This window comes from Geothrix fuzhouensis, from assembly GCF_024609325.1.
GTDB classification, from domain to species: domain Bacteria; phylum Acidobacteriota; class Holophagae; order Holophagales; family Holophagaceae; genus Geothrix; species Geothrix fuzhouensis.
In genome coordinates, this window is the sequence record NZ_JANHMQ010000003.1 from 227,320 (window position 1) to 270,927 (window position 43,608).

Annotated in this window: 40 protein-coding genes and 1 tRNA gene (1 of these 41 only partly in view); 24 read left to right on the forward strand and 17 right to left on the reverse strand. The window is 66.8% G+C overall.

Translation table 11 applies throughout. The features are described from left to right. Window positions 1-324 carry the 3' portion of an RsmB/NOP family class I SAM-dependent RNA methyltransferase gene (locus NOV74_RS12470; protein ID WP_257312987.1) on the forward strand. Its footprint begins 987 nt before the window's first position, so 324 of the gene's 1,311 nt are visible here — the last part of the coding sequence; its start codon lies beyond the left edge, outside the window; the stop codon is at window positions 322-324. A 22-nt stretch (window positions 325-346) separates the two neighbouring features. Here the strand turns inward: NOV74_RS12470 and NOV74_RS12475 are convergent, their stop codons facing one another. From NOV74_RS12475 to NOV74_RS12485, 3 genes are all read right to left on the reverse strand, one after another. Further along, complete coding sequence (locus NOV74_RS12475; RefSeq protein ID WP_257312988.1) at window positions 347-562, reverse strand: hypothetical protein; 216 nt, start codon at window positions 560-562, stop codon at window positions 347-349. Between the two features lie 396 nt (window positions 563-958). After that, window positions 959-2,005, reverse strand: coding sequence for a RelA/SpoT domain-containing protein (locus NOV74_RS12480; protein WP_257312989.1), 1,047 nt, complete (start codon window positions 2,003-2,005; stop codon window positions 959-961). A 177-nt stretch (window positions 2,006-2,182) separates the two neighbouring features. Continuing rightward, the gene (locus tag NOV74_RS12485) at window positions 2,183-3,784 is read right to left on the reverse strand and encodes a M28 family peptidase (RefSeq protein ID WP_257312991.1); all 1,602 of its coding nucleotides are present in this window, start codon (window positions 3,782-3,784) and stop codon (window positions 2,183-2,185) included. Window positions 3,785-3,912: 128 nt separating this feature from the next. Here NOV74_RS12485 and NOV74_RS12490 point away from each other — a divergent pair, with 128 nt between their 5' ends. Then, a complete protein-coding gene (locus NOV74_RS12490) occupies window positions 3,913-4,767 on the forward strand; it encodes a substrate-binding domain-containing protein (protein ID WP_257312994.1) in 855 nt (284 codons plus the stop codon). Here the strand turns inward: NOV74_RS12490 and NOV74_RS12495 are convergent. Continuing rightward, the gene (locus NOV74_RS12495) at window positions 4,700-5,446 is read right to left on the reverse strand and encodes an RsmE family RNA methyltransferase (RefSeq protein ID WP_257312997.1); all 747 of its coding nucleotides are present in this window, start codon (window positions 5,444-5,446) and stop codon (window positions 4,700-4,702) included. The two genes, NOV74_RS12490 and NOV74_RS12495, sit on opposite strands and share 68 nt — an antisense overlap. An 80-nt stretch (window positions 5,447-5,526) precedes the next feature. On the opposite strand from NOV74_RS12495, the gene NOV74_RS12500 reads away from it, so the two are divergent. Next, a complete protein-coding gene (locus tag NOV74_RS12500; protein WP_257312999.1) occupies window positions 5,527-6,471 on the forward strand; it encodes a TerC family protein in 945 nt (314 codons plus the stop codon). Beyond that, window positions 6,468-7,418 carry a bifunctional riboflavin kinase/FAD synthetase gene (locus tag NOV74_RS12505; RefSeq protein WP_257313001.1) on the forward strand — a complete coding sequence of 317 codons (951 nt, stop codon included), beginning with the start codon at window positions 6,468-6,470 and terminating at the stop codon, window positions 7,416-7,418. The genes NOV74_RS12500 and NOV74_RS12505 overlap by 4 nt, the downstream gene beginning before the upstream one ends. A 12-nt stretch (window positions 7,419-7,430) precedes the next feature. Here NOV74_RS12505 and NOV74_RS12510 read toward each other — a convergent pair whose 3' ends face one another. From NOV74_RS12510 to NOV74_RS12520, 3 genes are all read right to left on the reverse strand, one after another. Continuing rightward, window positions 7,431-7,631, reverse strand: a complete 201-nt coding sequence (locus NOV74_RS12510) for a hypothetical protein (protein WP_257313003.1) — start codon at window positions 7,629-7,631, stop codon at window positions 7,431-7,433. A 148-nt stretch (window positions 7,632-7,779) separates the two neighbouring features. Beyond that, on the reverse strand, window positions 7,780-8,073 hold the full coding sequence (locus NOV74_RS12515) for a hypothetical protein (protein WP_257313004.1): 294 nt from the start codon (window positions 8,071-8,073) through the stop codon (window positions 7,780-7,782). A 168-nt stretch (window positions 8,074-8,241) separates the two neighbouring features. Further along, a complete protein-coding gene (locus tag NOV74_RS12520) occupies window positions 8,242-8,856 on the reverse strand; it encodes an acyltransferase (protein ID WP_257313007.1) in 615 nt (204 codons plus the stop codon). 301 nt (window positions 8,857-9,157) lie between these two features. Here NOV74_RS12520 and NOV74_RS12525 point away from each other — a divergent pair, with 301 nt between their 5' ends. After that, the gene (locus NOV74_RS12525; protein ID WP_257313010.1) at window positions 9,158-9,844 is read left to right on the forward strand and encodes a MarC family protein; all 687 of its coding nucleotides are present in this window, start codon (window positions 9,158-9,160) and stop codon (window positions 9,842-9,844) included. A gap of 121 nt (window positions 9,845-9,965) precedes the next feature. Here the strand turns inward: NOV74_RS12525 and NOV74_RS12530 are convergent, their stop codons facing one another. Then, entirely contained in the window at window positions 9,966-10,502 is a 537-nt protein-coding gene (locus tag NOV74_RS12530; RefSeq protein ID WP_257313013.1) for a glutathione peroxidase, read from the reverse strand. A 129-nt stretch (window positions 10,503-10,631) separates the two neighbouring features. Between NOV74_RS12530 and NOV74_RS12535 the strand changes: the two genes are divergently transcribed. Together NOV74_RS12535 and NOV74_RS12540 are read left to right on the forward strand one after the other, a co-directional pair. Beyond that, window positions 10,632-12,023: a two-component system sensor histidine kinase NtrB gene (locus NOV74_RS12535; protein WP_257313015.1), complete on the forward strand. Its 1,392-nt coding sequence runs from the start codon at window positions 10,632-10,634 to the stop codon at window positions 12,021-12,023. A 44-nt stretch (window positions 12,024-12,067) separates the two neighbouring features. Continuing rightward, complete coding sequence (locus NOV74_RS12540; protein WP_257313018.1) at window positions 12,068-14,980, forward strand: VPS10 domain-containing protein; 2,913 nt, start codon at window positions 12,068-12,070, stop codon at window positions 14,978-14,980. A gap of 3 nt (window positions 14,981-14,983) precedes the next feature. Here the strand turns inward: NOV74_RS12540 and NOV74_RS12545 are convergent, their stop codons facing one another. The 4 genes from NOV74_RS12545 to uppS are packed head-to-tail and all read right to left on the reverse strand — an operon-like array spanning window position 14,984 to window position 18,876. Then, window positions 14,984-16,132 (reverse strand): M50 family metallopeptidase, encoded by a 1,149-nt coding sequence (locus tag NOV74_RS12545; RefSeq protein WP_257313021.1) that lies wholly within the window; start codon window positions 16,130-16,132, stop codon window positions 14,984-14,986. Next, a complete protein-coding gene (gene dxr, locus NOV74_RS12550; RefSeq protein ID WP_257313023.1) occupies window positions 16,129-17,301 on the reverse strand; it encodes a 1-deoxy-D-xylulose-5-phosphate reductoisomerase in 1,173 nt (390 codons plus the stop codon). Before dxr ends, NOV74_RS12545 begins: the two co-directional genes overlap by 4 nt. A 1-nt stretch (window position 17,302) precedes the next feature. Continuing rightward, complete coding sequence (locus NOV74_RS12555) at window positions 17,303-18,190, reverse strand: phosphatidate cytidylyltransferase (protein WP_257313025.1); 888 nt, start codon at window positions 18,188-18,190, stop codon at window positions 17,303-17,305. Beyond that, window positions 18,190-18,876: a polyprenyl diphosphate synthase gene (uppS, locus tag NOV74_RS12560; protein ID WP_257313030.1), complete on the reverse strand. Its 687-nt coding sequence runs from the start codon at window positions 18,874-18,876 to the stop codon at window positions 18,190-18,192. Before uppS ends, NOV74_RS12555 begins: the two co-directional genes overlap by 1 nt. 444 nt (window positions 18,877-19,320) lie before the next feature. Between uppS and NOV74_RS12565 the strand changes: the two genes are divergently transcribed. Both NOV74_RS12565 and NOV74_RS12570 read left to right on the forward strand, forming a co-directional pair. Continuing rightward, the gene (locus NOV74_RS12565) at window positions 19,321-21,732 is read left to right on the forward strand and encodes a response regulator (protein WP_257313032.1); all 2,412 of its coding nucleotides are present in this window, start codon (window positions 19,321-19,323) and stop codon (window positions 21,730-21,732) included. Between the two features lie 57 nt (window positions 21,733-21,789). Next, entirely contained in the window at window positions 21,790-22,941 is a 1,152-nt protein-coding gene (locus tag NOV74_RS12570) for a hypothetical protein (RefSeq protein WP_257313035.1), read from the forward strand. Between the two features lie 81 nt (window positions 22,942-23,022). Here the strand turns inward: NOV74_RS12570 and NOV74_RS12575 are convergent, their stop codons facing one another. Both NOV74_RS12575 and NOV74_RS12580 read right to left on the reverse strand, forming a co-directional pair. Further along, window positions 23,023-23,559, reverse strand: a complete 537-nt coding sequence (locus tag NOV74_RS12575; protein ID WP_257313037.1) for an outer membrane beta-barrel protein — start codon at window positions 23,557-23,559, stop codon at window positions 23,023-23,025. A gap of 139 nt (window positions 23,560-23,698) precedes the next feature. Next, window positions 23,699-24,418 (reverse strand): response regulator transcription factor, encoded by a 720-nt coding sequence (locus tag NOV74_RS12580; RefSeq protein WP_257313040.1) that lies wholly within the window; start codon window positions 24,416-24,418, stop codon window positions 23,699-23,701. A 52-nt stretch (window positions 24,419-24,470) separates the two neighbouring features. Here NOV74_RS12580 and NOV74_RS12585 point away from each other — a divergent pair, with 52 nt between their 5' ends. Both NOV74_RS12585 and NOV74_RS12590 read left to right on the forward strand, forming a co-directional pair. Next, window positions 24,471-25,421: a glycosyltransferase gene (locus tag NOV74_RS12585; RefSeq protein WP_257313043.1), complete on the forward strand. Its 951-nt coding sequence runs from the start codon at window positions 24,471-24,473 to the stop codon at window positions 25,419-25,421. Between the two features lie 3 nt (window positions 25,422-25,424). Then, entirely contained in the window at window positions 25,425-26,201 is a 777-nt protein-coding gene (locus NOV74_RS12590; RefSeq protein ID WP_257313046.1) for a methyltransferase domain-containing protein, read from the forward strand. Here NOV74_RS12590 and NOV74_RS12595 read toward each other — a convergent pair whose 3' ends face one another. After that, complete coding sequence (locus NOV74_RS12595) at window positions 26,202-26,390, reverse strand: DNA gyrase inhibitor YacG (protein WP_257313048.1); 189 nt, start codon at window positions 26,388-26,390, stop codon at window positions 26,202-26,204. Between the two features lie 164 nt (window positions 26,391-26,554). Here NOV74_RS12595 and dnaK point away from each other — a divergent pair, with 164 nt between their 5' ends. From dnaK to NOV74_RS12635, 8 genes are all read left to right on the forward strand, one after another. Further along, window positions 26,555-28,453, forward strand: coding sequence for a molecular chaperone DnaK (gene dnaK, locus NOV74_RS12600; protein ID WP_257313051.1), 1,899 nt, complete (start codon window positions 26,555-26,557; stop codon window positions 28,451-28,453). Between the two features lie 119 nt (window positions 28,454-28,572). Next, window positions 28,573-29,640 (forward strand): molecular chaperone DnaJ, encoded by a 1,068-nt coding sequence (dnaJ, locus tag NOV74_RS12605; protein WP_257313052.1) that lies wholly within the window; start codon window positions 28,573-28,575, stop codon window positions 29,638-29,640. A gap of 261 nt (window positions 29,641-29,901) precedes the next feature. Then, on the forward strand, window positions 29,902-30,282 hold the full coding sequence (locus NOV74_RS12610) for a MerR family transcriptional regulator (RefSeq protein WP_306672476.1): 381 nt from the start codon (window positions 29,902-29,904) through the stop codon (window positions 30,280-30,282). 61 nt (window positions 30,283-30,343) lie between these two features. Then, window positions 30,344-31,210 (forward strand): sigma-70 family RNA polymerase sigma factor, encoded by an 867-nt coding sequence (locus NOV74_RS12615; protein ID WP_257313055.1) that lies wholly within the window; start codon window positions 30,344-30,346, stop codon window positions 31,208-31,210. Window positions 31,211-31,223: 13 nt separating this feature from the next. Then, on the forward strand, window positions 31,224-32,114 hold the full coding sequence (locus NOV74_RS12620) for a P-loop NTPase family protein (protein ID WP_257313058.1): 891 nt from the start codon (window positions 31,224-31,226) through the stop codon (window positions 32,112-32,114). A 4-nt stretch (window positions 32,115-32,118) separates the two neighbouring features. Next, the gene (locus NOV74_RS12625) at window positions 32,119-34,686 is read left to right on the forward strand and encodes an MMPL family transporter (RefSeq protein ID WP_257313061.1); all 2,568 of its coding nucleotides are present in this window, start codon (window positions 32,119-32,121) and stop codon (window positions 34,684-34,686) included. Next, window positions 34,683-35,747 carry an SAM-dependent methyltransferase gene (locus tag NOV74_RS12630; RefSeq protein ID WP_257313064.1) on the forward strand — a complete coding sequence of 355 codons (1,065 nt, stop codon included), beginning with the start codon at window positions 34,683-34,685 and terminating at the stop codon, window positions 35,745-35,747. Before NOV74_RS12625 ends, NOV74_RS12630 begins: the two co-directional genes overlap by 4 nt. Before the next feature lie 326 nt (window positions 35,748-36,073). Next, window positions 36,074-36,652 (forward strand): hypothetical protein, encoded by a 579-nt coding sequence (locus tag NOV74_RS12635; protein ID WP_257313066.1) that lies wholly within the window; start codon window positions 36,074-36,076, stop codon window positions 36,650-36,652. Window positions 36,653-36,825: 173 nt separating this feature from the next. Here NOV74_RS12635 and NOV74_RS12640 read toward each other — a convergent pair whose 3' ends face one another. After that, window positions 36,826-38,730: a CocE/NonD family hydrolase gene (locus NOV74_RS12640; protein WP_257313068.1), complete on the reverse strand. Its 1,905-nt coding sequence runs from the start codon at window positions 38,728-38,730 to the stop codon at window positions 36,826-36,828. A gap of 175 nt (window positions 38,731-38,905) precedes the next feature. On the opposite strand from NOV74_RS12640, the gene NOV74_RS12645 reads away from it, so the two are divergent. Beyond that, window positions 38,906-39,931 (forward strand): agmatine deiminase family protein, encoded by a 1,026-nt coding sequence (locus NOV74_RS12645; protein WP_257313070.1) that lies wholly within the window; start codon window positions 38,906-38,908, stop codon window positions 39,929-39,931. Continuing rightward, a complete protein-coding gene (gene aguB, locus NOV74_RS12650) occupies window positions 39,928-40,797 on the forward strand; it encodes an N-carbamoylputrescine amidase (protein ID WP_257313072.1) in 870 nt (289 codons plus the stop codon). Before NOV74_RS12645 ends, aguB begins: the two co-directional genes overlap by 4 nt. A 17-nt stretch (window positions 40,798-40,814) precedes the next feature. Here the strand turns inward: aguB and meaB are convergent, their stop codons facing one another. Continuing rightward, window positions 40,815-41,753 carry a methylmalonyl Co-A mutase-associated GTPase MeaB gene (meaB, locus tag NOV74_RS12655; protein ID WP_257313075.1) on the reverse strand — a complete coding sequence of 313 codons (939 nt, stop codon included), beginning with the start codon at window positions 41,751-41,753 and terminating at the stop codon, window positions 40,815-40,817. Between the two features lie 114 nt (window positions 41,754-41,867). Here meaB and NOV74_RS12660 point away from each other — a divergent pair, with 114 nt between their 5' ends. The 3 genes from NOV74_RS12660 to NOV74_RS12670 all read left to right on the forward strand — a co-directional run bounded on the left by NOV74_RS12660 (window position 41,868) and on the right by NOV74_RS12670 (window position 43,517). Then, complete coding sequence (locus NOV74_RS12660) at window positions 41,868-42,284, forward strand: hypothetical protein (RefSeq protein ID WP_257313078.1); 417 nt, start codon at window positions 41,868-41,870, stop codon at window positions 42,282-42,284. 13 nt (window positions 42,285-42,297) lie between these two features. Then, window positions 42,298-43,425 (forward strand): hypothetical protein, encoded by a 1,128-nt coding sequence (locus NOV74_RS12665; protein WP_257313081.1) that lies wholly within the window; start codon window positions 42,298-42,300, stop codon window positions 43,423-43,425. 15 nt (window positions 43,426-43,440) lie between these two features. Next, window positions 43,441-43,517, forward strand: a tRNA-Pro gene (locus NOV74_RS12670). Window positions 43,518-43,608 lie beyond the last annotated feature (91 nt).

The following is a 43,608-nucleotide window of genomic DNA, read 5'->3' on the forward strand; positions in this document are numbered from 1 at the left end:
CCCGAGTGGCCCTGGCTGGCCCATGACGACCTGCCCCGGCTCACGGGGATCCAGCGGCGCCTCCTCGCCGCCGCCGCCGGGCGCCTGGCCCCCGGGGGCCTGCTCATCTACGCGGTCTGCTCCTGGCTTCCCGAAGAAGGCGAGGCCCACCGCGAATGGCTGGCCGACGTCCGGCCCGACCTGCGCCCGGCCCCGGTGTGGCCCGCGGCCCTGGGCGTGGCCTCGGAGGCCGACGGCGACACCACCGCCTTCTTCCGGCCCCATCCCGCGCGCTGGGAAGGAGAAGGCTTCCAGGCATTCGCCGTCACGCGGCCGCTCCGGTAGGCGCGGCCGGGATACGGTCCCGCTACCGCTTGAACCGCGCCGCGAGCGAGCCCAGCGCCCAGCGCAGGAACGCCACCACGCTGCCGCTGCGCCGCTCGGCCTGCCGCTGGTCCGAGGGGAGGCTCGGCACGGACTGCTGCCGGCGATCGGCCGTGCGCCGATCCTCCCGCCGGATGGCATAGAGGGCGAGGCCGAAGAAGAGAACCACGAGGAGTGCCGTGCAGACGAGGGTGGTCATGGGTTCCTCTGAGCGGGGCCGGAGGAGAGGGCGGATCGTATTGCGTTTCGCCGAAGCCACCTGGCTTTGAATCAGGCGAGGTTCAGGCGCTTGTATGCCAGGGTCTGAGAGCTTCCTGCCATGTTAGCCGCCGTGCCCGGCAAGCCACGCGGGCCCAAAGGACAGAAAACCAAAGCGCGAAGGCCGCCGCGAATACCAGCACCCAACGGCCATGGGTGAAGACGGCCGACAGCCCCCACACGGCGCCACAACCCCAGGCCAACGAAAGAATCGCCGCGACAAGGCGGTTGACGAAACCAAACGGGCGGCGTTTTGACATGGGAGAGAAGCTTACGGAATGAAGGCCGGGTCCGAGTTGAGCGGAGGGTTAGGCGCTGGGCCAATTGGGGCAATTCTCTATCTTTTTGTTCGAATCGGCTTATTCAATTCATGCACGCCTGCCAATTTGGCGCAGCTATTTTCAACCATTCGAATGAAATCCGTGGCGTCAGAGAAATAATTTGTGAATGCCAACCGCACCTGGTCGCCTGAATCGGCCCTGACGAGGACGATGTCGCGATCTGAGAACTCCTTCTCAAGTTCAAAGAGTGCCCGAAGTGCTTCAGGTGCATCCCGGTATGTGCGTATCTCAAGGTCAGTGGATGCCGAAAAAATGAGAATGGCGTTTTTGTTTTCGGAAACAGCCTTATCTGCTGCGTTTAAACCGCGAAGCGTCTGAAGGAGAGAAAGTTCGCTATCGATAGCCAAAAATCGATCTATCAAATCCTTGCTTTCAAGCTCGGGGAAGGGGCCTGTGGTGCCTTCATAGGCTCTTGCCAGGATTTCGCTGGCCAGAGCCATTGCATGCTCGTATCTCTTGTCACCTTGCTGAAATTTGGGCTGACTCTCTGTAATGAACCCGATTACTTCTACAGTAGTGGCCCATGCGTGTTGAACTAGTGTTCTATATTGAATTTCGACATATAACCCGGTGAGCCTTTTCCCAATTGTTGACTGGACATCGTACTCGTAAACATCATGGATACCTCTATATCCAGTCGCTTTCGGTTTCTTAATGTAATCATATTGATCGAGTTCGTTTCGGAGTCGGTGGTTGAATCTGGCTTGATGAAAATCAGTACGGAACTGATACAGATCCTTCACGGTTCTAAAGATCAAACGGCACCCAGCGACATCGTCCATTCGAGCCAAGTGCATATGTGAAAATCGAAACAGTTTGTCAAAAATTGTTCGTTTGCGCTTATGCCGCTGGGCTACAGTGATTCTTCTTCCTCTTGTTCTGAAGCGTAAAATTGACTGGAAAGTGTTTAGAACAGCACGATGCGCCGCCCTCCATTCTTCAATTACACGGAGATCTTCAAAAGTAGCTTTGCCCGCACGAACATTTTCGCCAGCTCGATTGACTCTGGACTTTGAACCGCCCGGAAATCCTGGTTCCGCCATTCATAGCTCCTGGTGGTTGAAACGCCTAACCGTAAATTAGGTGATTAATCCCGGGTGGGAGCGTGGGCCTGCCGGTTATGGGAGATGCGTTTCGAAATGATCCTCCCACCTTTGGGTAGGCGGGAGCGACAAGGTTGGGCTGAGCCCGGTCACCTTCACGAGTCGTCCAGACAGGAATCAGCGGGCGCTTTTAAAGGTCGGCTTGGTGGGGGTGTTGGCGACGGCCTGGCCGAGGTCGAAGGTGAACTGGGCCTGCTGGAGCATGCCGCGCAGATCCCAGGTGGGGTCGTACTCGTCGGTGACCTGGTGGTAGCGCCGGCCGAACGCGGCGGCCTTGGCCTTCAGCGCGGCGGGATCGGCGCCGAGGTAGTCCCGGCCCCCGCCCACGGACAGGGCGGGCACGCCGGCCTGGACAAAGCTGTAGTGGTCTGAGCGGAAGTAGCCGCCGGCAGTGTCGGGGCGCGAGGAGGCGACGGCGAGGCCCGAGGCCTTGGCCACGGCCGCGCCCAGGTCGCCCAGGGTGCTGCGGTTGCCGAAGGGCAGGCCGATGTCCCGCGTGGGGGCCACGAAGTTGAGGCTGTCCAGGTTGAGGTCGGCCGCGGTCTTCGCCAGGGGCCAGAGGGGATCGGCGGCATAGGCCTTGGACCCCAGCAGCCCCTGTTCCTCTCCGCACACGAAGAGGAACATCTGGCTGCGCCGGGCGGGCGCGTGGATGGCGGCCTGGGCCATGGCCAGGAGGGCCGCGCAGCCCGAGGCGTTGTCCACGGCGCCGTTGTAGATGTCATCGCCTTCGTGGCCCGGATGGCTGTCCGGGGCCGGGGCGGCGCCCTTGCCGAGGTGATCCCAGTGGGCCGAGTAGACCACCACCTCGCCCCGCAGCGCCGGGTCGGAGCCGGTCACCACGCCTGCCACGTTGAACTGCTCGACGGTGCGCACGGCGCTGGCCAGGGTCCCCTTGAGGTGCAGGTCCAGGGGGACGGGCCGGAAATCGCGGCCCTGGGCCTGGGCGCGCAGGGCGTCCAGGTCCTGGCCGCCCCGCTTCACCAGGGCCTGGGCGACCGCCTCGGTGACCCAACCCTGGAGCGGGGTTCCCGCGGGCCCCTTGGCCAGCTGGAAGCGCTCGGCGTCCCAGCCATTGCGCACCACGGGCCAGCCGTAGCTGGCGGAGGCCGTGGTGTGGATCAGCAGGATGCCGGCGGCCCCCTGGCGGGCGGCCTCCTCGAACTTGTAGGTCCACCGGCCGAAGAAGCTGAGATCGGGGCCTTCGAACAGGCCGGGCTCGGCGGCGGTGGGGGCCGGCTCGTTCACGAGCACGAGCAGAATCTTGCCCTTGAGGTCCACGCCCTTGAAGTCGTCCCAGTGGTCCGCGGGCGAATGGATGCCGAAGCCCGCGAAGACCACGGGCGCGTCAAACGTCTGCTCCGCCTGCGCGATGCCAGAGCCGTAGACGATCTCGGTGCCGAACGTCGGGGTGCTGCACGCGCCGCCGCCCATGAAGCTGAGGGTGCTCCGGCCCGTCAGCGTGCGCAGGCCCAGGAGGGCGACCGGCTGGCGGTACGAGGTCCCACGTGCCGGCTTCAGGCCCAGGACCTGCAGCTGGGTCTCCAGGTAGCGCACCGTCAGTTCGGCGCCGCGCTGGCCCGTGCCCCGGCCCTCCAGCAGGTCGTCGGCCAGGAAGGCCAGGTGGGCGCGCAAGGGGGTCTCGGACACGCGGGGCAGGCTCGCCGGGACCTGGGCCAGCAGGCAGGACGCAGCCAGGCAGGGAAGCAGAAGGCGCATGGAAGACTCCGGAAGGGATCCTTCAGCATACCTCGCATCACTTGGGTCGGAAGGCCAGGACTCGTCAGAGATTCGAGGGGGATTCTGTGGGATATCGCGACTATCCTCGGGGCGTCTGGAGGTGCCCCATGCGCTGGCTCCTGTCCCTCCTGCTCACGCTTCCCCTGCTGGCCCAGGCCCAGGTCAAGGCCCCGGTCGCGGCTCCGGCGGAAGCCCCCAAGCCTGAGGCTCCGATCCTGCGGGTCTACGGCCCCGGCGGACCGGCACCGGCCATGAAGGAGGCGGCCCAGGCCTTCGCCACCCAGCGGAAGGTGGGCGTGGAAGTCACAGCGGGGCCGACGCCGACCTGGAAAGAGCAGGCCCTGAAGGACGCCGACCTCATCTTCAGCGGCAGTGAATACATGATGACGGACTTCATCCAGCGGGACCTGCCAGGGCTCCTGCAGCCGGAGGCCGTGCGGACCCTCTACCTGCGCCCCTCGGCGATCCTGGTGCGACCGGGGAACCCGAAGGGCCTCCGCGGTGTGCGGGACCTGGTCAGGCCCGGCCTGCGCGTGCTGGTGGTGCAGGGCGCGGGCCAGCTGGGCCTCTGGGAGGATGTGCTCGGGCGGACGGGCGATGTGACCCTGGTGCGGGCCTTCCGGCAGCGGATCGCCCTCCACGCCGCCAACAGTGCCGAAGCCCGCAAGGCCTGGGTGGCCGATCCGACCCTGGATGCCTGGTTGATCTGGAACATCTGGCAGAAGGCCAGCCCAGAGCTGGCGGAGGTGGTGCCCACCGAACCCGCCTGGACGGTCTATCGCTCCTGCGGGGCGGCGGTGACCACCCGGACGCCGGAGCCGGCCCTGGCGGGGGCGTTCCTGGCCTTCCTGGAATCCGCCGAGGGACGGGCCATCTTCGCCAAGTGGGGCTGGATCACCGGACCGGCGGCGCCTGGGCGAGCGAAAACTGCACGGCCCCCAGCAAGGCCACGGGGGCGGTGACGGCGCGCAGGATGCTTCGCCCGAGGCTCACGGGCTGCCACCCTGCGGTAAGGAGGGCGGCGAACTCCGCATCGGTGATGCCGCCTTCGGGGCCGCTGGTGAAAGCCAGGGGCTCGCGCCGCAGGACCGGGTTGGCCTGATCCGTGGCCAGCTCGTAGGCGACCCACTTCTGGGGTGTCTCCCAGACCAGGAGGGCGTCGAAGGGTAGGGGCGGGCGCAATTCCGGGCGGCGGCTGCGGTGGCTCTGCTCGCAGGCGGACTGGATGATCCGGGCCCAGCGCTCCATGCGGGCGGCAGTCTTGGCGGGATCGAACTCGCTGCGGGCATAGACCACGGGCTGGATGAGGGTGGCGCCCAGCTCCACCAGCGGCGCCAGCCATTCGTCGAAGAGGCTGAGCTGCGCGGGCAGCGGCAGGCACGCCTGGAGGGGGATGGGCGGCTCGCGGTCCTCGTGGAGGGGCGCCACCAGGCGCGCCAGGGCGTGACCCCGGTCCAGCTCGGCCAGGTCCGCCGTCCAGGGCTGGTCGCCCAGCACCAGCTCCAGGGCGTCGCCGGGCTGTAGGCGCAGGGCGCGCAGATGCCGGGCGGCCTCGGCACCCAAGGGCACGGCCAGGTTCTCGGCGGCAGCCGCCGGAAAAGCACCGGGCAGGGGATCGAGGAAGAGGCGGGGGCGGCTCACGGAGAAATCATCCCATAAGGAATTCACGGTCATCCCACGGGGCTTCCCCCTCTCGATAAGCTGGATGTCCTGGAGGACCTTTGCTCGACGCCCTGCTGCAAGCTGCTCCCTGGTGGGCCTGGGGGGGCTTCACTGCCTTCGTCTTCATGATGCTCACCCTGGACCTGGGCGTGTTCAACCGGAAGATCCACGCGCCCAGCATGCGGGAGGCGGGAATCTGGAGCGCGGTCTGGATCACGCTGGCCCTCCTCTTCAACGTGCTGATCTTCCAGGCCGAGGGCACCCAGAAGGGCCTGGAGTGGTTCACGGGCTACGTGCTGGAGAAGTCCCTCAGCGTGGACAACCTCTTCGTGTTCGTCCTGGTGTTCCAGAGCTTCCAGGTGGATCTGCGGCATCAACACCGGGTGCTGTTCTGGGGCGTGCTCGGGGCCCTGGTCATGCGGGCGGTCATGATCCTGGCGGGCACCGCCCTGCTCAACCGCTTCGAATGGATGATGTACGTCTTCGGTGGCTTCCTCGTTTACACAGGCGTGAAGATGCTCCTGGTGAGAGGCGAAGACACCGATCCCACGCAGAACCCCATGGTGAGGGCCTTCCGCCGCTTCGTGCCCTATGACGAGAAAGGCGGCCACGAGCACTTCTGGTCGTACAAGAATGGCCGCCGCTTCGCCACGCCCATGCTGCTGGTGCTCATCACCATCGAAGTGACAGACTTGGTGTTCGCGGTGGATTCCATTCCGGCGGTGCTCGCCGTGAGCCGGGATCCCTTCGTGGTCTACACCTCGAACATCTTCGCCATCCTGGGTCTGCGGAGCCTCTACTTCCTGCTGGCCAAGATGATGGACCGCTTCCATCGCCTAAAGACCGGGCTGGCCGTGGTGCTGGCCTTCGTGGGCGTGAAGATGTGCATCACGGATTGGATCCACATCCCCGTGCAGTACAGCCTGCTGGTCATCGCCGCCGTGCTGGGGGGAAGTGTGATCGCCAGCCTGGCCTGGCCCCTGGAGCAGGATGGGGTCGAATGATGGAGGTGTGGCACCACACCCTGGAAGCGGCCCCGGTGGCAGGTCCCTGCGTGGCCACGCTGGGCAACTTCGATGGCGTCCATGCCGGCCATCGGGAACTGCTGCGAATCGCCGCGGGAAGAGCGCAGGCTGTGGGCCTGAAAGCGGCCGTGGTCACCTTCGATCCCCACCCCACGGTGGTGGTGGCCCCCCAGCGCCGGCCCAAACTCCTGATGACTCTTGAACAGCGCCTGGAGGCCTTCGAAGCCGAGGGCATGGACCTGGCCTGGGTGATCCCCTTCAGCCGGGCCTTCTCCGAGCTGAGCCCCGCCGACTTTCTTGAGGGCATGCGCCGCGCCCTCTCGCCCGTGGAGCTCCACGTGGGGCGGGCCTTCTGTTTTGGGCGGGACCGCGCCGGCACCGTGGAGACCCTGGCGGCCTGGGGTGCGAAGCATGACTGCGCCGTCCATACCCTGGCCCTGCGCGCGCCCGATGGCGGTCGCCTCTCCAGCACGCGCATCCGGGAGGCCCTGGATCGCGGCGAGGTCGAGGCTGCTGCCGAGCTGTTGGGCCATCCCTACACCCTGTCGGGGGTGGTGGTCGAGGGCGACCGGCGGGGCCGCCACCTGGGTTTCCCCACGGCGAACCTGGCCTGGGAGCAGGAGCAGCTGCCGGCCTATGGGGTCTACGTGACCGAAGCCTTCCTCCCGCACCACCATCCTTCGTTGGGAGGCCCCCGCCTGGGCCTCACCAACGTGGGCGAGAAGCCCACCTTCGAGGGCCAGCGCCTCACCGTGGAGACGCACCTGCCGGATTTCGAAGCCGACCTCTATGGCGCGCGGTTGCAGCTGCGCTTCCTCCATCGAATCCGCGGTGAAGCGCGCTTCGCCTCCGTGGACGAGCTCCGGGCCCAAATCGCCCGGGACGTGGCCGCCGGGAAAGCCTGGTGGGCGGCCTCGCGCGGGTAGGCGGGATCCCCTCTAGCTGGCGGCCGCCACCCGCCAGCGGGTGAGGGGTCGCTCCGCCAGATCCCAGACCTGCACGCCGAGGGGGAGGCGAGTCACGCCCAGACGTTTCCGGATCTGGGCCTTGGCGGCGTCCAGGCTTTCGGCCTCCAGGGGGCCGTATTCCATGAAGTAGCCGCTGAACTTGTAACCGTAACTACGAAAAGAGATCCGCATGGGGGCTCCATCTGTCCCGTTCATACGATATTCGTCTTTTTTTCGCGTTCGTCAAGACCCAAAGGCGAAAAAAGTCGTGTGCGGCCACGGTGGAGCCCTTCCAGCTTCCTGCGGGTCCTAGGACAGCGGTTGTCCAATCGTCCGGAGCTCAGTGGAGCCAGAGTTCCAGACGCCCCTGGAAGGGCGGCACCAAGGGGCGAGGCAGGGGCCGGAGGACCACGCGGTCGTCATCGCAGTCGTAGCGGCGGTCATCATCACGGAAGTAACCATGACGGTAGACAGGGGCCCGGCCTTCCCAGCGGTCACCATCCCAGCGCCGATAGGCGTCGCGGCAGGCATCCTCCTGTACGATCACGACTCGATGGGGGCGGCGCCAGTAGCCGTGGGCGGACAGGGGGAACGCCGCGAGGGCTGCGAGGGCGAGGGGGAGCAAGGGGCGCATGGGACCTCCTTTTGAGGAGCAGGGGCTTCTACCTCACGGCACAGGTAGGTCACGTCCCGTGCCAGACCATAAAACCAACAACCAGGGCGGTTGCCGTCCCGTCAACCCGGGGTTGTCGCGCAAAATGCAACATCCTGGGCTTGCCGCGTGGCAGGGGGCGACGTGGGATCAGCGGGACCGCCGGTCTCCCACCACGACCGCGGGCACACCCGCCACGATGGCCCATTCGGGCACATCCTTCGTCACCACGGCGCCCATGGCCACCACGGCGTGATCCCCGATGCAGACGCCATCCGTGACGCCGGCGTTGGCGCCAATCCACACGTCGCGTCCGATGCGAATACCGCGGGAGCGCACCGGCTGATCCTTGATGTCACGGTCGGGCCTCAGGCCGTGATCGAAGGCGTAGAGGGCCGCGCCGCTGGCGATGCGGGTGCCGTCGCCGATGACCAGGCCCTTGCGGCCGCCATCCAGACGGGCGCCCGCATTCACGCTGACATCCCTGCCCAGGGTGAGGGGCCCGTGCAGAAAGGCCTGGGCCGCGATGGCGCAGCGATCGCCCAGCACCACAGCCCGCCCCGGCTCGCCGAAGATGGCGGCGTCCGGCGCGATGAAACAGCCGGTTCCGAGGGTCAGCGTCTCCTGGGCCACGAGTCGGGCCTGCACCTCGGCCTGCCAGGCCTCCGCCCAGGCGCGGTGGCGCGGCTTCAGGGCGAAGTACAGCCAGGGCATCCAGGCCAGGCGGCGCTGGTGCTGCTCCCGGAGGGCCTCGAGGTCGCGCATGGGAGAAGTTTAGGGCCTGTTTTCAAAGTGGGACGCCGCCGGGACGGTGTCCAGCCGCGCCCATGGCTAGGCGCCGGCCGAAGGGCGATGCGGGACATCGCTCGAGGCTGGCAACGCAGCCAGGGGTGCGGCTGGCCATCGTCCCGGAGGGCAAGGGGCGGCCCCCGGCGCGATGCTGCGTCAATCTCCTCATCGATAGGACCCGCTATCGCCTTCGTCGCTTTCCTGGCCTCGCTTGGGCGGCGCCCCTTGCGCGGCCACGTCCCCCTTTGAAAACAGGCCCTAGCGGCTACAGTAGGCCATGCCCCACCTCGGCCCCCTGCCCACCTTGTCTTTCGCCCTCGGCGTGACGACCTCGCTGTTCTCGGTGCTGAACCCCATCAGCGCCGCGGCGATCTTCGCCAGCGCCACGGTGGGGATGGAGGCGCCGGCCCTGCGCCGCAGCGCGAAGAAGGCCTCGCTCACGGCGGGCGCGGCCATGCTGGCCTTCGCCCTGGTGGGCCAGTTCATGTTCAGCCTCTTCGGCTTCACGGCGCTGGCCATGCGTTTCGTGGGCGGAGTGCTGGTGCTCTATCGGGCCATCGCCATGCTTTACGGCGAGGATCCCCGCGAACGCAGTACCGAGGACGAGAAGGCCGAGGCCAGCCGCAAACTGCCCGAGGACTTCGCCATCATTCCCTTCGGCATCCCGCTGGTGGCCGGCCCCGGCACGCTGTCCACGGTGATGGGCATGATCGCGGGGATCAGCTGGCTGGAGTACGGCGTGGTGCTCCTCGCCATCCTCATGAACACCTGGATCGTCTACCTCTTTCTGCGCAAGGCCCCGGTGGTGTTCGCTCGCCTGGGCGCCATCGGCACCAAGGTGGTGAACAAGCTCATGGGCCTTATCCTGGCCGCTGTGGCCATGCAGTTCCTCATCAACGGTGTGAAGGCCCTCTACATCGAGATGCGCGAAGCGCCGCCGGCGGCCATCGTGGCGACGAAATAACCCCAGCGTCAGGGAGCTGGAACCCAGAGAACACGGAGGTTCACAGAAGACACAGAGGGAAAAGCATTCTTCTGTGTCCTCTGTGGGTTTCTGTGTCTTCTGTGTTCCTCAGTTGCCTTTTCTACTTCAAGGCGGATTCGATGGCGACCCTCAGCTCGGGACTATCGGGGGCGACCTTGCTGGGGAAGGCTGCGATCACTTGCCCGTCTTTGCCCACGAGGTACTTGTGGAAGTTCCAGGCGGGCTCGCCGTGCTTGGCCGTGAGGAACTGGTAGACCGGGGCCTGGTGCGGGCCTTTCACATCGAGTTTCTCGAAAAGGGGGAAGGTCACGCCGTAGTTTGTCTGGCAGAAGGTTTCGATCTGGGCCGCGGTGCCGGGCTCCTGGGCGCCGAACTGGTTGCACGGGAAGCCCAGGATCACCAGGCCGCGATCCTTGTAGTCGGTGTAGAGCTTCTGGAGTCCGGCGTACTGGGGCGTGAAGCCGCATTCGCTGGCCACGTTCACGGCCAATACGACCTTGCCTTTGTAGGTGGCCAGGGACTGCGGCTTGCCATCCAGGGCGGGGAGGGCGATTTCGTGCAGGGACATGGGGACCTTCCTTTCGGCGGCAGGCAGGATAAGGGCGGCGAGCAGGACGAAGACGGGGGTGGCACGCATGCAGGCTCCTGATGGGCACCCCTTTGATGCCCACTCCGGCACGGTCATGCCAGGCCCCGGAAAAAACAAGCGGGGACGGGAGGACTTGAGCGGGATTTGCGCTAGCCTCATGGGCAACCGGACATGCCCATGCCCGAATCCAGGCACAATCCAGCGTCGCCACCGAGAGCCGCCATCACGGGCGCCGCGAAGATTGCCCTGACCTATGCGCTCATTGCCGGGGTGTGGATCCTGCTCTCGGACCGCCTCGTGCAGGTCCTGGCGCCGGACCCCGCGTGGATGACCGGTCTGGGCATCCTCAAGGGCTGGGTGTTCGTGGCCGTGACCGCCACCCTGCTGTACTACATGGTGAAACGCCTGGTGGCTGGCGTGGCCAACCGGAAGGCCCAACTCCGCACCCTGATCCACACCATTCCCGATCTGGTGTGGTTGAAGGATCCGGAGGGCGTCTACCTCGCCTGCAATCAGGCCTTCGAACGCTTCTTCGGCGCCCCCGAATCGGAGATCCTGGGCAAGTCCGACTACGATTTCGTCCCCAAGGAGCAGGCGGACTTCTTCCGGCAGAAGGATCGGGAGGCCATGGCGGCCGGGGAACCCCGGGTGAACGAGGAGTGGATCACTCTGGCGGCGGGGGGTGCGCGGGTCCTGATTGAGACCTTGAAGACGCCGATGCTGGATCAGTCCGGGGTCCTCGTCGGCGTGCTGGGCATTGGCCGAGACATCACCCAACAGGACAGCCACTCCCGGGAGCGGGCGAAACTCCAGGCCCAGCTTTACGAGGCCCAGAAGCTGGAGGCCCTCGGCCGTTTCGCCGGCGGCGTGGCCCACGACTACAACAACATGCTGAGCGTGATTCTTTCGAACGCGGACCTGGCCCTTTACCAGATGGGCGAGAGCCGGCCCGAGCGGAAGTACCTCGAGGAGATCGTCAAGGCCGCCCGGCACTCGGCGGAACTCACCACCCGGATGCTGGGCTTCGCCCGCCGTCAGCCCTCGGACCCGCAGGCAATGGACTTCAACCGGGCCGTGGCGGACCTGCTGCCCCTGCTCGGGCGCTTGGCGGGCGAGGGCATCGAACTCACCTGGAAACCAGGCCCAAACCCGTGGACCGCGTGGGTGGATCGCCTCCAGTTGGAGCAGGTGTTAACCAACCTGGTGGTCAACGCCCGCGACGCGATCCAGGGCCCAGGCCAGATCACACTGGAAACTGCGAATTGGACCCTCCGGGAAAGGGACTGCGCGGACTGGACCGAGCCCGGTTCGGGCCAATTCGTGGGGATCCAGGTCTCGGACACCGGAAGCGGCATCGCGCCCGAAGTACAGGCCAACATCTTCGAGCCCTTCTTCACCACCAAGCCCTCGGGGCATGGCACGGGGCTGGGGTTGGCCATGGTCCGCGGGATCGTCCGCCAACACCAGGGGGCCCTTCAGGTGGAGACCCTCCCCGGTAGGGGCACGACCTTCCGGGTCCTGTTCCCCCGGGCCGGAACCGAAGGGGCGGCGGGCACCGGCCAACCCTGAAGCGGCCCGTTCCGGCTATCCTAGCCTCACGACACGAGGCTAATATGCGATCTGCCTGCCTGGCCCTGCTCCCCCTCCTGCTCGTGGCAGGCGAAGCCCCCCTCACCAAGCTCCAGGAGGCCGCGGCCTTCCATCCCAAGGTGGCGACGCCCGGCCCTGCCGCCCGCCGGCAGGCCTTCGACCAGCGGCTCGTGATGGAGGCCGCCACGCCTTTCGCCTCGGTTCCCCTCCGCAATGTCGGCCCCATGGGCCAGGGGGGCCGCGTGGTGGCCCTGGCGGTGGACGACCGGGCGCCCCAGCACTGGCTGGCCGCCTTCGCCACCGGGGGCCTGTGGTGGACCGACACCGAGGGCGCCACCTGGACACCTCTCTTCGACCGGGGCCCCGCCATCGCCCTGGGCGATGTGGCCGTGGTGTGGGGCGCGCCGGGCGTGCCCAAGGTGATCTGGCTGGGTACCGGCGAGGCCAATGCCAGCCGCAGCTCGTACGCCGGGGCCGGCGTTTTCCGCTCATTGGATGGGGGCAAGACTTGGCAGGCTGCCGGCCTTGGGGACAGCCACCGCATCGCGCGGATCGTGCCCCATCCGACGAACCCGGAGGTGGCCTACGTTGCGGCTCAGGGCCCGCTCTACACCGAGGGTGGCGAACGAGGCATCTTCAAGACCACCGATGGCGGGAAGACCTGGACCCAGGTGCTGAAGGCGCCGGCCCGCACCGGGGCCACGGATCTGCTCATGGATGTCGCGGATCCCGACACGCTGTACGCCACGCTCTGGGAGAAGGACCGCAAGCCCTGGGACTTCCTGGAGAGCGGCCCGGGGTCGGGCCTCTTCAAGACGACGGACGGCGGGAAGACCTGGACACGCCTGGAGGGCGGACTGCCCAAGGGCGAGGGCCTGGGCCGCATGGGGCTGGCGCAAAGCCGCCAGGATCCCAAGAAGCTCTATGCCTTCCTGGACAACCAGACCCCGCGGCCCGAGGACGAGAAGGATCCCTTCGAGGATCCGGACAAGGTCACGGCCAAACGCCTCCGGACCATGGACGAGGCTGCCCTGGCCAAGGTGGAGCCCAAGCACCTGAAGGACTTCCTCAAGGAGAACGGCTATCCCAAGACCCTCACGGCGGAGGGCCTCCTGGCGGATCTGAAGGCCGGCAAGGTCAAGGTGAAGGACCTGCTGGACTGGTTGGGCGACGCGGACCAGGCCCTGTTCGATACGACCATCATCGGCCCGGAACTCTACGCCACGGAAGATGGCGGAGCCACCTGGAAGCGGACCCATGAGGGCCGCCTGGACCAGTTCACCTACACCTACGGCTACTACTTCGGCCAGGTGCGGGTGGACCCCACCAACGACCGCAAGGTCTACCTGCTGGGCATGCCCGCCATCCAGAGCGAGGACGGGGGCCGCACCTTCAAGGGCATCAACGGGGACGACTGGAAGGTCATGCATCCCGACCACCATGCCCTGTGGATCGATCCGAGGGACGGCCGTCGCCTGGTGCTGGGCAACGACGGCGGGCTGAACGTCTCCACGGACGGCGGTGGCACCTGGCGCAACGTGAAGAACCTGCCCGTGGGCCAGTTCTACGCCATCACCACCGATCGCGCCGAGCCCTACAAGATCTATGGCGGCCTCCAGGACAACGGCGTGATGGCGGGTCCCGCCACCCCCCTGAAGCCGAATCAGCAGACGGATGCCTGGCATGCCATCTACGGGGGCGACGGCGGTTTCGTGCAGGTGAGCCCTCGGGGCAACACCACGATCTACACCGAAAGCCAGTTCGGCCACATGAGCCGCCTGGAGAAGGCGGGCCGCACGGCCATCCGGCCCATCCACAAGCTGAAGGAGACGCCCCATCGGTTCAACTGGATGACGCCCCTGCTGATGTCACCCCACAGCCCCGACATCCTCTACACGGGCAGCCAGGAAGTGCTGCGCAGCCTGGATCGGGGCGCCACCTGGACGGCCGTCAGCGGCGACCTCACCACCCATCCCAAGGTCGGGAACGTGCCTTTCGGCACCCTCACCACCCTGGCGGAAAGCCCCAAGCGCTTCGGCCTGCTCTACGCGGGCACGGACGACGGCCGGGTGCACGTGAGCCGTGATGGCGGGTTCACCTGGAAGCACGCCGAGAAGGGGTTGCCCAAGGATCGCTGGGTGACGCGGGTGGAGGCCAGTGCCCACGACGAGGGCACGGCCTACGCCACGTTCAGCGCCTACCGCAACGATGCCAACGAGGCGCTCATCTTCCGGACCACGGATTACGGAGCCACCTGGGTGTCCCTCAAAGGCAACCTGCCGGCGGAAAACCTCAACGTGATCCGCGAGGACCCGGCGAACCCGAAGCTCCTCTTCGTGGGCTCGGACTTCGGCGTGTTCGTCTCGCTGGATGGCGGCCAGCGCTGGGACGTGCTGGGGCGGGACCTGCCCCATGTGCCCGTGCATGACCTGGCCATCCAGCCCAAGGCGAAGGATCTGGTGGTGGGCACCCACGGCCGCAGCGCCTTCGTGGCACCCATCGGGGCCCTGGAGCTGCTCACGCCAGAGGTTCGAACCCAGGCCGCCCACCTCTTCGAGCCCGCCAAGGTGAAGGCCCAGGCCTGGTGGAAGCAGGATCGCCCCGGCTGGTTCGCCACCCGTGAGCCCGAGCGCTACAGCTTCTGGTTCCACCGCGCCCAGGCCAGCGCGGCCACCCTCACCCTGCGGGACAGCAAAGACACCGTGCTGCGCGTCTGGACGCTGAAGCCCGAGGCGGGGCTGGGCCGCGTGGACTGGGACCTGCAGGTGGATCCGGCCACCCGGGCAGGCCTGCCGGCTGGTCGGCGCCCCTTCGTGCTCCCCGGGGACTACACCCTGACCCTGGAGGCCGCCGGGCAGCAGCTCAAGGCCAAGGTGGTGGTGGAGGCGCCCAAGGAGCCAAAGGACCCGAAAGAAGAAGAAGAAGAAGAGGAGTAGGCCCTACTTCCGCAGCTTCATCAGGTCCAGGAAGATCACCAGGGCCATGAGGGAGGCCAGCAGGAGGAAGCCGCCGGTGAGGATCTTCTCCTTCAGCTCGACGGTGAGGTCCTTGCGGCGCAGCTTCTCGAAGGCAAGCAGGGCCATGTGCCCGCCGTCCAGGGCCGGAATGGGCAGGGCGTTGAGGATGGCCAACTGGAGGCTGATGGCCGCGCACATGAAGAGGAACTCTTGCCACCCGGACTTGGCGGCGCGGCTCCCGGCCCGGATGATCCCGATGGGCCCGGCCACCTCGGCGCTCCTGGCCTGGAAGGTGACGAGCTTCTTGAGGAAGCCGAACACCTGGCCGCTCATGTGCCAGGAGGTCTCGGCGGCGAAGCGTCCGCCCATCAGGAGGTCTCCGGGGCGGAAGGCGCGGCGCTGGAAATCATAGGCGATGGGGCCGGCCGCGATGCCGATGCGGCCGGTGCCACCCTCGGTCGCGGGCGTGACCGAAAAGGAGAGCGCTTTGCCTTCGCGGACCACCTCGATGGGAAGGGGCTGGGCGGGATGCGCCTGGATATAGGCCACCGCATCCTCCCAGCGCTTTTCCGGTAGGGCGAACGGCCCCACGCGCCGCAGTTCATCCCCGGCCCGAAGTCCGGCCAGGTCGGCGGGTTGTCCCTTGACCACCTGATCCACCACGAGGGCAGATCCGGCGCGGGGTTCAGCCTTGATGATGCGGGCCTGGTCCGCCCCGACGTAGGTGAACAGGATCAGTGTCGTGGCCAGATTGGCCAGGATGCCGCCGCTGTAGAAGAGCATGCGCTTGGAGAAGGGCTGCTGGAGGAAACCGTAGGGGTCCTCGGCACCAGGTTCCTCGGGGTTGAAGCCAGCCAGTTTGACGTAGCCGCCCAGAGGCAAGAGGGAGAGGCGGACATCCGTCTCGCGCCACTTGAAGCCGAACAGCCGGGGGCCGAAGCCCAGGGAGAAGACCTCCACAGGCATGCCCATGCCCTTGGCGGCCAGGAAGTGGCCGCCTTCGTGCAGGAAGATAAGGCCGCCCAGCATGAGGATGGGGCCCCAGAACCCGACGCCCGGCACTTTCAGGGCGAGGACGGAGACGGCGAAGAGGGCGAAAACAGACGACAGGGACAGGCGAAAGCGGTTCATGGACACCCAAAAGATCGGACCCTGGTTCGGACCCATCCTTCAGCATGACGCCTTGCGGCCCGGTCTGCATCCAGCACCTGGGGGAGGGACTCCAGAGGCTGGGCGGGAATCTGGGTCAAGGTGTCCCGGTTGCAGGCCTGGATGTCCCAGAACCCAAGCTGCCCTTGGAGGAAAGCGGCCACGGCCACCTCGTTGGCGGCATTCAGCAGGGCCGGGGCCGTGCCCCCCTCCCGCAGGGCCTCGAAGGCCAGGCCCAGGCAGGGAAAGCGGGTCAGGTCCGGGGCCTCGAAGGTCCAGGCGCGGGCCTCCTCCCAGGGGTACGGCGCCACGGGGCCCGGCTGCTTGTCGGGGAAGAGCAGGCAGTACTGGATGGGCAGCTTCATGTCGTTGGCGCAGACCTGCAGCTGGTAGCTGCCGTCGTGGAAGCCCACCATGGCGTGGACCTGGCTCTGGGGATGCACCGTGACGGCCACCTGGTCGGCCGTGAGCCCGAAGAGGACCGAGGCCTCGATGACCTCCAGCCCCTTGTTCATGAGCGTGGCGCTGTCGATGGTGATCTTGGGGCCCATCTTCCAGGTGGGATGGTTGAGCGCCTCCTCGATGGTGGCGGCCTGGATGCGGGCCAGGGGCCAGTCGCGAAACGGCCCGCCGCTGGCGGTGATGCGCACCTCGCGGATGGAGGCCGGGTCGCGCCCATCCAGCAGCTGGTGCAGGGCGGCGTGCTCGCTGTCCACGGGCAGCAGCTCGCCGCCACCGGCGCGCGCGGCCTCGTGCATGAGGGCGCCGCCCACCACCAGGGATTCCTTGTTGGCCACGCAGACCCGGCGACCGGCGCGGAGCGCGGCCTCGGTGCTGGCCAGCCCCGCGCTGCCCACGATGGCGGCCACCACCGTGTCGGCGTCGGGGTGCAGCGCGCAGGCGAGGAGGCCCTCGTCGCCCCAGTGCAGCTCGGGGTGATAGGAGAGGCTGGTCCGCAGCCAGGCGGCATCCGCCTGGGAGCCCACGGACACGCAGCGGGGCCGGAAGGTCTCGCATTGCGCCTTCAGCAGCTCCCGATTCCGTCCCCCCGCCAGGGCCGCCACGGACAACCGCCCGGGATGGGCCTGCACGACATCCAACGTGGAAGTGCCGATGCTCCCGGTGGAGCCGAGGAGGGCGAGGCGCCTCACGTCAATTGAACCCGTGCACGAAGTGCACGTAGGCATACAGGACGGGTGCCGCGAACACCAGGCTGTCCACGCGGTCCAGCACCCCGCCATGGCCGGGGATGCTCACGCCACCCATGCAGGAGTCCTTCACGCCCGCGCTACGCTTCCAGGTGCTTTCCACCAGATCGCCCAACTGGCCCGCGATGCCCAGCAGGAGGCCCAGGGCCACCACGTCCACCAGGGACCACTCGGGGCAGACAGTGGCGTGCATGAGCCAGGCGCCCAGGAGGTTGCCACCCAGGTTGCCAAGGGCGCCTTCCCAGCTCTTCTTGGGGCTGACGCGGCGCGCGAGCTTGTGTTTGCCGAGGTAGCTGCCCACGAAGTAGGCGGCGGTGTCGCCGAACCACGTGATGATGAAGAGCGCGAGGATGAAGCGGCTGCCGGTTTTCGGCAGGGAACCCTGGAGCATGAACAGCTTCTGCTGGAAGCCCAGGCCGAAACCCAAGTAGAGGGCACCGAGCCAGGTGATGGCCTGGCTGGGCAGGGCCTCTTCCAGCTTGGAGTCAAAAAACAGGGCACCGAAGTGGATGGCCAGGCCCCCCGTGGCAAAGACCAGCCAGAGGGGCAGCGGATCCTGCCCGCCCGTGGCCAGGAAGAAGTGGGCAAGGATGCCCCAGCCCACCAGGGTTCCGGTGGCCAGGGAAGGATTGAAACCCCGCACCTGGGCCATGAGCGTCATCTCGCGCACACCCATGAGGATGGCCATGGACATGACGACCAGGTACGTCCATGGGGCCCAGGGCTGGTCGCCGAACCAGAGGAGGCTGAAGAAGAAGGCGCCGAAGACCAGGGCCGTGGTGACGCGCACGGTCATGTTCTTCGTGTCCACCTTGGGTGTGGTCCGTTCCATCAGATCCCCCCGAAGCGCCGTTCACGCTGGGTGTAGTCCTCGAGCGCTTCCTTCAGCTCCGCGGGGCCGAAGTCCGGCCACAGGAGATCGGTCATGTAGAGTTCAGCGTACGCCGACTGCCAAAGCAGGAAATTGGAAATCCGGTGTTCGCCGCTGGTGCGGATGAGCAGGTCCACGTCGGGCACCCCGGCGGTCCAGAGACGGGCGCCCAGCGCGGCCTCGTCCACCTGCTCGGGACGGAGGCCGTCCTCCACGCAGCGCCGGGCCGCCTGGGCCAGCTCCAACCGGGAGCCGTAGTTCACAGCCAGATGGAAAGTCATGCCTGAGTTGGGGGCGGTGGCCGCCTCCAGTGCCCTCATGTCGGCCTGGATGCCGGCAGGCATGCCTTCCAAGGCTCCCAGGTGGTGGAACCGGATGCCTTTCCGGGACAACTGATGGACGAACATGCGGAGGTACATGCGGAGGAGAGCCATGAGGGCCCCCACCTCCAGAGCCGGGCGCTTCCAGTTCTCGGTGGAGAAGGCGTAGAGGCTCAGGTGCCGGATGCCCGCATCCGAGGCGGCCTCGAGGATGCGCTCCACCGCCTGCACCCCGGCCTTGTGCCCCTTGATGCGCGGCCACCCCCGTTGCGCCGCCCAGCGGCCGTTGCCGTCCATAATGATGGCGACATGGGTTGGCACGGTCATCGCGAGCTCCCGGACGAGTGGAAGCCTGTCACCCCCACGTGGCCGGCCTCGCATATGCCCGCAGGGCATACCGAGATAATGATGGCGACATGGGTTGGCACGGTCATCGTGTGCTCCCGGACGAGTGGAAGCCTGTCACCCCCACGTGACCGGCCTCGCATATGCCCGCAGGGCATACCGAGATAATGATGGCGACATGGGTCGGGATGCGCATCGCGTGCCTAGCGACCGGTCTGACCGGCTGGTTTCGCGTGGCCGACCTCGCGCATGCCTGGAGGGCATACCGAGAAAATGATCGCGACGTGGGTCGGGACGGTCATCCGCCGGAAACCTCGGAAAGGTGAAAAAGATCATGCTAGCACGTGGCCTGCCGTAGAGCTGGGAAGCGGCTAGTCTTCCAAAGCCCCGTGATAGGCTTGACTCCACTTTTTCCCTGGCGAACCCATGGTTCAGTTCAATACCCGTGCCAATGAGATCCTGCTCAAGCTGGTCTACTACGGGCCGGGGTTATCGGGCAAGACGACCAATCTGCAGTCCCTGCACGCCATGTGCTCGGACCGGCAGCGGGGCGAGCTGTTCTCCGTCAACACCCAAGAGGACCGCACCCTCTTTTTCGACCTGCTGCCCATCAACCTGGGCTACATCTACGGCAATTCCATCCACCTGCAGATCTACACGGTGCCGGGCCAGGTGCAGTACGACGCCAGCCGCCGGGTGGTGCTGGGCGGCGCAGATGGCGTGGTCTTCGTGGCGGATTCCAGTGAAGCCAAGATGCAGGACAACGTGGATTCGCTGTCGAACCTGTACCACAACCTCAATGCGAACCGCCTGAACATCAAACAGATACCCTTCATCCTCCAGTACAACAAACGGGACCTGCCGGACGCCATGGCCGTGGGTGTCATGAATCGCCGCCTGAATTTCCGCAGCGTTCCCTACTTCGAATCCGTCGCCAACCGCGGGACCGGCGTGCTGGACACCTTCCTGGCCATTACCCGGGAGACGGTGGCCTACACCTTCAAGAAGTACCATCTGGACAAGAAGATCAAAGACTTCGACGAGATGCTCACCCTCATCGAATCCAACGTGCGCACCACCCTGCGGGAGCCTCCGATTCCTGCGCAGGCGGCCGCGGGGCCCGCCGCGGACCCGGTCCCCACCGCGGATGCGACGGTGCTGAAGCACGGCAACGTGAGTGTCGCCGATCTCCAGCCGGGCCAGGCGGCGGATCCCCAGGAGCTGCTGGAAAACGCGCTCAAGTCGAACATGGAGACCGCCCGGCTCTATTCGGAGCTGAAGCAGGTCAAGGAGTCTCTGGAAAAGAAGAACGAGGAGCTGAGCCAGCTCTACGCCCAACTGGAGCGCGTGAACCAGGACAACCACAAGACCCGGAAGTACCTGGAGGGCCTCGTCCAGAACATGGGCGAGGCGGTGGTTTCCTTCGCGCCTGACGGGAAGATCCTCACTTGGAACGTGGCGGCCGAGCGCATCTTCGGCTACACCCGGGCCGAGATTGTGGGCCGCAGCATCTCCCAGCTCTCGCCCAGTCACCTGGTGGGCGAACTGGATCAGATCACGCATCAGGTCAGCCGCGGCCAGGTGGTTCGCGACCCTGAGACGGTGCGCCTCCGCAAAGGGGGCGGGGCCTTCCCGGCCAGCATCACCTACGCCCCGGTGCGCGGTGCCGACGACCGTGTGCTCGCCCTGTCGGCGCTCGTGCGCGATACCAGTGAGACCCAGGCCCTGGAAGAGCAGCTGGTCCACTCGCAGAAACACGAGGCCCTGGGGCGGCTGGTCCCGGCCCTCTTCCACGAGGCCTCAAACCGGCTCACCCCCGTGCTGCTGGAAGCCCGGCTCATTTCTGAATCCGCCATGGATCCCCACCAGGCCGAGCAGGCGGCCCGCCTGGTGAAGGCGGTGGATTCGGTGCAGAGCCTGCTGGGGCCCCTCCAGACCGTGCTGAACCCCCCGGCGCCGAAGCGGGTCCGAGCCCAGCTGAACCTGGTGCTCCAGGAGGCCGTGGCCCTCGTGGAGGTGAAGGCCCGGCGCATGGAGGTCTCCCTGGACCTCAATCTGGATCCGGCCCTGCCCGAGGCGGCCTTCGATCCGGACCTCATGAGACAGGCCCTGACGAACCTGCTTTTGAACGGGCTCCAGGCCATGGCCACGGCTACGACGAGGCGGCTGCGCATCGCCACCCGGGCGGTGGACGGTCAGGTGCAGGTGGTGATCCAGGATTCGGGGGCCACCCTGCCCGAGGCTGGGCTGGAGGATCTCTTCGACGCCGCTTCGGCCGCCACGCCGGAAGCCCTGGGCCTTCCGGTGGCGAGCATCATCCTCCGCCAGCACGGCGGTCGGCTCACGGTGCGAAGCCAGGAGGGCCTGGGGAACGCCTATCTCCTGGAGCTGCCTCTGCAGGCGGAATCGGAAATGCCGGAGGTTTTGGCGGCCCCCTTGGTGCAAATCCCCGGCCTGCAGGGTCGCCGGGCTCTGGTGGTGGACGACGAGGCCTTCCTGCTGGAGTGCCTGGTGGACGCGCTCCAGCTCTGGGGCCTGGAGGTCACGTCCGCCGGCCGGGGTGAGGAGGCGATCCAATGCCTCGAGGCGGGTGCCTTCGATCTGATCGTTTCCGATATCCGGATGCCCGGCCTTTCGGGCGTGGACCTCTTCGAGTGGCTGCGCGCCCAGCGCCCCGCCATGACCCGGCGCATCCTCTACACCACGGGCGATTCGTTTGATGCGAAGACCCGTGGCTTCCTAGAGGCCAATCAGGTGCCCTATCTGGGTAAACCTTTCGATCTAAAGCAACTAAGACAAAGCCTGGAGCATTTGCTAGAGACTCCGATCGAGGCGTAACGCTTATTCCTGCGGCATACTGGAGCCTCTCATCGCACCCTCAACGAGGAGCCTCCTATGCAGCGCCGCTGGGTTTTGGCAGTCATCGTGAGTTCGGGCCTCCTGGCCCAGACGCCCCCTCCAGTTCCTCCGCCTCCGGCGCCGGCTCCCGCGCCAACCACCGATCCGGCCCAGGTCCCACCCCAGGCCCCTCCAACCGAGCCCAAGCCCGCCGAGATGAAGGTGGAGGTTCCGGTGGTGCCGAAACCGGAACCGCAGCCAGAACCAAACGCGTTCAACCAACTTCGTCCCAGCCAGCGGAAGCTGGCTTACACGCTACAGCGGGCCGCCCTCTCCGCTCATGAGCTGGGCTACTACCGGAGCCACCCCAAGGCCGTGGAGGCCCGCGAGGCCCTTGGCGCCCTCCTGGCCGTGAAGGCCATCCTCCCGGAGAAGGCCTCCGCCGCCATCCCCGCCGTCGAGGCCTACCTGGCCAAGGTGCGCGCCCAGCACGGGCTCTACGACGCGGACGGGAAGAAGCTCCTCCTCGAGACCACCTGGAAGAACCTCCAAACCGCCGCCCGTGCCGCCGCGAAGGCCGACGCCAAGGGGCTGGAGCCGCGCCTCGCCAAGCTGCGGGGCCTCCTGCTCGATCCCAAGGTGGACGCGGCCGCTCCTACCTGGACTGCGCCCGAACCTCCCGCCAAGGGCAAGAAGGCCAAGGCGGCCAAGGGACCCAAGGCGCCTGAGGGCTTCGCCAACCAGAAGGCCATCATGGCCCTGTGGGTGAAACGGGCCCAGGCCTGGATCGACAACACCCGACAGGAGGTGGACGTCAAGGGCGAGAAGAAGATGCGCAGCATGCCCGATCCCGCGCAGACCAAGGCCCTGAACGCCCTGATGATCTGGCTGGAGAACGAGGACCTCGACCTGCTTCGGGATCCCGGCTTCAGCTGGCTCGATCTGCGCCGCCTGGGCGCCACGCCCGGCGCCGCCCTGATGGCCCATGCCAACGACATCGCCACCTCCAAGGCCCCTGAAGGCCCCGCGGGCGAGCTGACCCTGCTGCCGACCCTTGAGCCCGTGATGGTCGAGAGCAAGTTCAGCAAGGGCGACGAGAAGCGCCTGGTGCTTTCCGACGTGAAGGAGGGGGCCCCCGCTGCCAGCCTCGCTGAGCAGATGGCCGCCTTCGAGAAGCTGGGCCGCAGCCGGGAGTTCGAGGTTAAGTAGACCTTCCTAATAACAGAACGGGGCGCGACCGCGCCCCGTTCTGCTTGTCTAGGAATGCCGCAACGGAGATTCAGCTCGCGATCAGAATCGGTACGTCAGGCCCATTTGGAAGGCATTGGCGGTGGGATCCCAGGCGGTCCGGTTGGCGTAATGGGAGCTGACGTACCGAAGTTCGGCACCAACGGAATGACTGAAGTTGTACCCAAAGCCCGCCGAGTAGCCGAATCGGGACGAGGTCTGGGAATCCGAAGTTGCAGGGAACGGAGCCATGGCAGGGGTTGTGGTGTCCACTTTCCAACGGTGAAGCCCCAGCCCAGCGGTCAGGTAAAGGCCGTCCGGCTTACCGCCCGGAAAGTACAGGTAGTCCACGCCTAGGCTGAGATCATTCGCCTTCGTTTTGAAGCCGTTGACCGAACTTTCGGGATAGAACACGGTGTCGAACCTTGGCCGGAGAACATGACCCGCACCCAAATCAAACGTGACGTGGGCGCCGACGCCAGCGCCAGGCTTGTTATCGACCGCATCCTTCAGATCACCGGTTGGAAGGCTCGCGTGAAGTTGAAGGCCGAAGCGCGGCTCCTCTGCCCGGGCCTGAACCGTCCCGAAGGCGATGGCCACGGCCAATGCGGTGAACAAACGAGGACAAACAGGCATGAAGCCTCCTGGAGGCATCCCATTGGGGATGAGTGGGTAAAAGATACCCCCATGGATGGCCGCACCTCACCCTAAGTTCCCGCCTCGGATCAGTCGAGGATACTCACTCCTCGCCCTTCCGCTGCTTCCCTTCCGGATCGAACTGGTAGCCGACGCTGCGGATGGTGTGGACCCAGCGGGGGTGATGGGGATCAAGCTCCATCACGCGGCGGATGCGGACGATGAAGTTGTCCACGGTGCGGCTGGTGGGGTACGCATCCTCGCCCCAGACCTTGTCCAGGATGTCCGTGCGGCTCACCACCTGGCCAGGCCGCTCCATGAGCAGGCGGAGGATCATGCATTCCTTCATGCCCAGCTGGAAGGGGCCATTTGGACCTTCGCCGCAGTAGTTGTCAAAGTCCACCCAGTGGGCGCCGAAGGCCTGGCGGCTGCTCATCTCGCGGCCCCGGTACCAGGCCTCGCGGCGGAGGATGGCTCGCACCCTGAGGAGCAGCTCCTTCACCTGGAAGGGCTTGCCCAGGTAGTCGTCGGCGCCGGTCTCGAAGCCGTGCACCCGGTCGTCGTCCGTGTTCTTGGCCGTAAGGAAAAGGATGGGCGTGAAGTTCTTCGCCTCGCGCACCTTCTCGCAGATGGTGAAGCCGTCCATGCCGGGCAGCATGACGTCGAGAATCACGAGGTCATAGGCCTCGACCAGGATCTGCTTCAGGGCCTGGTCGCCCCGCGGGATCCAGGTGCAGGCGAGGCCCTCCAGCTCGAGGTTGAGCTTGATGCCCTCGGCGAGGCTGAGCTCGTCTTCCACCAGCAGGATCTTGGGTTCGGGCATGGCAAACTCCAGCAACTCGTTGATCCTACTAGAATAGGGGCCTGGAGCGCCCATGGACCCGTATCTCAGCATCGTCATCCCCATCTACAACGAGGAGGAGAACATCCCCACGCTGTGGGCGCGCCTGTCCAAGGTGCTGGCGGAACACTTCGCGGATCCGGCAAAACCCTGGGAGGTCGTCTTCACGGACGACGGCAGCCGGGATCGCAGCCTGGTCATGCTCCTGGACCTTGCCAAGGCCGAGCCCCGAATCAAGGTGGTGGAGTTCAACCGGAACTACGGCCAGCACAGCGCCATCTTCGGGGCCTTTGCCGAGGTGAAGGGCCAGGTCATCGTCACCCTGGATGCAGATCTCCAGAATCCCCCCGAGGAGATCCCCAAGCTCGTGGCCAAAGTCGAGGAGGGCTTCGACGTGGTGGGCGGGTGGCGCCAGGGCCGCCAGGCGAACGACAGCTTCTTCCGTACCATGCCCAGCATGATCGTCAATGCCGTCACCCGCAAAACCACGGGCGTGAAGCTGCACGACTACGGCTGCATGCTGCGGGCCTACAGCCGCGAGGTGGTGGACGCCATGCTGCTTTGCAAGGAGCGCTCGAGCTTCATCCCGGCCCTGGCCAACAGCTTCGCAAAGCACATCACCGAAGTGCCCGTGGCCCATGCGGAACGCGCCGCGGGGGAAAGCAAGTACGGCCTCTGGAAGCTCATCAACCTCCAGTTTGATCTGCTCACCAGCTTCAGCCTCCTGCCCCTTCAGGCCCTGAGTGTCTTCGGGGTGATCACGGCGGCCTTCGGGTTCCTTCTCTTCCTGGGCCTGGTGGTCTACCGCTTCCTGCACCCCGAAGGCACGGCCCAGGGCGTGTTCACGCTCTTCGCCATCCTCTTCTTCTTCGTGGGCTGTCAGTTCATTGCATTCGGGTTGCTGGGCGAATACATCGGCCGCATCTACCAGGAGGTGCGCGACCGGCCCCGCTACATGGTGAAGAAGACCCACCAGGCGAAGTAGGCCATGCCCTGGGATCCGGCCCAGTACCTCGGCTTCGATTCCGAACGCCTGCGTCCGGCCCTGGACCTGCTGGCGCGAGTGCCCCTGGAAGCCCCCCGCGTCGTGGTAGACCTGGGCTGCGGTCCCGGCCACGTCACGAGGATCCTCCAGGCCCGCTGGCCCTCGGCCCGGGTGCTCGGGGTGGACCGGTCGCCAGACATGCTGGCGCGAGCTGCGGCCGATGGTCCCGGGCTGGCCTGGCCGCAGGCGGACTTGGCCACGTGGGCCCCCGAGGGGCCGGTGGATCTGCTCTACGCCAACGCCTCCCTGCATTGGCTGGAGGAGCACGCAGCCCTTTTCCCGCGCTTGATGGGTTTCCTTGCACCCGGCGGCTGTCTGGCCGTGCAGATGCCCCGCAACCAGGACCGGCCCTCCCATCAGGCGGCCTTCGCCGTGGCGGGGGAAGGCCCCTGGCGGGATCGCCTTGAACCGCGCCTCCGCCGCCAGCCCGTGGCAGAGCCCGAGGCCTACCTGGAATGGCTCACGCCGTGGGCCGCCAGCCTCGACATCTGGGAGACGGACTACCTCCACCGACTGGAGGGGCCCGATCCGGTGGTCGCCTGGACGCGAGGCAGCCTGCTCGTGCCCCTGCTGGAGGTCCTTGAGGCCGGGGAGCGCGAAGCCTTCCTCGCGGCCTACCGGGACCGGCTGAGCGCGGCCTACCCAGTCGATGCGTCCGGGCGGACACCCTTCCGGTTCCGGCGCCTCTTCATCGTGGCGAGGAAGGGCAATCCGGCCTGATCAGCCTTCCTCCCCCTCGGCGCTCCACCCCTCACCGTCCTCCTCCTGGGGCTTCTCGGGGATGCGGTAGCTTTCGTTCGACCAGGCGCCCAGGTCCCGGGTCTGGCAGCGCTCCGAGCAGAAGGGCTTGAAGGGGTTGCCCTCCCAGGAGGTGGGGGTGCGGCACGTGGGGCAGGGGCGAAGCGTCATGAAGTCAGGATATCCCTTGAAGGGCGTTGAACAATAAAGAAGAAAATATGAGTCTAATTTGGAAGATCATATTGACAATGAGCACCCGACTTGTATCCTCATAGGGACAGGATGGGCGCAGCCCGGCCTGTCCCCCAGCAGCAACCCACAGAAGGAGCAACCCCATGGGCAAGATCATCGGCATTGACCTCGGTACCACCAACAGCTGCGTGGCCGTCATGGAAGGCGGGCAGCCCAAGGTGATCCCGAATCCCGAGGGCGCGGACACCACGCCTTCCGTGGTGGGCTTCAACCCCAAGACCAGCGAGCGACTCGTGGGCGCCCCGGCCAAGCGCCAGGCCGTGGCCCAGCCAAAGAGCACCATCTATTCCATCAAGCGGTTCATGGGCCTGCCCTACGCCGACTCCGACAAGGAGCAGAAGCTCGTCCCCTACACCGTGGAGCGTGCCGACAAGGGCGGCTGCGCCGTGGTGGTGAACGGCAAGCACCTCAGCCCCGAGGAGATCAGCGCCGCGGTGCTGAACAAGATGAAGGAGGCCGCCGAGGCCTACCTGGGTGAGAAGATCACCGAGGCCGTCATCACGGTGCCCGCCTACTTCAACGACGCCCAGCGCCAGGCCACCAAGGACGCCGGCGCCATCGCGGGCCTAGACGTGAAGCGCATCGTCAACGAGCCCACGGCTGCCGCGCTTGCCTATGGTCTGGACAAGAAGAAGGACGGCACCATCGCCGTCTTCGACTTCGGCGGCGGCACCTTCGACATCTCCATCCTCGAAGTCTCCGAAGGCGTGGTCGAGGTGAAGTCCACCAACGGCGACACCCACCTGGGCGGCGACAACATCGACCAGGCCATCATCGACTGGCTGGCGGACGAGTTCCAGAAGGCCGAGGGCATCGACCTCCGCAAGCAGGCCGACGCCATGCAGCGCCTCAAGGAGGCCGCCGAGAAGGCCAAGATCGAGCTCTCCAGCACCACGCAGACCGACATCAGCCTGCCCTACATCACGGCGGACGCCAGCGGCCCCAAGCACGTGAACCAGACGCTCTCCCGCGCCAAGTTCGAACTGATGATCGAGCCCATCCTGCAGAAGCTGAAGGGCCCCTGCGAGAACGCGGTGAAGGACGCCAAGCTGGCCCACCACGAGATCGACGAAGTGGTGATGGTGGGTGGTTCCACCCGCATCCCCAAGGTGCTGGAGATGGTGAAGTCGATCTTCGGCAAGGACCCCAACCACAGCGTGAACCCCGACGAGGTCGTGGCGCTGGGCGCCGCCGTGCAGGCGGGCGTGCTGGCGGGCGACGTCAAGGGCGTGCTGCTCCTGGACGTGACGCCGCTCTCCCTCGGCATCAACGCCAACGGCGGCCAGATGAGCGTCATCATCCCCCGCAACACCACCATCCCCACCAAGCGTTCAGAGATCTACACCACCGCCGTGGACAACCAGCCCGGCGTGGACATCGAGGTCTTCCAGGGTGAGCGGCCCGTGGTCGAAGGGAACAAGCTGCTGGGCCAGTTCCACCTCGGCAACATCGCGCCAGCGCCGCGGGGCATGCCCCAGATCGAGGTCACCTTCGACATCGACGCCAACGGCATTGTCCACGTCACCGCCAAGGACAAGGGCACGGGCAAGGACGCCAGCATCACGCTGACGGGCAGCACCGGCCTCTCCAAGGAGGAGATCGACGCCAAGGTGAAGGACGCCGAGGCCCACAAGGCCGACGACGAGGCCCGCAAGGCCCTGCTGGAGGAGAAGAACCACCTCGACCAGATGGTCTACCAGGTGGAGAAGCTCCTGAAGGACAGCGGCGACAAGCTGCCCGAGGGCGACAAGAAGGAGGCCGAGGAGGCCATCGTCGAGGCCAAGGCCGCCCTGGCCAGCCTGGACCAGGACCGCATCAAGAAGGCCCTGGAGGTGCTCACCGCCAAGAGCCACAAGCTGGCGGAAAGCCTCTACAAGCAGGAACCCCCCCAGGATGGCGGCGGCACCCCCGGCGCCCCTGGCGCCCAGCCCGGCGAGAAGAAGGGCGACGACAATGTGATCGACGCGGAAGTCGTCAGTTAGCTCTGTCCGGGGGTTCCTCGCTGCGCGAACACCCCCGGGACCCCCACGCAGGGCCCCGGCAGAGCTGGGGCCCTGCTTTTTTCACCTTGAATGAAATCTGAGTGCTCTAGACTAAACCCATGTCCCACCCCGACTACTACAAGATCCTGGGCGTCCCCCGAACCGCCTCGGAGGAGGAGATCAAGAAGGCGTACCGGAAATTGGCGCGAAAGCACCACCCGGACCTGAATCCCGGCGACGCCAAGGCCGAGGCGGAGTTCAAGAAGCTGGCCGAGGCCAACGATGTGCTGTCGGACCCGGAGAAGCGGAAGAACTACGACACCTACGGCGATCCCAGCGGCCCCGGAGCCCAGGTTCCTCCTGGCTTCGATCAGGGCGGGGGGATTTCCATCGAGGACATCTTCGCGGGCTTTGGCGGGCGGCCCATGCGCCACGGGCCCGAGCGCGGCGAGGACCTGGTCCACTCCGTGCGCCTGGGATTCCGAGAGGCCTTCGAGGGCACGCGCCTCAACCTGCGTATCAACCGCTCCGAGCCGTGTCTGGCTTGTCACGGCACGGGCGAGGCCACCAAGAAACAGGAGCTGTGCCGCACCTGCCACGGCAAGGGCAAGGTGGGCGGGGGCTCGGGCTTCCTCTCCTTTGGCCGCACCTGCCCCGACTGCCAGGGCCGCGGCACGCGCGCCCCGGCGTGTCCCGAGTGCGGCGGCGCCGGCCGGCATCCTCGGCAGGAGACTGTCACCATTGCCATCCCGGCGGGGGTGGAGGATGGCGCCCGGCTGCGGGTGGCCGGCAAGGGCGAGGCCGGACGCCGAGGCGGCGGTCCCGGCGACCTCTTCCTGCAGATCAGCATGGAACCGGACGCCCGCTTCGAACGCAAGGGGCCGAACCTGTACGTGCGCTTGCCCATCAGCTTCTCCGAGGCAGCCCTGGGGGCCAAGGTGGACGTGCCCACCCCCGGGGGCCAGCAGACCATCAAGGTGCCCCCCGGCACCCAGACCGGCGCTCGGCTCCGGCTCAAGGGCCAGGGCATGCCCATTCCCAGGAGCAGCCAGCGAGGCGACCTCATCGCGGAGGTGGCCGTGGTGACTCCTGTGATCCAGGACGAGCGCAGCAAGGAACTGCTGCGGGAACTGGCGGACCTCAACGACGCGGACGTGCGGAAGCAACGGAGTGCAAGCCATGGCTAGGAGCTCATATCACCTCCCCACGGCGCCGCGCGAGGGGTGCCGGGCGAGCGAGGCGAGGAACGCGAGTCGAAGCGTAGCAGGTACTACGCGCGACGAGCGTGACGCGGCATCGCGACGCCCGCCACCCCTCGCCCGGAGGGATGAAGCCAGGCGGGCGCCCCGCGGCGTCAGGCCCCTTGAACAACGAACCACGTTGCCCTGCGGGCCCTTCCTGGCGGTGCATCCCGGCCGGCTGCCATCGCGGCATTGTGGGGAGGCGATATGAGCTCCAGAGACCCGAGACTCGGCGCCTACATGATCGGCGTGGTGTCCATGCGCTACAGCGTGCATCCCCAGACCTTGCGCCTCTACGAGCGGGAGGGCCTCCTCACGCCCAGCCGGACCGAGGGCAAGACCCGCCTTTACAGCGACGAGGATCTGGAGCGGTTGGAATTCATCCTTAATCTCACTCGCGATCTGGGCGTGAACCTCGCCGGGGTGGAGGTGGTGCTGGGCTTGCGGGACCGCCTGAACCGCATGCAGGAGGAACTCGAGCGCCTGGCCCAGGCCCTGGAGGCCGCGGGCGTGAAGGACGTGCCCCGGCCGATGACTGGCACAGGCCTGGTGAAGCTGACGCCGCATGGACTCCGCAAACGGTCATGATCTGAGGCTTCGCAAGCAGGCCGGGTCGCTTGCTATGCTGATCCTTCTCCCTAGGTGATCTGTGCCCCTCCGGCATCTCGAAGAGCGCTCGCTCGACAAGTATTTCGATTCGATCCGCCACCTGCCTTTGCTTACGGCAGAGGAGGAGCGCATCAACGGGCGGCTGTGGCAGAACGACCGCAATCCCGAAGGCCTCCGCAAGCTGGTGGAGGGCAACCTGCGCTTTGTGGTGAAGGAGGCCCGCAAGTTCGAAGGCATGGGCCTGGATCTGCTGGACCTCATCAGCGAGGGCAACCTGGGCCTCATCGAGGCGGCGAAGCGCTTCGATCCCGAGCGCCTGAACAAGTTCCTCACCTACGCTTCCTGGTGGGTCCGCCAGGCCATCTTCCACGCCCTCGCCGAGCACGGGAACAAGATCCGCCTGCCCCAGAAGGTGGCGGGCCACCTGGTGCACCTGAACCGGGTGACCCAGAAACTCAGCCAATCCCTGGGCCGCGTGCCCATGCTCAAGGAAATCGCGGCGGCGGCCAACCTCACCGAAGAGGAGGTGGAGCGCCTCCAGCTGCTCCAGCAGACCACGTCCACCGTGTCCACCGAGCAGGGCCTGGGGGATTCGGACCTCACCGTGGGTGACAGCCTGGAGCAGGAGGTGGAGCCCTCCGCCATGCAGACCCTGGATCAGGAGGCCTTCCTCGAGCAGATCGAGGTCAGCCTGGCCACGCTGAGCGAGAAGGAGCGGAAGATCATCACCCTCCACTTCGGCCTCGGCGGCGAGGATCCCCTCACCTTGGAGCAGATCGGCAAGCAGTTCGTCCCCCCCATCTCTCGCGAGCGTGTGCGCCAGCTGGAAGAGCGGGCCTTCTCCCGCATCCGCGAGCGGCGCCGTGAAGTCCTGGGCGGCTTCCTCCGCGGCGGGGACGGGCCATGACCGGAGGCTGGCCATGCTGAAGGGCCGCCCCGACTGTCCCCGCTGTCAGGGGCAGGGCCTCATTTTCGATCCGGATCCCCAGAAGCCGGTGATGGTCTGCGGCTGCACGGCGGATGTGGCGCCGGACGCGGAAACGCTGGGCCTGCCGGCCCGTTATCGGGAAGCCGATTTCGCACGATTCTGGAAGTGGTGGAACAACATCCAGGCCAGCCATGCCCGTGCCCTGCTGGATCGCGTGGCCGACCTCGAGGATCTGCTGGCCCGACCCGCCGACGAGGTGGGCGAGCTGGAGGGGCGCGAAGATCTGGTGAAGCTGCTCGCGGCCCTCAAGCGGCGGCCCGAGCACGGCATCCGTCCCGCCGGGGCGGAATGGCTCTTCCAGTGGGCTTCGAACGGCAAGCACAAGTTCCGCCACGGCTGGGAGCTGTGGTGGATCCACGGTCCCGCCCAGAGCGGCCGCAGCACCCTCGCCGCCGCGGCCCTGCGAGCCTGGACCGAGCGCACAGGCAAGGGTGGGCGGTTCGTCTCCGTGCGGACGCTGAGCCAGGCCATCAAGGATGCCTACTACGACATCCGCAGCTTCCAGAACCAGGCCTTCCAGAGCGTGCGGGACCTGGTGGAACCCCTGCAGGATCCACCCCTTCTCGTGCTGGACGACTGGGACCGCATGGATACGGATATCCGCGTGGCAGCGGCGCTGGCCCAGCTTCTGGACCATCGCTACAGCGAAGAACTGCCCACCATCCTGACCTCCCTCGGGCCCCCCGAGGCCATGGATCGCCGGGAAAACCACCCCCTCGCCCGCCTGGAGGACGGCAGCCTTCTCGAACGGCTCCGTGGGGCCGAGCGCGTGGAGATGGTGCCGGCCCTGAAACCCTGGATCGAGCGCATGGAGCGGGGGTAGCCCCATGAAAGCCCTGTTGCGCGGCCTCCTCCGCCTGCACCTGTCCCGGCCCTCGGGACTCTGGCTTCTCACGGCGGGCCTCACCCTGGTGCTGGGCTGGGGCACGCTGCGAGTGGAGCGGGCCCTGGATCTGATGAGCCTGCTGCCGGCGGAGAACCCGGCCGTGCGGGCCAACCTGGAAGCCGGCGTCGGCCAGCAAGAGCTGCTGTGGCTGGTGGCCGAGGGGAACGAAGCCGATCTGGAGGCCCGCCGCGCCTGGGCCGAAGGCCTGGTGGACCGCCTCCTCACGAAGGGCGGCCTGCCCCTCAACGGCCTGGCCGCCGAAGGACGCTTGTCCGACCCCGTGCTGGTGCCCGGTCCCGAGGGCGTGAGCCCCTGGCCGGCGCTCCTGGCCGTGGGGGCCATCACCGAGGGCGATGCCGCCGTGAGCCGTCTCACCACCGAGACCCTCTACGCCCTGGCGCCGGCCTGGCTGGGGGATCGCCTGGAGCCGCTGAAGGATCCGGCGGAAATGCAGCGGCGGATGCAGGCCACCGCGAAAGCCCTGGCCTCGCCCGAACCCCTGCCCGCAGCCCTGGCCCGGCTGGATCCCCTGGGTCTCCGGGACCTGGCCCCCCAGAACGGCGAAGGCATGGCCAAGGCCCAGGCCCTGGGCCGGGCTTTCACCTTGCGCATGCGGACCGGCTACCTGGAGACCAAGGATGGCCGTTTCGTCCTGCTGCCCCTGGTGGCGGGCTTCCCGGCCACCGATGTGAAAGCCACCACCCGCGCCCTGGTGTGGCTGGGCCGGGGGGCCGAGGGTCCCCTGCCAGAAGCCGCCACCCTGAAAGCCGCCGAAGCCGCCTTGGGGCCACAGGCTGGTCGAGCGTTCCCGGTGCAGGCCACCGGTGCCCACGCCATCACCGCCTGGGAATCGCACCGGCTCACTCTCGAGGTGCTGCTCAGCCTGGCCCTCAGCTTCATTCTCATCGGCTTGGTGTACTGGCTGGGCTTCCGCACACTCGCGGGCTACGGCTTCGTCATGGGCCCCCTGCTCATTGGCATGATCTGGTCCCTGGGCCTCACGGGCTGGATCCTGGGGCGCGTGAACCTCATGGCTGCGGGCTTCGGCGCGGTGCTGCTGGGCGTGGGCGATGACGTGGGCATCCTGCTCTTCAGTCGCTATCGGGAGGAACGCCGGGGGGGCCGGACCAAGGCCCAGGCACTGGAGGCGGCCCTCCTGGGCACGGGCCCCGGCGTGGTGGCCGGTGCCCTGGCCACGGCCCTGGCTTTCCTGGCCCTGGCCTTCGCTCCCTTCCCCGGCATCCGGGATCTGGGCCTCACCACGGGCCTGGGCCTGCTGGCCTGCCTCGCCGCCACCTTCCTGGTGATGCCCCCCATGCTCCTCTGGCTGGATGGCGGCAAGGGCACCTTCGCCCCGGGCCCGCCCCCACCCCTGCCGCGCCGCCGGGCCTGGGCCCCCTGGGCGGCTCTGGGCCTGCTGGTGCTGGCCCTCGCGGGCGCCCCGCGCACCCGCTGGGAGGAAGACCTGCGCCGCTTCCGCGCCCAGGGCAACCCCGCCCTCACGCTCCAGACGCGGCTGACGAAGACCCTCGGCGCCAGCCTCCAGCCCCTCGCCCTGCAGATTCCCCTCGAAGATCCCGACCGCCTCCCGGCCCGGTGGAACAAGCTGAGCCCCATTCTCCGGGAGGCGGGCCTCCCGATTCCGGACTGGGAGGCCATGGACCCGGAGCTGCGCCACACCCTGGGCTCCGAGACCTGGCGGCATCAGATGCTGGAGGCTGCGGCCAAGGCGGGCCTGGATCCCGCGGGACTGGAGGGCCCCCTGTCCGCCCTGGCCTCTGCCGCGGCGGACCCGGGCGAACCCGTGCGGGCCCTCCAGGCCCTGTTGCCGCGGGCGGCCCAGCCGCCTCAAGCCACCCACCGCTGGACCCTCTGGGGTCACCTGCACCATGGGCGGATCCCCGCCCCGCTGGCCCCGGCCCTGACGGTGCCCATCCGCCTGGACGAGGCCACCCTCCTCCGCCTCACGCCGGAAGTCGAGGCGGCCGGCGGGCGCTTCGTGGGCACGCAGCCCCTGTTCCGTGTGGTCAAGGGCATCGCGCGGGACGCCGTCCAGCAGGCCGTGCTCCTGGCCTTGGTGGGGATCTTCGTCGTCATCGCCATCTTCGGTCGCAGCCTGCGTTTCGCCCTGTTCGCCCTGGTGCCCCTGCTGGCCAGCCAGGCCGGGGCCTTGGGCGCCCTGGGTTGGGGGGGCGAGCCCCTCACCTTCCTGTCCCTCATGGCCATCCCCATCGCCCTGGGCGTCAGCGTGGACACTGCTTTCAACCTGCTGCACCGGGCCCGGGGCGAGGCTGACGCCCCCCAGCGCGTGGCCCGGGTGAACGCCGTGTGCGCGGGCACCACCCTGGCCGGGTTCGGCGGCATGGTGTTCAGCGGGTACCGAGGCCTTCGCGGCCTCGGCCTCGCCTGCCTGGGCGGCGTGGCCCTGGCCCTGATCCTCACGCAGTGGTTGCTGCCCGTGCTGCTCGAGAAGTGGCCGCTGGAATCGAAGTCCCGGGAGAAGAAGTGAACCCCCTGATCGAGCTGCTGCAGTCCCGCCTCCAGGAAGGCCCCGTCCCCGCCGCCGAGGTGATGGCCCTGGGCCTCTACCACCCCGAGCACGGCTACTACCGTCGGCAAGAGGGGCCCTGGGGTTTCGAAGGCAAGGACTACTACACGGCCCTGGATCTGGGGCCCCTGCTGGGCCAGACCATCGCCCTGCGGCTGGAGGCGGCCTGGGAACGCCTGGGCCGGCCGGCCACCTTCACCGCCCTGGAACCCGGCGCGGGCCGGGGTTGGCTGGGCCGTGATGTGCTGAATGCGGTCACCGGCCCCTTTGCCGAGGCCCTCGTCTACGTCCACCGCGACGACAACCCCGCCGCGAAGCGCGCGGCGGAAGAGGCCCTTTCGCCTTTCCTGACGGCGAATCGCGCGCGATTCGCTGCTGAATCAGAACCTCTGGAGCCGTTCACCGGCGCCATCTTCAGCAACGAACTCTTCGATGCCCTGCCGGCCCAGCCTTGGCGCTGGGACGGCGAGCGCTGGACCCGCGAGGTGCTGACCGCCGCGGGCACCCAGTGGCAGGCGGCGGATCCCGGCGAGGCCGGCGCCTGGTTCGCCGCCCGGACCGACGGTCTGGAACCCCGCGACGGCAGCATCTGGTGCGAAGGCCTGCCGGCACTCGTGCACGACCTGGCCTCGCCCCTGCAGGCGGGTCTCTTCCTGACGGTGGACTACGGCGAATCCGCCGATCGACTCCTGGCGAAGGGAGCGGACCTGCGCCGCTTCAAGGCCCACAGTGTGGATGGCAACTGGCACGAGGGCCTGGGCGAAGCTGATTTGACAGCCGATGTCGACTTCACGCGACTGGCGGCGCTGCTCGAAGGCGAAGGTCTGGCGGACCTCTCCCACATGGAACTGAGCAAGTGGATTCGTACCCATGCGCCCCTGGAGCAATGGGCCCCCGTGTGGATGACCCTCCCGGCCCCCGAGCGCATGAAGCGCACCGAGAACCTCCTCCAGCTCACCCTCCCTGACCTGATGGGCAGCCGGTTCCGGGTGCTGGAAGGATGGAAGGGAAAGAAAGATTAACCACCGATAAACCCGGGTGAACACCGGGAAAGACACGATGAACACCCCGGAAAATTGAACAAGTTTCCGCAAAAGCCTGTCTGGCACCAACGAGGCGACACCTATACCCGATGCTTTCAGGTCAGCTTCTCGCAGTATTAGGGAAGCCCTCTGAAGACGAGTCAATACGAGGCGGTTGAGTTCCCATCCACCACGCGTGGATCCAGCTCTCGCAGAACCCAAGGTCTGAGAACAGAGTGATGGGAATCACAAGGCAATCCGTCCCGCAAGGCCAGGGCATAGAATCCACCAAGACCAAACGTTCGTTCGCTTACAAGGAGTTCTCCATGAAGTCCCTATCGGTTCTCTTCGCGTTCGGACTCGTGTTTGGCATTACCACTGGATGCCATCCGCCTTCCACCACGGGGGACGTCGCCGTTCGGGCAAGTGCTAAGCTCACCAAGGACTCTACGATCACTCTCACGGCTGGTAACGACGGAGTTAAATTTAAGCCAGAGCTTGAAAAAGAGATGATTCGCAAGGGCTTTAATGTCATTTCGGATCTCGTTTCAGAAACCATCTCCCAGGAAAAGAAAACCGGTGAAGCCAAGGCCGGTGCCGTCACTACAAGTAGCGACGATGCCACCAAGGCTGCCGCCAAGGTCGCCGGGGACGAGCTGATCACTAGGCAGAACATCCACCGGATGAAGTCCGAATTCGTCGGGAAACTCGACTACTTCTACGACGCCTCTTCCCAGGTCGTCACTAAGGTCAATTTGACCATTGCCCGCCTCGACACGGGGGTAGTGGCCGTCTCGCTCAGTTATGACATTAAGGCCATGACCAACCGAGCTCGGACTAACCCAGAAGCAGCTGCAGAGATCGCCACCTACCTCGATACAGCCCTTGCTACAGGCGCCAAATAGCCCTTGCCTCACTTTGCGGAGCCTAAGAGTCCATCCATTGCGACACTGGGCTTCATTTTCACTGTTCGCTAATCGTGTATGCCCGACTGGTGGTCCAAAATAGTCCCTAAGTCTGATCCTATCTAGGATGAATTAGCAGTGTTCATCAGCTTTTATCGGTGTTCATCGGTGGTTTATTTTTTGGTTTCGGACCACACACTGACCCCGATCCCGCTGGGCCTCGCGGCGTCGTGGAAGACGGTGTGGGTGGCCTTCTTGTAGTCCTCTGGCTTCGCTTTATTGATGTCCATGAACACCTGGGGATTGCGGTCCATGAGGGGGAACCAGGTGCTCTGGACCTGCACCATGACGCGGTGGCCCTTCTTGAAGGTGTGGAAGATGTCGTTCATGGACCAGGCCACACGGGTGGGCTGGCTGGGGACGAAGGGGGCGGGCTTCGCGAGGCTGTCGCGGAACTTGCCGCGCATGACTTCACCGCGCACCAGCTGCTGGTAGTCACCCATGGGGTTGGGGGTGCGATCCCAGGGGGAGGCACCGCCCTCTTTGAAATCGGGGTTCTTGAAATCATCCGGGTAGACATCGATGAGCTTCACCACCCAGTCGGCGTCCGTGCCCGTGGTGGCGACGAAGAGTTCAGGCCGCAGAGGGCCCGCGAAGGTCAGGTCCTCGTTGAGGGCGTCCGTCTGGTACACCAGCACGTCCGGGCGGCGGCCGGCGAAGCGCTGATCCGCCGTCATGTATTCCCGCGGCATGCCGATGGCGACCTGCTCGATGAAGGGCACGGGTTTGGCCGGGTCGGAGACGTAGCTGTCGGCGCCGCCATCGGCGGGCGGAGGCGTGAAGGCCAGGCGGCCTCCGGGCTGGAAGTAGACCCGCGCTTGTGTGGCGGATTTCGGCGGCCAGGCATCCAACTGGTGCCAGCGGTTGGCGCCCGTTTCAAAGACGGTGGCCTTGGCCAAGGCCGGGGTCGCCGCATCCTTCAGGTGATGCATGAAGAAGGGGAAAAGCACTTCGGCCTGGAACCAGGCTGAGGCGTCCGTCCCGAATTGCACGGGGCCCAGGTGATCCCCCTTGCTGCGTTCCCAGCCGCCGTGGAACCAGGGACCCATGACCAAATGGCTGTCGGTGGCGGGGCTCTGGCGGCCCAGGGTCTTGAACACCTGCAAGGTACCGAAGAGGTTCTCCGCGTCGAACCAGCCGCCCACGGTGAGCACAGCGGGTTTCACGTCCTTGATCTGGGGCCGCAGGTTGCGGGCCTGCCAGAAGGCGTCGTAGTTTGGGTGATCCAGCATCTCGTTCCAGAAGGCCACGTCCTGCGTGTACTGCCGGGTGGCACCCGTGGACCCGAGGCGCAGGAACCACTCGTACCCATCCGAGGTCGTCCGGCGGAAGGGCTTGCCCCAGTCGGAGGTCGGCTTGGGCCGGGGCTTGCCGAAATTCACCATGAAGTTGAAGGCGTGGGGCAACCAAAGGGCGCCGTTGCGGTGAAAGTCGTCGCCCGCGAACCAATCCACGATGGGGGCCTGGGGTGAGACGGCCTTGAGGGCCGGATGGCCCGACAGCATGCCCACAGCGGTGTAGAAGGCGGGGTAGCTGATGCCCCACTGCCCGGCCTTCCCGTTGTTCCGTGGCACATGCTTCAGCAGCCATTCCAGGGTGTCGTAGGTATCCGTGCTCTCGTCGATCGCCGCCCCGCTGGCGGCCCGCTGGGGGCGCATGTTCACGAACTCGCCTTCGGACATCATCCGACCGCGCACGTCCTGGTAGACGAAGATGAAGCCCTCTTTCTGGAAGGCCATCGCTGGCCCCAGGTGCTCGGGGTAAGCCTCGGGGCCGTAGGGATAGACGCTGTAGGGGGTGCGCTGGAGCAGGAAGGGGTATGTCCGGCTGGCGTCCTTCGGCGCGTAGATGGCCGTGAAGAGCTTCACACCGTCCCGCATGGGAATCTCGACCTCGCGCTTGGTGTACTGCTCTCGCACGGCGGCGGATCCCGTCCCGGATACCTGGGCCGGCGCGATTCCCCAGCCACACAGAACGACCAGGACGAGCGCGGCGCGCAGGGCGCGGATCAAGGACATGGAGGCTCCGGGGGCGAGGCATCATGATAAGCGGCATGAAGCGCATTCGGGTGATTCCTGTCCTTGCAGCAGTAAGGCCAGCGGGGGAGCAATAAACCTCGACGGGAGCAGGCCCTTTTGCTGAACTGGAGGGTGCTCCCATCCGGAGCGCTTCCGTTTCCAGGGGTGTTGCACCATGTCCCAGCCGACCTGCCGACAACCCGCCGAGTGGGATCGCCACAGCGCCTGCTGGCTGGCCTGGCCCAGCCACGGCCACCTCTGGCGGGAGCACCTGGCCGCGGCCCAGGCGGAATGGGCGGACCTCTGCCGCGCCATCGCCGAGGAGGGCGGCGAGTCGCTGGACATCCTGGTGCAGGACGCGACCGCCGAAGCGGGGGCCCGCGCCGCCCTGGCCCCCGTGCTCGGCCAAGTGCGCTTCCACCTGGTGCCCGTGGGGGACATCTGGCTGCGGGACACGGCGCCGATCTTTGTGAAGACGGCTGCCGGTGCCCTGCGGGCGGCCTGCTTCGGGTTCAATGGCTGGGGCCGGAAGTACCTGTTGCCCGACGACGATCGCGTGGCGGGTCGGGTGGCGGCCCTCAGCGGTGTTCCCCGGACCGACCATGCCTGGATTCTCGAAGGCGGGTCCGTGGACGTGGATGGTGAAGGCACGATCCTCACCACGCGCCAGTGCCTGCTGAACCCCAACCGCAATCCGGGCCTGGACCAGGGCGAGATCGAGGCGGCCCTGTGTGACGGCCTAGGGGCCGAAAGGGTGCTCTGGCTGGACGAGGGCCTCCTCAACGACCACACGGATGGCCACATCGACACCCTGGCGCGGTTCGTGGCACCAGGCGTGGTGGTCTGCATGGAGGCCCGCGACCCCGCCGATCCCAACGCTGCCACCTTGGACCGCCTGGCCGCGGATCTGGCGGGCTTTACCGATGCCAAGGGCCGGCGGCTCCAGGTGCTGCGCATCCCCTCGCCGGGCGTGGTGCGCGACGAAGACGGCGAGCTGATGCCCGCCAGCTTCGTGAACTTCTACATCGGCAACCGTAGCGTGGTGGTGCCCACCTACGGCACGGCCTACGATGAGGAGGCCGTGGCGGCCCTGACGCCGCTCTTCCCGGACCATCGCGTCATCGGCCGGTCCGCCCGCGCCATCCTCAGCGGGGGCGGCGCCTTCCACTGCATCACCCAGCAGCAGCCGGAGGTACCATGAGCGAATCCAGGAGCCAGCCGACCAGCCCCGTTCGCGTCGCCGCACTCCAGTGCGCCTTCACGGACAGCCTCGAACAGAACGTCGCGCAGGTGGAGGCCCTTGTCCGCGAGGCCGCGGCCACGGGGGCCCAGGTGATCCTGCCTTCCGAGCTGTTCGAGGGCCCCTATTTCTGCCGCGAGGAGAAGGACGCCTTCTTCGACTGGGCGAAGCCTGTCGCAGGCCACCCGACCCTCGCCCGGTTCCAGGCCTTGGCCAAGGAATTGGGCGTCGTGATCCCCGTCTCCTTCTTCGAGCGGGACGGTCACGCCTTCTACAACAGCTTGGCCATGATGGATGCCGATGGTTCCATGCTGGGCATCTACCGCAAGAGCCACATCCCGGATGGCCCTGGCTATGAGGAGAAGTTCTACTTCCGGCCCGGCAACACGGGCTTCAAGGTGTGGCCCACCCGCTTCGGCAAGCTGGGCGTGGGCATCTGCTGGGACCAGTGGTACCCCGAATGCGCCCGGGCCATGATGCTGCTGGGCGCAGAGATCCTGCTCTATCCCACCGCCATCGGTACCGAGCCCGAGAACCCCGAGCTGGATACCAAGGACCTGTGGCAGCGCGCCATGATCGGCCACGCCGTGTCCAACGTGGTGCCTGTGGTGGCCGCCAACCGTATCGGGGTCGAAGGCGATCAGACTTTCTACGGCCACTCCTTCATCGCGAACCACCGCGGTGACAAGGTGGCAGAGCTGGGTCGCAGCGAATCCGGGGTGATCACAGCGGACCTGGATCTCGACGAGATCCGCCGCAACCGCGCCTCCTTCGGCTTCTTCAGGGACCGCCGGCCGGATCTCTACGGCATCATCGCCCAGGTCTGAATCGGACGCCTGGGAGGTCAGTCTTCGCCAAGGATCCCGGCCACGGCTGTGTAGGGGTCCAGGGTGCGGTCGGCGATGGCCTGGATGATCGCCTCCACCCGGGCGGGGCCGGCCTGGGCCCGGGCCCGGCGCAGGGCCGCTTCGGCTAGCAGGGACTCGAAGCGCAGCCGCGCCCGCTCCCGGGCCTTCCGCGCCAGGCCTCCGTGCGCGCGGAGCCAGACGCCGTGCTCGCGAATCCCGGCCAACAATTCCGCCACGCCGATGCCTTGCTGGGCGATGGTGCGCAGCACCGGCGGGTCCCAGGGCCGCACGGCGGACAGGGACTTCATGGCCGTCAGCTCCTGTTCCACCTGATCGGCGCCGTCGCGATCGGCCTTGTTGATCACGAAGAGGTCGGCGACCTCCATGATGCCGGCCTTGATGGCCTGGATCTCGTCGCCCATGCCCGGCACCAGCACCACGCAGCAGGTCTGGACACAGCTCACCACGTCCACTTCGTCCTGGCCCACGCCCACGGTCTCCACAAGGATGGTGCCGAAGCCCGCGGCGTCCAGCAGGTCGATGGCATCCTGGGTGGCCCGCGCCAGGCCGCCCAGGGCCCCACGCGTGGCCATGCTGCGGATGAAGACGCCCGGGTCCGCCGCGATGCGCTGCATGCGGATGCGGTCGCCCAGGATGGCGCCGCCACTGAAGGGCGAGGTGGGATCCACGGCGAGGATGCCCACCTTCTGGCCTTCGGCGCGCAGGGTCCGGGCCAGCTGGTCCGTGAGGGTGCTCTTGCCGGCTCCTGGAGGACCTGTGATGCCGATCACCGATGCCCGGCCCAGATGCGGCCAGAGCTGGGCCATCAGCTCGCGGGCGCCGGGGTGGCCATTTTCCATCCAGGAAATGGCTCTGCCCAGGGCCCGGGGTTCGCCGCGGCGCAGGGGCTCCAGGAGATCGGTGGCAGAGGACATGGGCCCAGGATGCCAGAGTGTGAGCCCCAGGGCGTCTTGGACCGAAACTCGCGGATGGGGTCCGCTTACGGTACCCTTGTTCTTTCGGCCCGCGCCGCAGTAGGACCATCAACGATGATCAAAGGGCTGAAACCCTCGAATGACCCCGCTTCCGGGGATGCGGCACCGGAGGCCAAGGCCGTTGCGGGCCCGGCCAAGGTGCCCGTCCGGCTCACCAAGCGTGCCTCCGTGCCGCCCCCGGACCCCAAGGCCCCCCGGGAGAAGATTTGCGCCGAGTGTGGTCTGCATTTCAAGGTGGAAACCGGCCAGAAGTTCTACCTTTGCCCCGATTGCTACCGCCGCTCCTTCACGTACAAGCGGAAGGGGGAAAAGGATGGTGCCCGCGTCCTCTCGCACATCACCTGCGCGGCTTGCGGAGCCCAGGAATACCTGCCCTTCCTCCCGGACGACCCCGCCAAGGCCCTCTGCCGTGCCTGCTTCGCCAAAGAGCGACCGGAACCCAAGGCCGCTCCACGGCACTCCCGTTCATGAGTCAGGAGATCTAATGCGTTTCACCATGCTGTCTTTGTTGCTCACCGCCTCCCTATTGCCTGCCCAGGGCCCCGCCAAATCTAAAACCAAGCCCACGGCCATCAGGACCGCTCCCAAGCCCGAGCCCACGTCTGAAGTCGCCCGCCGGGCGTTTCTCCAGATGCTCGACGCCGTGGACGCCGGCTGGTTCGGCCAGCCCTACCAGGGCATCACCTCCGTGGAGATGCAGGGCACCCTCGGCGTGGCCCTCAGTGGCGCCGCCGTGAACCAGAAGGTCGATAGCCTCAGCGAGGGGCAGGTGAAGGGCAACAGCCAGGGCGGCCAGGCCAACCTCCGCCTCAGGGGCACCTACTTCGCCAATGGCGATTTCCGGACGGATCTGGCCGGGGACTTCGGCACCCTGCTCTACACCCGGCGCGGCACCCGCGGCTTCCTCTACAGCAAGGAGCAGAACGCCTACACCACCCGGGTGGACCTGCCCCCCTCCGATGCCCCCACCACCTACATGGCCTGGTTCCGGCAGACCCTCAACGACATCAAGGCCGTCTACATCGATGCCCCCACCTTCAAGGCCAGCCTGGCTGGCGAGGAGACCGCGGGCGGCCGGACCCTCCAGCACCTCGTCTTCAACGCCCCCACCAAGCCCTGGGACGCCAAGCGGCGGGAGCAGAGCATGGCCCAGAGCCTCGGCTTTTGGAAGCGGGGCCGGCTGGAAGTCACCGTGGACAAGGCCACCCAGATGCCCCACCACCTGGATTTCCGGAATGACGAGCAGGGCGTCCACACCCGCATGGACTTCTCCTATGGCGCTGGGAACAAGCTGCAAGCCGTCAACCTCACCAACAGCAGTCGCGGCTTCGAAGGTCCGGGCTGGCTCCGCGTGGGCTACGGCGGCGACGGCCTCATGTCCAACGTGGCTGGCGAGTTGACCAGCCAGGACAAGAAGATCTCCTTCGCCATGAACTTGGCCTGGTCCAGGACCCACACCCCCAACGAGCTCATCGCCATCCCCCCGGCGGGCGCCACCAAGCGCGGTCGCGAGGACATGGAGATCCAGCTCATGGTGGGCCTCGCCTCCCGGATCTTCGACCTCCAGCGCGCCGGCCTCAACCTCCGCAGCGTCGCCATCGGCGGAAAGTAAGTAAACTGGTTCCATCGGAGCGTGGCGCAGCCTGGTAGCGCACCTGCTTTGGGAGCAGGGGGTCGAGAGTTCGAATCTCTCCGCTCCGACCAAAGATAGTGGGGGTGGGGGGGGGGGGGCCCCCCCCCCCCCAAAGTTTTTATTAATGGGCTTGGAAAGCACCCAGGCCCCCCCAGGGGGGGC

Bases quoted from the DNA above. Each gene is read 5' to 3' on its own strand.
- NOV74_RS12475 (WP_257312988.1), bottom strand. From the start codon at position 562: ATGACCACCCTCGTCTGCACGGCACTCCTCGTGGTTCTCTTCTTCGGC.
- NOV74_RS12480 (WP_257312989.1), bottom strand. From the start codon at position 2,005: ATGGCGGAACCAGGATTTCCGGGCGGTTCAAAGTCCAGAGTCAATCGA.
- NOV74_RS12485 (WP_257312991.1), bottom strand. From the start codon at position 3,784: ATGCGCCTTCTGCTTCCCTGCCTGGCTGCGTCCTGCCTGCTGGCCCAG.
- NOV74_RS12490 (WP_257312994.1), top strand. From the start codon at position 3,913: ATGCGCTGGCTCCTGTCCCTCCTGCTCACGCTTCCCCTGCTGGCCCAG.
- NOV74_RS12505 (WP_257313001.1), top strand. From the start codon at position 6,468: ATGATGGAGGTGTGGCACCACACCCTGGAAGCGGCCCCGGTGGCAGGT.
- NOV74_RS12510 (WP_257313003.1), bottom strand. From the start codon at position 7,631: ATGCGGATCTCTTTTCGTAGTTACGGTTACAAGTTCAGCGGCTACTTC.
- NOV74_RS12515 (WP_257313004.1), bottom strand. From the start codon at position 8,073: ATGCGCCCCTTGCTCCCCCTCGCCCTCGCAGCCCTCGCGGCGTTCCCC.
- NOV74_RS12520 (WP_257313007.1), bottom strand. From the start codon at position 8,856: ATGCGCGACCTCGAGGCCCTCCGGGAGCAGCACCAGCGCCGCCTGGCC.
- NOV74_RS12525 (WP_257313010.1), top strand. From the start codon at position 9,158: ATGCCCCACCTCGGCCCCCTGCCCACCTTGTCTTTCGCCCTCGGCGTG.
- NOV74_RS12530 (WP_257313013.1), bottom strand. From the start codon at position 10,502: ATGCGTGCCACCCCCGTCTTCGTCCTGCTCGCCGCCCTTATCCTGCCT.
- NOV74_RS12535 (WP_257313015.1), top strand. From the start codon at position 10,632: ATGCCCGAATCCAGGCACAATCCAGCGTCGCCACCGAGAGCCGCCATC.
- NOV74_RS12540 (WP_257313018.1), top strand. From the start codon at position 12,068: ATGCGATCTGCCTGCCTGGCCCTGCTCCCCCTCCTGCTCGTGGCAGGC.
- NOV74_RS12545 (WP_257313021.1), bottom strand. From the start codon at position 16,132: ATGAACCGCTTTCGCCTGTCCCTGTCGTCTGTTTTCGCCCTCTTCGCC.
- NOV74_RS12555 (WP_257313025.1), bottom strand. From the start codon at position 18,190: ATGGAACGGACCACACCCAAGGTGGACACGAAGAACATGACCGTGCGC.
- uppS (WP_257313030.1), bottom strand. From the start codon at position 18,876: ATGACCGTGCCAACCCATGTCGCCATCATTATGGACGGCAACGGCCGC.
- NOV74_RS12565 (WP_257313032.1), top strand. From the start codon at position 19,321: ATGGTTCAGTTCAATACCCGTGCCAATGAGATCCTGCTCAAGCTGGTC.
- NOV74_RS12570 (WP_257313035.1), top strand. From the start codon at position 21,790: ATGCAGCGCCGCTGGGTTTTGGCAGTCATCGTGAGTTCGGGCCTCCTG.
- NOV74_RS12580 (WP_257313040.1), bottom strand. From the start codon at position 24,418: ATGCCCGAACCCAAGATCCTGCTGGTGGAAGACGAGCTCAGCCTCGCC.
- NOV74_RS12585 (WP_257313043.1), top strand. From the start codon at position 24,471: ATGGACCCGTATCTCAGCATCGTCATCCCCATCTACAACGAGGAGGAG.
- NOV74_RS12590 (WP_257313046.1), top strand. From the start codon at position 25,425: ATGCCCTGGGATCCGGCCCAGTACCTCGGCTTCGATTCCGAACGCCTG.
- NOV74_RS12595 (WP_257313048.1), bottom strand. From the start codon at position 26,390: ATGACGCTTCGCCCCTGCCCCACGTGCCGCACCCCCACCTCCTGGGAG.
- dnaK (WP_257313051.1), top strand. From the start codon at position 26,555: ATGGGCAAGATCATCGGCATTGACCTCGGTACCACCAACAGCTGCGTG.
- dnaJ (WP_257313052.1), top strand. From the start codon at position 28,573: ATGTCCCACCCCGACTACTACAAGATCCTGGGCGTCCCCCGAACCGCC.
- NOV74_RS12610 (WP_306672476.1), top strand. From the start codon at position 29,902: ATGAGCTCCAGAGACCCGAGACTCGGCGCCTACATGATCGGCGTGGTG.
- NOV74_RS12620 (WP_257313058.1), top strand. From the start codon at position 31,224: ATGCTGAAGGGCCGCCCCGACTGTCCCCGCTGTCAGGGGCAGGGCCTC.
- NOV74_RS12625 (WP_257313061.1), top strand. From the start codon at position 32,119: ATGAAAGCCCTGTTGCGCGGCCTCCTCCGCCTGCACCTGTCCCGGCCC.
- NOV74_RS12635 (WP_257313066.1), top strand. From the start codon at position 36,074: ATGAAGTCCCTATCGGTTCTCTTCGCGTTCGGACTCGTGTTTGGCATT.
- NOV74_RS12640 (WP_257313068.1), bottom strand. From the start codon at position 38,730: ATGTCCTTGATCCGCGCCCTGCGCGCCGCGCTCGTCCTGGTCGTTCTG.
- NOV74_RS12645 (WP_257313070.1), top strand. From the start codon at position 38,906: ATGTCCCAGCCGACCTGCCGACAACCCGCCGAGTGGGATCGCCACAGC.
- aguB (WP_257313072.1), top strand. From the start codon at position 39,928: ATGAGCGAATCCAGGAGCCAGCCGACCAGCCCCGTTCGCGTCGCCGCA.
- meaB (WP_257313075.1), bottom strand. From the start codon at position 41,753: ATGTCCTCTGCCACCGATCTCCTGGAGCCCCTGCGCCGCGGCGAACCC.
- NOV74_RS12660 (WP_257313078.1), top strand. From the start codon at position 41,868: ATGATCAAAGGGCTGAAACCCTCGAATGACCCCGCTTCCGGGGATGCG.
- NOV74_RS12665 (WP_257313081.1), top strand. From the start codon at position 42,298: ATGCGTTTCACCATGCTGTCTTTGTTGCTCACCGCCTCCCTATTGCCT.